The 57,671-nt window shown below is 46.4% G+C and carries 57 protein-coding genes and 1 tRNA gene (1 of these 58 running past the window's edge); 49 read left to right on the forward strand and 9 right to left on the reverse strand.

Features of this window, described 5'->3' with window-relative positions; genetic code table 11:
• Positions 1-123 precede the first annotated feature (123 nt).
• Positions 124-291 (reverse strand): hypothetical protein, encoded by a 168-nt coding sequence (locus tag M2277_RS05200; RefSeq protein ID WP_280754311.1) that lies wholly within the window; start codon positions 289-291, stop codon positions 124-126.
• Between the two features lie 173 nt (positions 292-464).
• On the opposite strand from M2277_RS05200, the gene M2277_RS05205 reads away from it, so the two are divergent.
• From M2277_RS05205 to selB, 5 genes are all read left to right on the forward strand, one after another.
• Positions 465-1,547, forward strand: coding sequence for a lactonase family protein (locus tag M2277_RS05205; protein ID WP_006211169.1), 1,083 nt, complete (start codon positions 465-467; stop codon positions 1,545-1,547).
• A gap of 116 nt (positions 1,548-1,663) precedes the next feature.
• Positions 1,664-2,455 carry an SDR family oxidoreductase gene (locus M2277_RS05210; RefSeq protein WP_006211168.1) on the forward strand — a complete coding sequence of 264 codons (792 nt, stop codon included), beginning with the start codon at positions 1,664-1,666 and terminating at the stop codon, positions 2,453-2,455.
• Positions 2,456-2,550: 95 nt separating this feature from the next.
• A complete protein-coding gene (locus tag M2277_RS05215; protein WP_006211167.1) occupies positions 2,551-2,799 on the forward strand; it encodes a YuzB family protein in 249 nt (82 codons plus the stop codon).
• A gap of 367 nt (positions 2,800-3,166) precedes the next feature.
• Positions 3,167-4,558 carry an L-seryl-tRNA(Sec) selenium transferase gene (gene selA, locus M2277_RS05220; RefSeq protein ID WP_036642224.1) on the forward strand — a complete coding sequence of 464 codons (1,392 nt, stop codon included), beginning with the start codon at positions 3,167-3,169 and terminating at the stop codon, positions 4,556-4,558.
• Positions 4,559-4,587: 29 nt separating this feature from the next.
• Complete coding sequence (gene selB / locus M2277_RS05225; RefSeq protein ID WP_280754312.1) at positions 4,588-6,474, forward strand: selenocysteine-specific translation elongation factor; 1,887 nt, start codon at positions 4,588-4,590, stop codon at positions 6,472-6,474.
• A 9-nt stretch (positions 6,475-6,483) separates the two neighbouring features.
• On the opposite strand, the gene M2277_RS05230 is transcribed toward selB, so the two are convergent.
• Positions 6,484-6,579, reverse strand: a tRNA-Sec gene (locus M2277_RS05230).
• Between the two features lie 312 nt (positions 6,580-6,891).
• On the opposite strand from M2277_RS05230, the gene tatC reads away from it, so the two are divergent.
• The 5 genes from tatC (at position 6,892) to M2277_RS05255 (ending at position 10,101) form a co-directional block, all read left to right on the forward strand.
• Complete coding sequence (gene tatC, locus M2277_RS05235) at positions 6,892-7,659, forward strand: twin-arginine translocase subunit TatC (RefSeq protein ID WP_036642228.1); 768 nt, start codon at positions 6,892-6,894, stop codon at positions 7,657-7,659.
• 13 nt (positions 7,660-7,672) lie between these two features.
• A complete protein-coding gene (locus M2277_RS05240) occupies positions 7,673-7,831 on the forward strand; it encodes a twin-arginine translocase TatA/TatE family subunit (RefSeq protein WP_006211164.1) in 159 nt (52 codons plus the stop codon).
• A 20-nt stretch (positions 7,832-7,851) separates the two neighbouring features.
• Positions 7,852-8,376 carry a MauE/DoxX family redox-associated membrane protein gene (locus M2277_RS05245; RefSeq protein ID WP_006211163.1) on the forward strand — a complete coding sequence of 175 codons (525 nt, stop codon included), beginning with the start codon at positions 7,852-7,854 and terminating at the stop codon, positions 8,374-8,376.
• Between the two features lie 11 nt (positions 8,377-8,387).
• On the forward strand, positions 8,388-8,981 hold the full coding sequence (locus M2277_RS05250; RefSeq protein ID WP_036642230.1) for a TlpA family protein disulfide reductase: 594 nt from the start codon (positions 8,388-8,390) through the stop codon (positions 8,979-8,981).
• Between the two features lie 526 nt (positions 8,982-9,507).
• Positions 9,508-10,101 (forward strand): hypothetical protein, encoded by a 594-nt coding sequence (locus M2277_RS05255; RefSeq protein ID WP_006211161.1) that lies wholly within the window; start codon positions 9,508-9,510, stop codon positions 10,099-10,101.
• Between the two features lie 80 nt (positions 10,102-10,181).
• Here M2277_RS05255 and trhO read toward each other — a convergent pair whose 3' ends face one another.
• Positions 10,182-11,087: an oxygen-dependent tRNA uridine(34) hydroxylase TrhO gene (trhO, locus tag M2277_RS05260; RefSeq protein ID WP_006211160.1), complete on the reverse strand. Its 906-nt coding sequence runs from the start codon at positions 11,085-11,087 to the stop codon at positions 10,182-10,184.
• Positions 11,088-11,290: 203 nt separating this feature from the next.
• On the opposite strand from trhO, the gene M2277_RS05265 reads away from it, so the two are divergent.
• From M2277_RS05265 to M2277_RS05345, 19 genes are all read left to right on the forward strand, one after another.
• Positions 11,291-11,929, forward strand: coding sequence for an SGNH/GDSL hydrolase family protein (locus M2277_RS05265; RefSeq protein ID WP_006211159.1), 639 nt, complete (start codon positions 11,291-11,293; stop codon positions 11,927-11,929).
• A gap of 290 nt (positions 11,930-12,219) precedes the next feature.
• On the forward strand, positions 12,220-13,257 hold the full coding sequence (locus M2277_RS05270; RefSeq protein ID WP_006211158.1) for an ABC transporter substrate-binding protein: 1,038 nt from the start codon (positions 12,220-12,222) through the stop codon (positions 13,255-13,257).
• Positions 13,258-13,315: 58 nt separating this feature from the next.
• Positions 13,316-14,236, forward strand: a complete 921-nt coding sequence (locus tag M2277_RS05275; RefSeq protein WP_063479974.1) for an ABC transporter permease — start codon at positions 13,316-13,318, stop codon at positions 14,234-14,236.
• Complete coding sequence (locus M2277_RS05280; protein ID WP_006211156.1) at positions 14,236-15,030, forward strand: ABC transporter ATP-binding protein; 795 nt, start codon at positions 14,236-14,238, stop codon at positions 15,028-15,030. The genes M2277_RS05275 and M2277_RS05280 overlap by 1 nt, the downstream gene beginning before the upstream one ends.
• Before the next feature lie 291 nt (positions 15,031-15,321).
• Entirely contained in the window at positions 15,322-16,005 is a 684-nt protein-coding gene (locus M2277_RS05285; protein WP_036642480.1) for a response regulator transcription factor, read from the forward strand.
• A complete protein-coding gene (locus M2277_RS05290; protein ID WP_006211154.1) occupies positions 16,006-17,007 on the forward strand; it encodes a sensor histidine kinase in 1,002 nt (333 codons plus the stop codon).
• 106 nt (positions 17,008-17,113) lie between these two features.
• Entirely contained in the window at positions 17,114-18,052 is a 939-nt protein-coding gene (locus M2277_RS05295; protein ID WP_006211153.1) for a VanZ family protein, read from the forward strand.
• A gap of 24 nt (positions 18,053-18,076) precedes the next feature.
• Entirely contained in the window at positions 18,077-18,760 is a 684-nt protein-coding gene (locus tag M2277_RS05300) for an ABC transporter ATP-binding protein (RefSeq protein ID WP_006211152.1), read from the forward strand.
• The gene (locus M2277_RS05305; protein ID WP_280754313.1) at positions 18,757-21,351 is read left to right on the forward strand and encodes an ABC transporter permease; all 2,595 of its coding nucleotides are present in this window, start codon (positions 18,757-18,759) and stop codon (positions 21,349-21,351) included. Before M2277_RS05300 ends, M2277_RS05305 begins: the two co-directional genes overlap by 4 nt.
• A gap of 241 nt (positions 21,352-21,592) precedes the next feature.
• A complete protein-coding gene (locus M2277_RS05310; protein WP_040680788.1) occupies positions 21,593-22,981 on the forward strand; it encodes a helix-turn-helix domain-containing protein in 1,389 nt (462 codons plus the stop codon).
• A 333-nt stretch (positions 22,982-23,314) separates the two neighbouring features.
• Positions 23,315-24,700: a helix-turn-helix domain-containing protein gene (locus M2277_RS05315; protein ID WP_006211149.1), complete on the forward strand. Its 1,386-nt coding sequence runs from the start codon at positions 23,315-23,317 to the stop codon at positions 24,698-24,700.
• Between the two features lie 33 nt (positions 24,701-24,733).
• Positions 24,734-26,119, forward strand: a complete 1,386-nt coding sequence (locus M2277_RS05320; protein WP_006211148.1) for a helix-turn-helix transcriptional regulator — start codon at positions 24,734-24,736, stop codon at positions 26,117-26,119.
• 131 nt (positions 26,120-26,250) lie between these two features.
• Positions 26,251-27,489 (forward strand): CynX/NimT family MFS transporter, encoded by a 1,239-nt coding sequence (locus tag M2277_RS05325; RefSeq protein ID WP_148246969.1) that lies wholly within the window; start codon positions 26,251-26,253, stop codon positions 27,487-27,489.
• 483 nt (positions 27,490-27,972) lie between these two features.
• Complete coding sequence (locus M2277_RS05330; RefSeq protein ID WP_063479969.1) at positions 27,973-28,785, forward strand: stalk domain-containing protein; 813 nt, start codon at positions 27,973-27,975, stop codon at positions 28,783-28,785.
• 399 nt (positions 28,786-29,184) lie between these two features.
• Complete coding sequence (locus M2277_RS31695; protein WP_368600355.1) at positions 29,185-29,385, forward strand: transposase; 201 nt, start codon at positions 29,185-29,187, stop codon at positions 29,383-29,385.
• Positions 29,386-29,427: 42 nt separating this feature from the next.
• Complete coding sequence (locus M2277_RS31700; RefSeq protein ID WP_160164016.1) at positions 29,428-29,592, forward strand: transposase; 165 nt, start codon at positions 29,428-29,430, stop codon at positions 29,590-29,592.
• A gap of 112 nt (positions 29,593-29,704) precedes the next feature.
• Entirely contained in the window at positions 29,705-30,226 is a 522-nt protein-coding gene (locus tag M2277_RS05335) for a hypothetical protein (protein ID WP_280754314.1), read from the forward strand.
• 1,051 nt (positions 30,227-31,277) lie between these two features.
• Positions 31,278-32,468: a chromate efflux transporter gene (gene chrA / locus M2277_RS05340; protein WP_409348473.1), complete on the forward strand. Its 1,191-nt coding sequence runs from the start codon at positions 31,278-31,280 to the stop codon at positions 32,466-32,468.
• A gap of 168 nt (positions 32,469-32,636) precedes the next feature.
• Positions 32,637-33,602 carry an NAD(P)/FAD-dependent oxidoreductase gene (locus M2277_RS05345; RefSeq protein WP_006211143.1) on the forward strand — a complete coding sequence of 322 codons (966 nt, stop codon included), beginning with the start codon at positions 32,637-32,639 and terminating at the stop codon, positions 33,600-33,602.
• A 93-nt stretch (positions 33,603-33,695) separates the two neighbouring features.
• Here M2277_RS05345 and M2277_RS05350 read toward each other — a convergent pair whose 3' ends face one another.
• Positions 33,696-33,998, reverse strand: coding sequence for a hypothetical protein (locus M2277_RS05350; RefSeq protein WP_006211142.1), 303 nt, complete (start codon positions 33,996-33,998; stop codon positions 33,696-33,698).
• Between the two features lie 142 nt (positions 33,999-34,140).
• Between M2277_RS05350 and M2277_RS05355 the strand changes: the two genes are divergently transcribed.
• The 8 genes from M2277_RS05355 to M2277_RS05390 all read left to right on the forward strand — a co-directional run bounded on the left by M2277_RS05355 (position 34,141) and on the right by M2277_RS05390 (position 42,993).
• A complete protein-coding gene (locus M2277_RS05355) occupies positions 34,141-34,533 on the forward strand; it encodes an antibiotic biosynthesis monooxygenase family protein (protein WP_280754316.1) in 393 nt (130 codons plus the stop codon).
• 237 nt (positions 34,534-34,770) lie between these two features.
• Positions 34,771-35,751 (forward strand): AAA family ATPase, encoded by a 981-nt coding sequence (locus M2277_RS05360; protein ID WP_006211140.1) that lies wholly within the window; start codon positions 34,771-34,773, stop codon positions 35,749-35,751.
• Between the two features lie 12 nt (positions 35,752-35,763).
• Positions 35,764-36,867 (forward strand): DUF58 domain-containing protein, encoded by a 1,104-nt coding sequence (locus tag M2277_RS05365; protein WP_006211139.1) that lies wholly within the window; start codon positions 35,764-35,766, stop codon positions 36,865-36,867.
• Positions 36,864-38,168, forward strand: coding sequence for a DUF4129 domain-containing protein (locus tag M2277_RS05370; protein ID WP_006211138.1), 1,305 nt, complete (start codon positions 36,864-36,866; stop codon positions 38,166-38,168). The genes M2277_RS05365 and M2277_RS05370 overlap by 4 nt, the downstream gene beginning before the upstream one ends.
• A gap of 12 nt (positions 38,169-38,180) precedes the next feature.
• Entirely contained in the window at positions 38,181-40,133 is a 1,953-nt protein-coding gene (gene pulA, locus M2277_RS05375) for a type I pullulanase (RefSeq protein ID WP_152826404.1), read from the forward strand.
• Between the two features lie 101 nt (positions 40,134-40,234).
• Positions 40,235-41,839, forward strand: coding sequence for an S-layer homology domain-containing protein (locus M2277_RS05380; RefSeq protein ID WP_280754317.1), 1,605 nt, complete (start codon positions 40,235-40,237; stop codon positions 41,837-41,839).
• A gap of 174 nt (positions 41,840-42,013) precedes the next feature.
• Positions 42,014-42,469 carry a RidA family protein gene (locus M2277_RS05385; protein WP_280754318.1) on the forward strand — a complete coding sequence of 152 codons (456 nt, stop codon included), beginning with the start codon at positions 42,014-42,016 and terminating at the stop codon, positions 42,467-42,469.
• Positions 42,470-42,471: 2 nt separating this feature from the next.
• Complete coding sequence (locus M2277_RS05390) at positions 42,472-42,993, forward strand: GNAT family N-acetyltransferase (RefSeq protein WP_006211133.1); 522 nt, start codon at positions 42,472-42,474, stop codon at positions 42,991-42,993.
• Between the two features lie 46 nt (positions 42,994-43,039).
• Here the strand turns inward: M2277_RS05390 and M2277_RS05395 are convergent, their stop codons facing one another.
• On the reverse strand, positions 43,040-43,897 hold the full coding sequence (locus M2277_RS05395) for an alpha/beta hydrolase family protein (protein WP_063479957.1): 858 nt from the start codon (positions 43,895-43,897) through the stop codon (positions 43,040-43,042).
• Positions 43,898-44,107: 210 nt separating this feature from the next.
• Here M2277_RS05395 and M2277_RS05400 point away from each other — a divergent pair, with 210 nt between their 5' ends.
• The 8 genes from M2277_RS05400 to M2277_RS05435 all read left to right on the forward strand — a co-directional run bounded on the left by M2277_RS05400 (position 44,108) and on the right by M2277_RS05435 (position 48,966).
• Positions 44,108-44,368 (forward strand): YqkE family protein, encoded by a 261-nt coding sequence (locus tag M2277_RS05400; protein ID WP_006211131.1) that lies wholly within the window; start codon positions 44,108-44,110, stop codon positions 44,366-44,368.
• A 53-nt stretch (positions 44,369-44,421) separates the two neighbouring features.
• Positions 44,422-45,009 (forward strand): uridine kinase family protein, encoded by a 588-nt coding sequence (locus tag M2277_RS05405; RefSeq protein ID WP_006211130.1) that lies wholly within the window; start codon positions 44,422-44,424, stop codon positions 45,007-45,009.
• A gap of 122 nt (positions 45,010-45,131) precedes the next feature.
• A complete protein-coding gene (locus tag M2277_RS05410) occupies positions 45,132-45,851 on the forward strand; it encodes a DsbA family oxidoreductase (protein WP_006211129.1) in 720 nt (239 codons plus the stop codon).
• A 104-nt stretch (positions 45,852-45,955) separates the two neighbouring features.
• Positions 45,956-46,768, forward strand: a complete 813-nt coding sequence (locus M2277_RS05415; protein ID WP_148246982.1) for a GNAT family N-acetyltransferase — start codon at positions 45,956-45,958, stop codon at positions 46,766-46,768.
• A 31-nt stretch (positions 46,769-46,799) separates the two neighbouring features.
• On the forward strand, positions 46,800-47,399 hold the full coding sequence (locus tag M2277_RS05420) for a DUF4269 domain-containing protein (protein WP_280754319.1): 600 nt from the start codon (positions 46,800-46,802) through the stop codon (positions 47,397-47,399).
• Positions 47,392-47,862: a DinB family protein gene (locus M2277_RS05425; protein ID WP_148246983.1), complete on the forward strand. Its 471-nt coding sequence runs from the start codon at positions 47,392-47,394 to the stop codon at positions 47,860-47,862. Before M2277_RS05420 ends, M2277_RS05425 begins: the two co-directional genes overlap by 8 nt.
• 24 nt (positions 47,863-47,886) lie before the next feature.
• Positions 47,887-48,531, forward strand: a complete 645-nt coding sequence (locus M2277_RS05430; protein ID WP_082834417.1) for a TVP38/TMEM64 family protein — start codon at positions 47,887-47,889, stop codon at positions 48,529-48,531.
• 117 nt (positions 48,532-48,648) lie between these two features.
• Positions 48,649-48,966, forward strand: a complete 318-nt coding sequence (locus M2277_RS05435) for a hypothetical protein (RefSeq protein ID WP_280754320.1) — start codon at positions 48,649-48,651, stop codon at positions 48,964-48,966.
• Between the two features lie 103 nt (positions 48,967-49,069).
• Here the strand turns inward: M2277_RS05435 and M2277_RS05440 are convergent, their stop codons facing one another.
• The 3 genes from M2277_RS05440 to M2277_RS05450 are packed head-to-tail and all read right to left on the reverse strand — an operon-like array spanning position 49,070 to position 52,474.
• Positions 49,070-51,034 carry a CotH kinase family protein gene (locus M2277_RS05440; RefSeq protein ID WP_280754321.1) on the reverse strand — a complete coding sequence of 655 codons (1,965 nt, stop codon included), beginning with the start codon at positions 51,032-51,034 and terminating at the stop codon, positions 49,070-49,072.
• A gap of 18 nt (positions 51,035-51,052) precedes the next feature.
• Complete coding sequence (locus M2277_RS05445) at positions 51,053-51,757, reverse strand: DUF4956 domain-containing protein (protein ID WP_006211122.1); 705 nt, start codon at positions 51,755-51,757, stop codon at positions 51,053-51,055.
• A gap of 3 nt (positions 51,758-51,760) precedes the next feature.
• Positions 51,761-52,474 (reverse strand): polyphosphate polymerase domain-containing protein, encoded by a 714-nt coding sequence (locus M2277_RS05450; RefSeq protein WP_280754322.1) that lies wholly within the window; start codon positions 52,472-52,474, stop codon positions 51,761-51,763.
• Between the two features lie 238 nt (positions 52,475-52,712).
• On the opposite strand from M2277_RS05450, the gene M2277_RS05455 reads away from it, so the two are divergent.
• The 4 genes from M2277_RS05455 (at position 52,713) to M2277_RS05470 (ending at position 56,530) form a co-directional block, all read left to right on the forward strand.
• Positions 52,713-54,059: a sensor histidine kinase gene (locus tag M2277_RS05455; RefSeq protein ID WP_280754323.1), complete on the forward strand. Its 1,347-nt coding sequence runs from the start codon at positions 52,713-52,715 to the stop codon at positions 54,057-54,059.
• A complete protein-coding gene (locus M2277_RS05460) occupies positions 54,056-54,697 on the forward strand; it encodes a response regulator transcription factor (RefSeq protein WP_006211119.1) in 642 nt (213 codons plus the stop codon). Before M2277_RS05455 ends, M2277_RS05460 begins: the two co-directional genes overlap by 4 nt.
• Positions 54,698-54,914: 217 nt before the next feature.
• The gene (locus M2277_RS05465; protein ID WP_280754324.1) at positions 54,915-55,856 is read left to right on the forward strand and encodes a DoxX-like family protein; all 942 of its coding nucleotides are present in this window, start codon (positions 54,915-54,917) and stop codon (positions 55,854-55,856) included.
• Entirely contained in the window at positions 55,853-56,530 is a 678-nt protein-coding gene (locus M2277_RS05470; protein WP_148246988.1) for a DUF4166 domain-containing protein, read from the forward strand. Before M2277_RS05465 ends, M2277_RS05470 begins: the two co-directional genes overlap by 4 nt.
• Here M2277_RS05470 and M2277_RS05475 read toward each other — a convergent pair.
• Positions 56,520-57,671, reverse strand: the 3' portion of a protein-coding gene (locus M2277_RS05475) for an MFS transporter (RefSeq protein WP_280754325.1). It continues 144 nt past the right edge of the window; the window shows 1,152 of its 1,296 coding nt (coding positions 145-1,296); its start codon lies off the right edge, out of view; its stop codon occupies positions 56,520-56,522. The two genes, M2277_RS05470 and M2277_RS05475, sit on opposite strands and share 11 nt — an antisense overlap.

Below are 57,671 nucleotides of genomic sequence, written 5' to 3' on the forward strand. Positions count from 1 at the left end.
CGCAAAAACACCTCCAAGGTTGTCTCCATATCTTACGACATGGTTGCATTCTCTTGAAGGTGTTTTAATTTGTCTCACGCTATGGGGTCAGTCCCTTCCCATGCGGCCTTCTTATATGATCTATCAGGATTTAGATTGCTGTTTATCGTCTGGCTTGGGGAGATCCCGGGGATTCCAATTCTCAGCCTGAGGCTCCACATCCTGCCGCTTCTTCACCTTGTCTCGTTGTTCCTGCGAGTCGTTCTTTGTGTTCTGATGATTGCGCACTTCTTCACTGCTTGGTTGTTTCATGGGATTACCTCCTTTTTGTCCGTATAATAAATACATACCCGGAATGCCAAAAGACAAACAGGCATTAAAGACAAGCCATTTGATTTTCATATGGCTTGAAGTTAACATGGTAACTGAAAGATCTCTACATACCATATAGAGTTATCGATAAACGAGAGGAGAGATACAGTAATATGGCTAACCGATCACAGCGTACGCTGCTGTTTACAGGTGCTTATGCGGAAGAGGATCAAAGCGGTGTATGTATATATGAATTTAATGAGGACAGCGGCGAGCTGAAGCTGCTCGATGAGGTCTCCGGCATTAAGAATCCGACATTCCTCAACGTGGACGCGGATAACAGACGCTTATATGCCATTGGCGAAATGGCAGAGCAGGGAGGCAAGGCAGGCGAGGTTGTCAGTTTTGAGATTGATCCTGCTGCCGGCAAGCTGATCGAACGGAATCGCGTTCGCAGTGTCAGCAGCTCGACTTGTCATATACAGCGCGACGAATCAAGTAAGTATCTGATCGTTTCAAGTTATCATGGGGGCTTGGTAGGTCTTCTTTCTATCGATGAGGAAGGTCTAGCCGGTGAGCTGCTGGATGAGAAGAAACATTCGGATCTCGTGCCTGTGCGTGAAGCTCAGCAAGCCAGAGCGCACTCGGCATTTTACAGTCCGGATGGTAAATATGTGTTTGTGCAGGACTTGGGATTGGACAAGATTCTGTCTTATACAATTAATCCGGATACCAACGAGTTGAGCTTCCACGGTGAGACCCAGCTTGAAGAGGGGGCAGGACCCCGCCATCTGGCATTCCATCCAAGCGGAGTTTATGCTTATGTCATTAATGAACTGAATTCAAGCGTAACGGTGCTTCGTTACATCCAGGACGAAGGACGCTTGGCTGTTCTGGAGACGATATCAACATTGCCTGTGGATTTTGACGGGGAAAGCTATTGCGCTGAGATTGCTGTGTCTGAGGACGGCAAAACGGTGTATGGATCTAATCGCGGACACGACAGTATCGTTGTGTTCTCCGTACATGAAGATACCGGCTATTTAAGCCCGGTTCAATATATATCCACGGAGGGCGGCCATCCTCGCCATTTTACGCTGATGCCGGGGGGCAAGTTTATGGTGGTTGCCAACAGGGACGGGAACAATCTGGTGTTATTTAATGTAGATCCGGAAGATGGAAAGCTTGCCTTCACAGGGTATACAGTCAGTCAATCGAAGCCGGTATGCGTGAAACCAGCGGTATTCCAGCTTTAAGCTGCGGAAGAACAAGATTTGATAGTAAATTGTATGACAGCATTGGTCAGGCAAGATTCAGAGCTGGACTCCTTGGGTTATGTATAATCATGTAACTGAACAAGGAGGTTGTGGCAATGTCAACGAATCAACGTTTGGATGGCAAAGTAGCCATCGTTACCGGTGCGGGTTCCGGAATCGGCCAGGCCTCAGCCCTTCTGTTGGCGGAGCAGGGAGCTAAGCTGCTGTTGATCGATATCGATCGTGAACGCGTAGAGAAGGTGAAGAGCACCATTGAACAAGGCGGCGGCGAAGCCATAACGGGCAACTGCGATATCTCCCATGCTGAATCGCTGAAGGATTGCTTCAGCGAAGCGGTTGATAAGTGGGGCAAGATCGATATCGTGTTCGCAAACGCAGGAATAAACGGAACGAAGGCCCCGATCGAAATCATGGAGCTGGACGAATGGGATGCAACCATTAACATCAATTTAAGAGGAACCTTCGCTACGGTGAAATATGCGATTCCCTACTTAAAAGAAGCGGGGGGCAGCATTATCATAACCAGCTCCATCAACGGAAATCGGGTGTTTACCGGGTTTGGTTTCTCTGCATACAGCACAACAAAAGCAGGTCAGGTTGCTTTTATGAAGATGGCGGCTCTGGAGCTTGCACGTTATAAAATCCGGGTAAACGCGATCTGTCCGGGTGCAATCGCAACCAACATTGATCAGAGCACGATTGCCAAGCCGGAGCTGGACGAAGTGACCATCCCGATTGAATATCCGGAAGGGGACCAGCCTTTGGCAGATGGTCCGGGACAACCTGCGCAAGTGGCCCAACTGGTGGCTTTTCTGGCATCCGATGATTCCTCGCACATCACCGGCACGGAAATCTATATCGATGGTGCGGAGTCGCTCATTCATTAAATGCTGCAGTGTTCGTTTTGATTTGACAAAACCGGGTCTATTCCTCATAATAAATGAACGTATTGTCAAATCGAATTGTGGTGATGAAGATGGGGATGGGAATTGTAGTTGTGGAAATATGCGACAGCAACTTGATGAGTGCTTTGGAACTTGAGCATCTTGAGGAATTGTATCCCGAAATCGCGGTCCTGCGGGCGGATTGCATGAATCTTTGCGGTCTGTGCAAGCTGCGTCCATATGCAATGGTGAATGGAAACCGTGTATTTGCGGCAACGACGGAAGAATGCGTCGAGAAGATCAAAGCTGCTATCGAGGCTGAACTGGCTGTTTTCCATGATATTTAATCGCTAGAAACAATTAAATACATGTTGATATCATCCCTTTTTGCACATAAATGTTGAAAAGTACATCTGAAACGATGACTTAACATTTGTTGGCAGAAAGGGATTTTTACATATTGCATCATAATGAAATTCGAAATAGTGTAGCAATATTCCATCTTGAAAATTATGTAGATTTTTAAGATAAGCGGTTGCTTGATATAAAAAGTATGATTATACTTTGATTCAAAAGGAATAAATTGTGAGAATAAATTTAATTATTACTATAATTTACATCAAGTAATAATTAAACCATAAGATTCCCTTCCTAGAATATATACTATAAATTGATGTAATTAAGTATTCCTATACTAAAACCAAGGAGAAATATATGATCTTTCGTTCTATTCCCTCTGTTGCCAGCCAATTAAATCATCCCATTATAAAAAATATAGTAGAAAATCATGCTGTATCATCCGACTATATCACCATATTAATAAAAAAGTATCTTGAAGAAGTTAGAAGCGAAATCGTCTCTGGACAGTTGACATCCATCTCGGAGGATCAATTGCTAAACGATCTTGTAGATTTTATTCGGAAGCGTTTAAAACCCAATATGGTTCCAGTCATTAATGCCACTGGCGTTGTTTTGCATACCAATCTAGGACGTTCTGTACTTCCGAATGCGGTTAATCAGCATCTAACAAAAATAGCCGGAAGATACTCGAATTTAGAATATAATCTTGAAACAGGAAAGCGCGGATCCAGACATGATATCGTCGAACAACTTATTACGACTTTGACGGGTGCAGAGGCAGCCTTGGTTGTGAATAATAATGCATCCGCTGTATTTCTTATACTCAAGGCAATAGCTTCAGAAAAGGAGGTTATTGTATCCCGAGGTGAAATTGTTGAAATCGGAGGATCATTTCGTATTTCTGACATCATGAAGGAAAGCGGGGCTGTTCTTAACGAAGTTGGTACGACTAACCGCACATATACGCATGACTATGAGCGAGCAATCAATGAGAATACGGCTATGTTACTTAAGGTCCACAAGAGCAATTTTGTAATGAACGGATATACACATTCTGTATTGACTGAAGACCTCGTCATGCTTGGACAGAAGCATCATATTCCGGTGTATGAGGATCTTGGCAGCGGTGTATTATACGATTTAAAAAAACACAAAATCGGCAACGAGCCGTTTATTAAAGAGATCGTCGACAAGAAAGTAGATTTGATCAGCTTTAGCGGCGATAAATTGTTAGGAGGACCTCAAGCCGGCATTATTATTGGTAGACGTGATTTAATCAATACCTTAAAGAAAAATCCGCTCATCAGAGCTTTGCGACCGGATAAGTTAACTCTTGCTGCTCTAGAATCCACGCTATTATTGTATCTTGATGAAAAAAAGTTGGTAGAAGAATTACCTACACTTAGAGATATCCTGCTTACGCCACAAGAAATTAAGAAAAAGGCAGAGGAGCTTTGTGACCTACTGTTAGACGACTATAAACCATATGCTAAAATCATTCCAGATTACTCTGAGATCGGTGGCGGTTCGATGCCTGATGTAAAATTGCCATCTTTTGTTGTCGCGGTTCATTCCGATCGATTCGATGTACAGTGGTTGGAAAGAGAACTACGAAAGCATGATCCTCCGATCATTGCTCGAATTCATAAGAATGCCCTTCTTCTAGATGCTAGGACGATACAGGCGGACGAAATTGTGATTGTTGCGCAAGGATTAAACGAGATCTTTGGAACCCGTATGATTTAAAACTATTGAATAGCATTGGAGATCAAACTATGTATTATACGATTGGAATCGCTGGTCATATTAACCATGGTAAGACTTCATTAACGAAGGCTTTAACGAATATTGATACCGACCGTTTGAAAGTAGAAAAGGAAAGAAACATCTCCATTGAGTTAGGTTATGCTCAATTCTCATTATATGGTATAGAAGCATCCATTATCGATGTACCGGGACATGAAAAATTCATAAAGAAAATGATTGCGGGGGTCGCAGGGATAGACCTTGTCATCCTGGTCGTTGCCGCAGATGAAGGGGTAATGCCCCAGACGAGAGAGCATATTGAAATTCTAACGCTGTTAGGGATCGTGAATGGTCTTATTGTTGTCACGAAAATTGATAGGGTAGAACCTGAATTTCTGAATATGGTTGTAGAAGATATAAATAAGGTCGTAAAAGGCTCCATTTTTGAAGAAGTTGAAACGTTGTTTGTGGATAATATAAGAAAAACAGGGATCGATGAACTTAAGCTATCGCTACATGAGAAGTTGATAGAAATCCCGCAACGAATTTCTAATGGAGCTTTAAGATTACCGATTGACCAGGTGTTTACCATTCACGGTCATGGAGTCGTTGTAAGAGGGACGATATACGAAGGGGTTGTTAATAAAGGGGATACGTTAATCGTATTGCCACAACAATGCTCAGTAAAGGCAAAGGAAGTTCAAATACATAACTGTTCTAAAGATAAAGCTTCGGCAGGTCAGCGAGTAGCCATCAATATTGGTGGTGCACTTAAACAAAGCAAAATAAAGAGGGGCGATGTTATCGTAACATCAACCAATTTCACACTAAGTACGATGGTGGATGTGTCACTTAACTCAGTAAATCACCTTCAATATCCTGTAAAACAACGTACCCCCATCCATTTTTATTGTGGAACAACCGAATCCTCGGGATACATTGTATTCTTCGATCGTAATGAATTACGCGAAGGCTCTGAAGTTTTGTGTCAAATTCGATTAACGAATCCGATTGTCGTTAAACGCGGCGATCGTTTTATTATAAGACGCCCTTCACCTTCAGAAACCATCGGTGGTGGATGGGTTATTGGTACGGCCGGTGAAAAATATCGATTTGGTGAAGAAACGATTCAGAGGTTATTGCAACAAAGAGAAGCAAGTTCGGAAGAAAGAGTATTAGATGTATTATCAACAAAAAAATGTTTGGATAAAAATGAAATAAGTAAATCGTTGTCAATTAGCTCTGATCAGATCAACGAGATATTAAATGGGATGATAGACAGCGATCAAATTGTTGAAATCGAGCCTGGTTTTTTCACTTCTAAGGAAGTTTATAATGATGCAGGATCCCAGGTAAAGTTTGAAGTGCACAAATACCATGAATTAAATCCTTTCCGAATCGGGATAAGCAAAGCAGAGTGCATTCAAATTTTGGAAAGAAATTTTCCTAAAAAACTAATTGAGGCGGTTATAAACAAGGAAATAGAAAAGAGAACCATTGCAAGGGAGCAGCACATCATTTATTTGACAGATTTTGAGCCTCATATCCCGAAAGAACTTGTGTCGAAATTTGACAGAGTTTTAGACAATTTAAAGCATGATCGGATGGAGGTGAAGGAATGGGGGGAATACTGCAGAAGTGAAAATGTCCATAGTCGATTTGAACATGAATCATATCATTTCATGATTACGAAAAAACTGGGTTATCCAATTGGAGATAAACAACTTATTCATTATGAAACTTTTGATGATCAATTTAAATTACTATATCACGCAACAAAAAAACAGCCATTTTCTCTGCAAGATGCAAGGGAAATCTTAAGTATGCCAAGAAAAAATCTAGTTAAGTTTCTCGAACTTCTGGACTTCTTACAATTTACCAAGAGAGTAAAAGAGATCCGAAAATGGACATTGTGAATGAGTTAATGGCGAGACTGTGTGGGAATCGAACCCACCGGAGATCCAATAATCTCCCAAAAGGTTTTGAAGACCTAGAGGAACACCAGTAACCTAGCCAGCCTCAAATAACTAATTTTGGAATCTTATTATACAACTATATATTCACATTATCAAGCATAGTCTACCGATCAGAGTTTGTATTTCAATTTCATATTTAGGCAATCATACTTTTTGAGCTAATGGTCCTATTTGAAAGAATTATTAATATAACTATAATTGATATACCAAGTAAATATTTGGGCTATATTTCTTTTATTTGGATATTTTAAAGGAAATTGAAATGACATGCTGGAAGGAGGGAGACTAAGTCAAATTCCGTCGGCGTTTCGTCTTTAGCAATCCGAATACTATTACTCGTAATACTTGGGAGAGAAAATGTTAAATGAAATTGAAAAGATAAGCGCTATTGAAGAACCTCGTATTTATGATAACGATTCTAAGAAATTTATTGAACATTTTTATGAGCTTCGAAAGAGATTACTTTATTTCGTAGCTGCATTTTTAACGAGTTTAATCATTACGTATTTTACATCGCCTTATGTTGTGAATTTGTTGCAATCGTCAGCAATTTCTCACGAAATTGAACTAAATGTTTTTAAAGTCACGGAATCTGTTTCTATCTATGCTAAAACGATGCTCCTTCAAAGCGTGTGTTTATCATTTCCAATCTTAATTATGCAATTGTTTCTTTTTATTAAGCCGGCAATTAGCAAGAATATCACAAAAGGCTTTATAGTGTTCTCAATTATCGTATCTATACTCTTTTTTCTTGGAGTGCTTATTGGCTATTACTTCTTGACACCATTTTTGTTTTCATTTTTTCTGGGTGTTACCGAGGATCTGAGTATGAATACGATGTATAACTTCTCCGATTACTTTCAGTTTGTATTTATGATCTGTTTATTGACCGGATTAATACTGGAAATCCCCGCATTTATGGTTTTTTTAACTCATCTAGGAATCATATCCCCGACTACCATTAAGAAATTTCGTAAATTTTTATATCCCATCTTTTGTATAACTGCTGTTGTTTTAACTCCACCTGACTTTATTTCGGATATTACTGCCATGATTTTATTAATCTCTATTTTCGAAATTGGGCTAGCATTGTGCGCTTTTTTAGAAAATAAACGGAAGAACTGAAAGGGGAGAGGTTATGTTTAATCAAATCGGCGTCCCAGGCATTATTCTATTGTTGATTCTTGGCCTTGTCGTATTTGGGGCGAAGAATTTACCGTCAATGGGAAGATCGCTAGGCTCCGCTGTGAAAGAATTTAAAGAAGGGATTTCGAGTAAAGAACCTAAAGATCAATAAAATCGAAGGGAACTATATTTATGTTAGAGCTAGCGGGCAGCATATTAAAAGTTGTATTTTTCTTGATTTTTTTAATATCCTCGGTACCAAAGCTTGCCAACATAAAAAAATTCGTCGATGGCGTCATCGAGTATAGAGTCGTTCCAAGGAAATTATCTGTCATGTATGGTTATACCCTGCCTGTCATCGAACTGTTTGCTTCAATTTTGATTATATTTCACAGCAGTTCCTTCTACGGCTTTATGATGACTTTGTTGCTGCTGGTCAGTTTTCTTATCGCGGATATCATGGTTATCAAGTCAAAACGATCCGTTACATGCTCATGTTTCGGAAACTTCTTGGAAAGCCAAGTGGATATTTTTTCGTTGTACCGTAATGGTGCCTTAATCGTATTGAATGTTTTGGCAATAGGAGTAACATGGTCTCAACATTCTATATACTCAGCAGCATCATTGGTATTAGGTATAGTTATAGTCTTTATCTACTTTCTTTCGCAGAAAATATGGAATGATTATAAGAAAAACATGAAGCTATTAAAAGCCTAACGGGAGGGTTTATGGACATATTATTATATTCTAATGTGCTCTTGTGGATCGTTGTGTTATTCATGTTGTTCTCATTATTTCTTCTTTATAGACAATTTGGTTCCGTGTACTTGGGCACACGTGAGGCCATTACTCGAGACGGTGTATCGATTGGGAGCAAGCTGCCTGAATTTTCAGCAAAATCGTATTTTTCAAATGAAAGAATACCGATCGATTCATTTTTTCATAAACCGACATTGATTGCTTTTATCTCGCCTGGTTGCAAACCTTGCCAGGAATTAATTCCCGAATGGAATAAAGCTTATATGAAATATAATGAAAAAATCAACTTTGTTATTGTAGGGCTCGGGGACAAGACGTCGTTTTCCAAACTTTTAGCGGATAAATCATTGATTGGTGAACTATTATTAGATGAAGAAAGAGAGATACTAGCATCCTGCCAGGTTAGAGTTACACCGTTTGCATTTGTTATAGACGAGAATGGGACAGTCAAAGGAAAAGGATTATGCAACGGTATCGAACACATCCATGGTTTAATATCGGCACTTGAAGGTGAATCTGTGTTAGTTGAAGAAACAAATCTCCCTGAAAGGACGGTAAAATAAATGATTAAATGGCTTGAATCGGTTGATAGGTTTACTAAGGTTATGGCTGAGAACTTGGAACGAAAAGTTTCACGATCAACGTTCTTAAAAACAGTTCTTTCCACTGCTTTCCTTTCATTCGTTTCTTTCTCGGCACGTCCGGTTTTTGCGGATGGATCTTCCTCGTGGTGCCAAATTTGGGGATACGATCAATCTGCGACTTGTAATTTTCCTAACCGGAAAGCTTGTCCAGGGTGTTCAAGTTCACAATCAAGCAAATGTCCAACGGGCTATAAAGTCTCTTATGCGCATGGTTACGAATCGACAGGCTGCTGGTGCCTAGGTTATTCTTGGGGTTCGATAGCTTGTTGTGATTGTACATTAAGCGGTAACGACTCCACTCGACCATATACATCGGATTGTGGATGTGCCGTAACGATAAGATAATTAGGGGGAATTAGGCTTGGAATATGTTGAATTCATCATATTGTTATTCCTGGCTTGCACAGCAGGCGTAACTAAAGTAAGCACAAATTGAGGGCTAAATGTGACCTTCGAGGTCAGTCTTCTCGGTGAGAAGACTTTAAAAACAAGAATGAAGTGCTGGGCTAACTATTTGATGGCTTCGTCCCTTTCGGGCGCGCTATCAGGATTTTTGTATACTTTATTATTATTTGTCGTTTTCTCATGGTTGCCGTACATTCTAAAAATGATATTCATGATCGTATTAGTCGGATTATACATTCTGCATGATTTTAAAATTTTAAATTTAAAAGTCCCACAGCGGAAATGGCAAATCCCGGCATCATGGGTTAATGGACCTCCGGTTCGAAATATGTGGGTATGGGGAAGCATTCTGGGAGCGGGGATCTTTACGTATTTACCATTTATGACCTTCTATATACTGTACATCTATATTGGTCTTTTTAAAGATCCAACCGTTGGGCTGCTTTTCGGCTTTTTGTATGGTTTTTCGCGCGCAATGCCTACAATACTTTTCTCGTTGAGAAAAGAATTAGATGTGACTAAAGTTAGAAGCTTGTATAAGAATAAATCCGGGTTTTATAAATCCATAAATGGTATTGCATCCACGTTGTTCTTGATTTATTTAGTGATGGAATTGACAATGTCGCTAAAATGATAAATGTTCTAAATAAATAAGCGACCGTCCCTCGCAATTGTTAGGGACGGTCGCTTGTTATTTCTTCAGGTTACTTATAATCAGGAAGCGTTATGGCTTGCAGCCACAATCTCCTCACACTCGGTCGAGCAGCAGCTATGATGCAGCTCTTCACACTCTTCGCAGCATACATGCTGAAGATGGCAGGCATCATTATCACAGTTAATGTACCGGTCTTCAGGCTTACCGCAGTGGTGGCATTTACCGACAATAATGTCCTCGTCCGTCTGATTGATCGGCACGGAGATGCGCTCGTCAAACACGTAGCATTTTCCGTCGAACAGACGACCTTGCACTTCAGGATCTTTGCCGTAGGTGACAATCCCGCCATCGAGCTGGGCAACATCCTTGAAGCCTTCCTTAAGCATGAAGCCGGTCAGCTTCTCGCAGCGAATGCCCCCGGTACAGTAAGTCAAAATCGTTTTGTCCTTGTGTTCGCTCAGATTCTCCCGAATCCAATCCGGAAACTCCCGGAAGGACTGAACCTCTGGACGAATCGCATTACGGAAATGACCGATATCATATTCATAGTCATTACGTCCATCGATCACAATGATATCATCGCGCTGCAATTGCTCGTAGAATTGCTGAGGCGATAAGCGGGCTCCGCTGATCATGTTAGGGTCGAGCTCGTCCTCCACGCGGAAGGTCACGAGCTCTTCGCGGTGACGGACGAACATTTTCTTGAAGGCATGTCCTTCGGATGGGTCGATCTTGAACACCATATCCGCAAATAACGGGTTGGCATGCATATCCTGCATATATTGTTCCGTCTGTTCAATCGTACCGGAGACTGTCCCATTGATGCCCTCGGAGGCAACAAGAATACGTCCCTTAAGCCCAAGGTCCTTGCAATACTGAAGATGTTCATCTTTGAAGACTTCAGGGTCCGGTATCTGAACAAATTTATAATAGAGAAGGATCTGATAATTCTGTTGTTCTGACATGATTTAATCACCTGTTCTTTTTATATATTCAGCCATACGTATACCTTATAGAATTGTAGTGAATTCATTTCACATAGTCAACTTAAATGTATAGAAAGTTTGCCATGAAATGTGAATTTTGGGGTTCCAAGAGCGAATGAAAGCGGTTATGATGAAGGGGTGAGCAGGAGAACACTTTCATTAAAATGGAGGCGTTAAACAGCATGGTACATATCGAGCATAATGCACTCGTATTGTTTCAAGGCGACAGTATTACCGATTGCGGTCGAAATTACGAGGAGTCGGACAGTTTGGGGCATGGATATGCACTCATGGCTGCTGCCCGGTTAGGCATGGAGTCTCCTCTGAAAAGGCTGCGTTTTCTGAATCGCGGGATTAGCGGGAACCGGGTTGTCGATCTGCGGGGCCGCTGGGAGGAAGACTGCATTGGCCTTGATCCAACATGGGTATCCATATTGGTCGGCATCAATGAAACGGGCAGGAAGTATAATCAGGGCGAAGCAACCTCCGTGGAGGCCTATTATGAAGGGTACCGGGAGCTTCTTATCCAAACCCGCGAATTAACCGGTGCGAATTTCATTCTGATGGAGCCGTTCTTGCTGCCTGTTACAGAAGCAAAGAAGGAATGGCGTGAGGATCTGGATCCCAAAATTCAAGCCGTTCGCGAATTATCACGTGAGTTTGAAACCTTATACGTTCCGCTGGATGGGATTTTTGCAGCAGCGAGTTCGAAGATGGAGATGAGTTACTGGGCACCGGATGGTGTACACCCATCGCCGGCAGGTCATGCGCTCATGGCAGAAGCTTGGTTAGCCACAATGCAGGGGCGCTCGATTCTGTAGACTCGGAGAATTTATCTTCTATATAAGAACATATCATGCTTGGCTGACATCCCCGGGGTTGTTGTTGTCCGGGGATGTTCTTTTGTGTAAAGGATCATTCTCTTGAAAATCCTGATTGACGAATACAATTGGGTACATATAAAATGTTCATAATAGACCGTTGTTCAATTGGAACGACCTATTTTTTGACTTTAATGCTTTCGTCTATGAAAGCGGGGAAGCGTTGTCGCTTTATGTAGAAAATTATGGTTTGCAAGGCAAAGTGGTTAACAAATGAGAGGGGAATCATGATGAAGAGAAAAATGTGGTTATCACTTACACTGTCCGCATTGCTGGTTACGGCTGTTGGGTGCGGGGACAAGCAGGAAGGCGGCACGACCCAAACGGGTAGCGGCGGAGATGCAGAGAAGAAAGAGTACAGCATTGCGATATCGCAGATCGTAGAGCATCCATCTCTGGATGCAACACGGGAGGGTATTCTGGCAGCACTGAAGGAAGCCGGCATCTCGGAGGATGACAAAACGCTGAAGATTGATTACAACAATGCACAAGGTGACCCGGCGAACAACCTCTCGATTGGACAGAAGCTGAAGGATACAAAATCGGATCTGGTGATCGCGATTGCAACCGATTCGGCACAGGCTGTGGCGCAGAACGTGAAGGAGAAGCCGGTCTTGTTCGCAGCTGTAACAGATCCGCTCGATGCGAAGCTGGTCAGCGATTTGAAGAAACCAGGGGGCAACATCACCGGGGCATCTGACACGAACCCGGAAGCAACCAAACAATTGATGAATTTTGTAAATACTCATTTTCCAAATGTTAAGAGGATTGGTTTGGTCTTAGATGAAGGAGAAGCAAATGCGGTTGTTATGGCAAACACGGCAGAAGAGGTACTTTCGGAGCATGGAATCGAGCTTGTGAAAGCTGCTGTTACCAATACTTCGGAAGTGAAGCAAGCAGCGGAATCGCTAGTCGGTAAAGTGGATGCCTTTTATATCACACTGGATAATACCGTGGTAAGTGGAGTCGAGACAATTATTCAGACCGCACAAAAGAATAAAATTCCGTTCTTTTCCAGTGACCGCGATACGGTGGAAAAGGGAGCTTTTGCAACGGTTGGATTCAAGTACTACGATCATGGATATCAAGTGGGCCAGATGGCCGTAGAGATCCTGAAAAACGGCAAGAATCCGGGGGACATGGAAATCACGAAGCCGGATAAACTCGATCTGATCTTGAACACGAAGGTTGCGGCTGACTATGGAATCGAAGTGACGGACGCCATGAAACAGGAAGTCAAAGACCCGGACAATAACATCATCGAGTAAGAGTAAGGCGCGGAGATAACAGCCCGCGCCTTGCTTAATCCTAAAGGAGGTCAAAGACATGCTGGATTTCGTGATGAAACTGGATGGTCCAATTGAATTGGGGCTGCTGTATGCGCTGATGGCGCTCGGCGTATATATTACGTTCCGAATTCTGGATTTTCCGGATCTGACCGTGGATGGAAGTTTTACGACAGGGGCAGCGATTGCAGCGATCCTGATTACAAACGGTGTGAATCCGTGGCTTGCAACGCTGGCTGCATTTGCCGGGGGCATGGTAGCCGGTATCTGTACGGGCTTGCTGCATACCAAGGGCAAGATTAACGGGCTGCTCTCCGGTATCATCATGATGATTGCCTTGTACTCGATCAATATGAGAATTATGGGCAAACCTAACATCTCACTAAGTCAGGAAGAAATTATCTTCGGGTCTATTGATCCGATCTATATTATGTTGGTGATTGTAATTATTGGAAAGCTGCTGCTGGATGCATTCTTCCGCACGGATCTTGGCCTTGCGCTCCGTGCGACAGGGGATAACAAGCGGATGATTCGCAGCTTTGGCGCGAATACCGATACAAGCACGATTCTGGGACTTAGCATCTCGAACGGACTGGTCGCTTTATCCGGTGCTGTGGTTGCCCAGCAGTCAAGTTTTGCGGACATCGGTTCCGGTATTGGAATGATTGTCATTGGCTTGGCGTCCGTTATCATTGGCGAGGCTGTTCTGGGTACCGGTTCGGTATTCCGGACGACGCTGGCTGTAATCTGCGGTTCGATTATTTATCGGATTGTCGTTGCCGCTGCTTATGAGATTCCATGGCTCGAAGCTTCGGATCTGAAATTAATTACCGCTGTTATCGTTATTATTGCCCTGGTGGTTCCAACCATCAACCGGGCGATGAAACAGCGTTCACAGGCACGGAGGCGTTCAATCGAACTATTGGCAGCTCAAGGGAAGAGCAAAGGAGGTGCGCTCTGATGCTGGAAATGAATCATGTCTCCAAGCTGTTTAATCCGGGCACGGTGGATGAGAAGATTGCCTTGATGGATGTCAATCTTCACTTGAAGCCGGGGGATTTCGTGACGGTTATCGGGAGTAACGGTGCAGGCAAATCCACATTGATGAATATCATCTCTGGCGTGATGAAGCCGGATGCCGGAGAAGTGCGTATTGACGGCACTTCGATCGGCCATCTGCCGGAATTCCGTCGCAGTCGCTGGATCGGCCGCGTATTTCAGGATCCGATGGCGGGCACTGCGCCGCATATGACCATTGAAGAGAATCTGGCGATGGCTCATCGCCGCGGCCAGTCCCGCGGGCTCAGCATAGGCGTTACAGCCTCCAAGCGCGCCAGCTTCCGCAAGCATTTGGAGCGGCTTGGCATTGGCCTTGAGGATCGGCTTCGGGCCAAAGTAGGGATGCTGTCCGGCGGGGAGCGCCAGGCGCTTAGCTTGCTGATGGCGACCTTCACGCAGCCGCAAATCCTGCTGCTGGATGAGCACACGGCAGCGCTTGATCCGGCCCGTGCCGAGCTGATCACCCGAATAACCGATGAAATCGTGCGGGATATGAAGCTGACCACGCTGATGGTTACGCACAATATGGAACAAGCCATTCGTCTGGGCAATCGCCTTATCATGATGGATAAGGGACGAATCATTCTGGATGTGGACGAAGAGCGCAAGAAATCCCTGACGGTGGAGCAGCTGTTAGGGGAATTTGAGCAGATTAGCGGTCACAAGCTGTCTGACGATCGTCTAGTTCTGGGATAAACATATTGTTGTGAGATGAGATACACTTCATCCAATATATTCGCTAAGCCCTTAAGACTGAGGGTTTAGCGTTTTTTTATACTCTGATTTCTTCCATGTCCGTCATCTCCATCGCTTTTTGCATGGATTCCTGATAACGTGTTAATGTTGGGTGAACCACAACTACAATCCAACAGAAATATCAAGTGTATGCTTTGTTGTAAAATGCCTGACGACTGCTAATCTTAATTAGCGGACGTTTGAATATAGGAGGCTTGTTGATCCATGGTCGTTCACAAAGATGATTTGCAGATGAACATTTTATTAGTCGAAGACGATAAGACGATTGCATCGGGTCTCGAATATTCGCTGCAGCAGGATGGTTTTTCAACTGTTCTCTGCCATGATGTTGCATCAGCCCAGAGGGTGCTCGCCGAGGACATAGATCAGTTTGCGTTATGCTTGTTCGATTTACAGCTTCCGGACGGGAGCGGCTACGAATTGTGCAAGCTGGTGAAAGAGCGACGAGACATTCCGGTCATCTTCTTAACGGTGATCGACGATGAGGTCAATGTCGTGATGGGGCTCGACATGGGAGCCGACGACTACATTACTAAACCATTTCGAGTTCGTGAGCTGCTCTCCCGGATCAAGTCCGTCTTGCGGAGATACCAGAAGCCGTCCCACACCAGAGCGATCATAGACATCGATCATATCCGAATCAATACGCTGGAAGGCAAAGTACATAAAAAAGGGACCGAAATTCCACTTACCGCCTTAGAGTATCGTCTACTGCTGATCTTTGGCAACCACATCGGACAGGTTCTCACAAGGAATCAGCTTCTGGAGCAAATCTGGGACGTGGCCGGCGACTTCGTGAATGACAATACGTTAACGGTTTATATCAAAAGGCTAAGGGAAAAGCTGGAGGATGATCCAGGACATCCGACTTTGATCAAAACCGTACGCGGATTAGGCTATAAGGTCGGTGATTAGATGCTGCGTAATCGGGAAGTCCAAATGTTATTGCTCGCCATGGGCGCAATCAGCTTATCGGCGATTGTTGCTGCTGCCTTTATCTCGTCTGTCACGGCGGCGTTTGTTGCCATTCTGTCCATTCTGCTTATTGGCACCAGTTTGTTATTCACGAGATGGAGATATCGCGAGCTGGCGAAGCTGTCCGCCTATTTACGGGAAATTAGCAACGGTAATGATTCCCTTGACATTCGCGATAATCAAGAAGGCGAGCTGAGCATTCTCAAGAATGATATTTACAAAGTGACCCTTATGCTCTCGGAGCACCGCTCTCTATTGCAGCGGGACAAAATCCAGTTGACGGATGCCATCTCCGATATTTCGCATCAGCTCAAAACGCCGCTTACCTCCATGACCGTGATGGCGGATTTGTTAAGCGCCCCTGACCTGCCTCCTGCCAAAAGATCAGAGTTCACCCATCATATTCGCGTCCAGCTTGAACGCATCGATTGGCTGGTTTCTTCCTTATTAAAGCTATCGAAAATGGACGCGAAGACCATCCCTTTCAAGAAAGATCAAATCCTCGTGAAAAGCCTTATTCAGAAGGCATTAGAGCCGATCATGATTCCGATGGATATCAAGGGACAGTCCGTTTCTATCGCGGGCGATGATAACGTTTCTTTTGTCGGCGATTTCAATTGGACTGCCGAAGCGGTCATCAATATTCTAAAAAACGGTGTGGAGCATACGCCTGAAGGCGGAGCGATCGCCATCACATATTCCGAAAACACGCTATTTACGGAAATTGTCATAACAGACAATGGAATAGGCATCCCGAAAGAGGATCTGCCCTACATTTTCAAGCGTTTTTACAAAGGGAAAAATGCCGGTGAGGGAAGCATTGGCATAGGACTTGCGATGGCACATAGCATCGTTGCCAGCCAGAACGGCGTGATCGATGTGATGAGCGACAGTGAGCAGGGTACGCAGTTCCGAATTAAATTTTATAAGCAAGTGGTATAGCGGGGCGGCACGCCGTAAGTGACTGAATTGTCACCTCCATCGTCACGGGAAAGTCATTTTAGACAGATAAAATGATATTCATCAGCTAAACGATGGAGGTGAAACCATGCAATTGAAGCAACACCGCAAGATGATATTGGGCCTCACGATAGGTTACACCCTGTTGATTCTTTATTTTTTGTTTTTCGCTTTCGGTCGATTAGACACGGTAGATCAGATTACGGAGCACACCTTTATGTTCTTGCCGGACAGTTTTTTTAGGCTGCCAGATATATCCGAACTTCTGCATCCTGCACTGATGGATCTTGTCGGCTTTGGGAACATCGCAGCCTTCATCCCTTTTGGCATTTTGATTCCGTTGTTATATCAGACCAGCTTTATACGATTCCTGACGGGGTTCATCCTGTCCATTCTCATCCTGGAGACCATTCAGGCACTGACGTTTCTCGGCAGCTTCGATATGAATGACGTCATACAGAACGCATCGGGCGCAGCCATCGGATTCGGGGCGTACAAACTCGGCTTTCGTACAAAAAACGACTGGAGAAATATAGCTGCTGCGGGCATTTCCAGTGTTGTCCTGCTGCTCGGGGTATGGGGAGTCTTCGGTATAGTTGACCAAGTGTTTACCAAAGAAATGGGTCCGTTTGTGGCGATAAATGAATGGAAAGACAGCACCGGAAACCCATCAAGGGGAACCCAGCGATACAGTCTCAGCATCGGCGGTCAAATTGTAGAACCCCAATATAATGTGTACAGCATCGAAGGCAAAATGAAGGAGGCGTACACGTATACGTTAGGCAACAAGGAGGAGATCTATCTCTACCTGAATTATGGAATTCCTGATCAAAAGGAATCCCATGGCAGCATCAGGGTTGCTGTCGATGGACATGAGATGCTGTCCGTATATGCAGAAGCGCAACGCCATGAGGCGAATATGTCCGAAATCCTCATTCCGCAGGCCCATGAGCTTACGATCACCCTGGAGGGCAATGCAACCCTGTGGGATGTTGGATTTAGAGAAATGGTATATTTCTGGAATTGAGTATTAAGAGCAGGAGGTATGGCAATGGAAATTTTAAGAATCGAGCAGTTGTCTAAAATATATGGCACAGGTGAATCGGCAGTGAAGGCGCTTGACGATGTTTCTTTTTCGGTGCAAAAAGGCGAATTCATTGCGATTATCGGCCCGTCCGGTTCGGGGAAATCGACACTGCTTCATATGCTGGGCGGCGTGGATCGGCCGACTGGCGGCAAAGTTTTTGTTCAGGATACGGACATGTATACCTTGAACGAAACGCAGCTGGCCATCTTCAGACGCAGGCAAATCGGCTTGATCTACCAGTTTTTCAATCTGATTCCCGTCCTGACGGTGGAGGAGAATATGACGCTGCCGCTCTTGCTGGACAAGCAAAAGGTAGATCAACAGCAGTTGGACAGCCTTGTGAATACGCTGAATTTGCAGCATCGGTTAAATCATCTGCCGAATCAGTTATCCGGCGGACAGCAGCAGCGGGTCTCGATTGGCAGAGCGCTCATCGGCAATCCTGCGATCATGCTGGCCGACGAGCCGACCGGGAATCTGGACAGCAAGAATAGCAGCGAGATCGTCGATTTATTAAAAATGTTGAATAAGACCTATCAGCAGACGCTGATCGTTATCACGCATGATGAACGAATCGCCTTGCAAGCCGACAGGATCATCTCAATTGAAGACGGGAGGATTGCCAAAGACGAGGTGATCAGGCGATGAACATTGTTCATACACTAACCATCCGGCATCTGAAGCAGAACAAGAGACGGACGCTGGTAACGATCATCGGCGTCATCATATCGGTTGCCATGGTGACCGCTGTCGCTACGCTTGTGTTTTCCTTCTCGGATGTAATGGTCAGGCACACCATTGCAGACACCGGGGAGTGGCATGTCCAATATCAAGATGTCACCAAGGAGCAGCTTGCGGCAATACAGGGCGATGACGAATCCAAATCTGTTGCGATGACAAGAGATGTTGGGTACGCCCCATTAGAAGGGGGTGAGAATCCCAATAAGCCGTATTTATTCATCAAGGAATATAATGCGCAAGGTTTTGAGCAATTTCAGATTGACCTAAGCAAGGGACGTCTCCCGCAGACGGACAAGGAAGTTGTCATATCCGAAGCTGTTGCAATGGACGCCAAAGTGAATTACGACATCGGCGATCATCTCACCCTTCGTGTCGGGGAACGATTCGAGCAAGAAGGCAATCATCGTCTGGACCAGACCGAACCGCTGCGCAGGGAAGACGGCACATTGACCGAAACGCTGGAGCATGTCAAGACAAGGGAGTATATGGTGGTAGGCATCATTAAATCTCCCGTATGGGAATCGGCTTGGGCCCCGGGGTATACAATCCTTAGTTATGTCGATGAAAATTTCATCGGGGCAGACGATCGAGTCGATGCGTTGGTGGTGTTACAGCGTGTCAACCCGTTCTTGTTCGTTCATGCGGAGGAGTTGGCTGAGAAGAACGATATCGGTAACGTCCAATATAATAACAGCTTGCTTCATTATTACGGCCTGTCCAAAAGCGAAGCCTCGTACAGCATGATGTTCTCCTTATCAGCGATCATTATGGGGGTCATTATGATCGGCTCGGTTTCGCTCATCTATAATGCTTTTGCGATATCCGTCTCGGAACGCTCCCGCCATTTAGGGATGCTTGCGAGTGTGGGGGCTACGAAGAGACAGAAGCGAAATTCAGTGCTTTTTGAAGGCATTGTCATTGGCTTGATCAGCATTCCTATTGGCATCCTATGCGGGCTTGCCGGAATTGGAATCACCTTTTGGTTCATGAATTCCATGATTCAAGGGGCATTATGGACCCAAGAAGAGTTGAGACTCATCGTCACGCCGTTATCACTCTTGATTACTTGTATGGTGTCGATGCTGACGATTTTCATTTCGACGTATGTCCCGGCGATCCGAGCATCCAAGGTATCCGCCATGGACGCGATTCGCCAAACCACCGATGTGAAACTTACGGTCAAAGCCGTGAGAACGTCGAAGTTCATTCGCAAGCTGTTCGGCATTGAAGCGGAGATCGGGCTGAAAAATTTAAAACGGAACAAACGGAGATATCATGCTATCGTATTTTCGCTTGTTATCAGCATCGTTTTGTTTCTAACGGTATCGTTTTTCACCGTCGGTATGAAACGATCCCTGGATCTGTCGCAGGAAGGCGTCGACTTTGATATTGAAGTATCGTACAGCAGCGGCAAAAGAATAGACGAACGGTTGATGCAATCGATTGTTTCCCTGGATGGTGTTACAGAGTACAATATGACTCACGAGTGGTACAAGAACGCTTGGATCGAGGAAGCGTTGATTGCCGAAGAATTGCAGGAGAAGGTTAAGAAGGATAGGGAGTTGCTTCAGAACGGGAAATATCCTTACGATATCAAGATTCATGCACTGAACGATTCCAGTCTGCAAGCCTATGCCACAGCCGTCGGCGCAGATTACACGCAGCTTACGGATCCGGATCATCCCGCCGCAATTGTGATGGATACAATCCATTACCAAGACATGAATACGGGGAGATATATCCAGACGAAGGCTATGTATGCGAATATCGGTCAAAGCATCGAATTAAAGAATATCAGTGAAGAAAGTGGCGGATCAACGAAGAAGATAAGCAACGTGACCGTTGCCGCATTGACGGATCAAGCTCCCATGGGGATGAACCCGGTAGGTGTTGGCGGGTTGAATATCATTGTGTCGGAACGCGTCATGGATCGACTGACAGACAACGAGGATTCAGCTAACGTTCAGACATACGTCCATCTGAGAAGCACGGAACCGATGAAAACGCAGCAGGAAATCGAAGAGATGCATGAGACCAATCTGAATATCTACAATGTGTATCAATCCAGAAGAAGCGAGGAACAACAGATACGATTGATGTCGGTCTTTTCATACGGTTTTATCGTACTCATATCGGCGATTTCCATCGCGAACATATTTAATACGATCTCAACCGGCATATCTCTTCGAAAAGTAGAGTTTGCGATGCTGAAATCCGTTGGCATGACGCCAAAAGGGTTTGCGAAAATGATGAACTACGAAAGTGTTTTTTACGGGGTCAAGTCGCTGATCTTCGGTCTTCCCATCAGTTTCGTTGTGATGTATCTGATCGATAGAGCATTTGCGAACAAATTTAGCTACGAGTTCACCTTCCCGTGGCTGAGCGTTCTGTCTGTCATGGTCGCGGTATTTGTCATTGTCGGTTCCGCCATGTTGTACTCCGGCTCGAAGGTGAAGAAGGAAAACATTATTGATGCATTAAAGCAGGAGAGTATATAATGAGGAAGCAGAAGAAGCGTATCCGAAATTTTCGGAGCGCTTTTTCTCATAGTAGAAATAAAACGGACGATATATAAAATAGATGAGAAATGTAAATATATTTGGTATTTTTAAAGTGTTTTGGTTATTTTGTGTAAAAATATGACGTAATTAAGTATTGACCGCTGGAATATTAATCAATATGATTACTATAAAGAGATATACTAATATTTGGGTTCTGATCCTAAAGGGTGGTGTTAGCTTGGAAATGACAGCCACGATTCGCGAACAAATGGAAGAGTTCCTACATAAGAACGAGATGACGATTAATCGGTTTGCTGAAATATCGGAGGTCAATAGCGGCACACTCAGCAACATTCTGAACGGAAATCGACCGATTTCCATGCAGCAATTGGACCGGATTACGGCAGGGATGGGTTTGGAAGAGGGTTATTTTTACGAGCTGTATATAGATGAATGCATATTTCATGCCACACCGGATTGGCGTCGGCTGGGACCGTTTCTTCACCGGTGCGCAGACCTGGGAAAGCTGGATTGTCTGGACAAGGCCGTCCGGATGACAATGGATAATATTTCCTATTCCCCCTTACTCTTTGAAACGGCGGAGGTTTTTTTCAGAGAGGGGAAGCACGAGGCGGCGGTGCTGCTCTATAAGAGCGTGGCTGAGAGTGAGAGATTCCAGCATTCCGAGCGGCTGGCTTTATGCCAGTATCGATTGTTTACGTTGGAATTGGGTGATGATCAGGAGGTTAATTCAAGGGCTGCAGTATACTTTGAACCTTATATTGATAGATTAGATGAGGTCTATCAATTGGATGCGCTAGTTGATTTAATTAATGTAAATGGTTCTATTCATAGATGGGATAAAGTAGAGGAATTCGCTGAGCTAATGTTGCATAAAGCAATGATTGAGTTTAAGTATAGTGAGACTAAAGGTTATATTGAAGTAAGAAGGAAGAATCCTCTTGTCTTTTATATTTTATACGCAAATCTATCATTAGAAAATAGCTATAGTGAGCGTGGAGAATACGAAAAGGCATTATACTATGTATCACAATATGCAAATCCTATATGGATAGAAGATCCGAATAATGAGGAAATGCGGATTATAGACCAGTTTAAAGAGTGGGCTGTAGCTAATAGATATGTGTACCAGTTAATGGTTGGTCAAATTGAGGTTCTCTCTGACTATGTGGATTATGTTTCGACACGAGAAGAAGAGATTTTTCCGGCTCTGTGTAACATAATGATTGCAGCGAATCGGCATCGATTTAGAGTTGATGATATATTAGAAAGTTATGGACAATATCTTGTTTATAAGGAACAACGATACCTTATAGGTAAAATTAGTACACAAGTTACACTCGAACGATACACTCGATTACTGGCGGAATTAGGAATATATTATATAAGTTTAGAACGTTATGACAAAGGAATTGAATTTATATTGGAAAGTTTGGGAAATTCCATTACAATCAATAGTAATAATGGCATGCTTAGATGTATGGGGCTATTCGAGCAATATCGTCATTTTTCGTCATTCGAATTACAAAAACGATATACTATTTTAGTTAGCGAGGTGCAAAAATTAAATGAGAAAAAAATTGGCTTATCTATTGGTTATCTCTAGTATCATTTGTGCTGTTGCTGTACCGACGATGAACGTTAATGCAGAGAGCAACAAACAACCAGAGATACTTACGACGTCTGGTCATGGTTTTGGACTTGGAAATAATTAAGATACTTAATCGCGAAATAAGTGTGTTATAGATTAAGTAAGATGCTTCCGAATTTTTGGAGGCGTCTTTTTATTATATTTCGTAGTATTATTAATATATTTCATCATTTAAAAACAACAGATCCATTATGTTGATTCGCTATTGACCTCGCTAAAGTAAAATAATAGCATGTAATTAAATATTTAATATACTAATTTCTGGTTCTCATCTGGGGGTGTTGTTACTTGGAAACGACAGCCACGATTCGCGGGGAAATAGTTGCATTTTTGCAGAATCATCATATGACGATTAATCAATTTGCCAGGATATCGGGTATCAACAGCGGGACACTTAGTAATATCCTAAATGGTAATCGTCCCATGTCCATGCATCAGTTAGATCGGATTACCGACGCAATGGGTCTGGAAGAAGGCTATTTCTATGATCTGTACATTCCTGAGTGTATCTTTCATGCGACTCCGGATTGGCGGAGATTGGGGCCGTTTCTTCTCCGATGTGCAGAGCTGGGAAAGCTGGATTGTCTGCATCGGGCAGCCCGAATGACACTGGAGAACATATCGTATGCACCGATGCTATTTGATATGGCCGAAGCCTTATTTAATGAGGACAAGCATAAAGCGGCAGCTTTGTTGTACGAATCTGTGGCTGAGTGTGAAAAGTTTCAGTATTCAGAGCGATTAGCTCTTTGTAAGTATCGATTATTCGTAATCGGATTAGGAGAGAATCAGGAAGATAATTTACAAGCTGCTGTATACTTTGAACCCTATATTGATAGATTGGATGATATGTATCAATTGGACGCGTGTCATAAACTTATTAATTTAAATGTATCCTTACAACGGTGGGATAAAATTGAAGCGCTTGGAAAACTAATGGGGAAAAAAGCTGGAATTCAATACCAACAAAATAGAAGTACTCTTAGAACGTATGAGTTATCAGAGAGACCAATTATTTTTTATATATTATATTCGTATTTAATTCAGGCCTATATGTATCAAGAACGAGGAGATTATGACAATGCGTTTTATTATGTGTCGTTATATGAGAAACCTGATTGGATAGAAAATCCTAGCAATGAAGAGTTGCTGATTATGGAGCAGTTCAAGGAATGGGCTGAGGCTAATCGGTATATGTATGGTTTAATGAGTGGACAACCCAATGCTTTAAACCCATATGTAGATTATGTGGACTCACGAGAAGATGAGATTTTTTTGGCGCTTTGTAATATTCTGATTGCAGCCAATCGCTATCAACTTCATATCGATCATATATTGGATCGGTATAAGGAGCATCTGGTTTACAAAACGCAGCAAAATCAGCTCGGAAAGGTGAGCGATCAGGTGACCTTAAACCGCTATACGCGGCTTCTTGCGGAGCTTGGGATATATTATATAAATTCCAAACAGTTTGACCGTGGACTGGCATACATCTTGGACAGTCTGGAGTACTCCATCAGAACCAAAAGTGACAATGGAATGCTGCGCTGCATGGGGATATTTGAGCAATTCCGTCATTTTTCTTCCGAGGACACCCAGCGGCGATATACTGAATTAGTCCAGGATGTTCAGAAGCTATCGGTATACGCCTGGAGCCCGCAAGTGCAGAACTAACTAATATTTGGATTTCCCTGGGGGTGTTGTTATTTGAAAACGACAGCCACGATTCGCGGAGAAATAACGAAATTTTTACAGGATAACGAATTAACGCTAAATCAATTTGCGAGAATATCCGGTGTGAATACGGGGTCCTTGAGCAGTATACTTAACGGAAATCGTCCCATGTCCATGAATCAATTGGATCGCATCACTACCAGTATAGGATATCCTGAAGGATTTTTTTATGATCGATACATTTCGGAATGTATATTTCATACCACGCCTGACTGGAGACGGTTAGGAGCTTTTCTTCAACGATGCGCAGAGCTAGGCAAGCTGGATTGTCTGCAAAAAGCCGCCCGATTAACGATGGAAAATATCAGTTATGCTCCGCTGCTTTTTGAATTGGCGGAAGATTTGTTCAATGAAGAAAATTATAAAGCAGCGGTTATATTGTATGAGTGTGTAGCAGAGAGTGAGAAGTTCCAGCATTCTGAGAGGCTTGCCTTATGTCATTATCGACTATTTAAGTTAGAATTAAGTGATAATATGGAGTCTAACTTAAAGGTGGCCGTAACTTTTGAACATTATGTTGATCGGCTGGATGATGTGTATCAACTAGATGCATATAGGAAGCTTATTAACGTTAACGTTTCTTTGCTCAGAAGTGATATGGTGAAAGTTCTGGCTGAAAAAATGGGCCGTACGGCGAAAATACAATATACAAACAATAACAAAAAAAAGACAACGAAAAATGAACAAGAGAAACCCACCATTTTTTACATATTATATTCGTATTTAAGTCTATCATACGCTTGTCGTGAAGCAGGAAACCTTGAGGGTGCACTAGAGTATCTTTCAATGTATGAAAATCCTAATTGGTTAAAGGCAAAGGAATTTTCTGATGAGGAAATTATAACTGTTGATCAGTTTAAAGAATGGGCTAAAGCGAACCGTTACTTGTATAGACTCATGGCTGGAGATTCTGACGTACTGCCTGAATATATAGATTATATTGAATCAAGAACGGATGAGATTTTTACAGCCCTGTGTAACTTTGTAGTAGCTGCTAACAGATATCATTTCAACATAGATCATATAGTGGACCAGTTTCGGGAATACCAGGCATTTAAATTACAGAAAAACAAACTTGGGAAAGTTAGTGAACACGTCACAATGAACCAATATACGCGGCTTCTATCCGAATTGGGGATATACTATTTAAATTCCAAACAATTTGATCGTGGGCTGAAGTACATTGTAGATAGTCTGGAGTATTCCATTAAGATTAAAAGCGATCGAGGAATGCTGCGATGCATGGGGATATTTGAGCAATTCCGTCATTTTTCGTCCGAGGATATTCAGAGACGGTATACCGAATTAATTCGAGATGTTCAAAAATTATCGGTGTACGCCTGGAGCCCGCTTGTGTAGGGTATGGCTTGTGGCCATAACCAGTGAAGCAGCGTCAGTGGCCTCCCTGAGCTATAGCCTAATGTCCGGGTTTATGATAAACTCGGATAAGTTTATTTTTACATATCGTAACAGAGTAAGGAGTCCATGTAATGACATCAAGAACATCGTTAGAACCAACCACAAGTTCCACAGGGCGTACATGGTTGATCTTTGCAGGCATTATCCTAATTGCCATTAACCTGAGAGCGGCAATAACCTCGGTAGGCCCGCTGATTGGGATCATTCGTGAGGATACAGGAATATCGAGTACCATGGCTGGTATGCTGACGACGCTGCCGCTGTTGGCTTTTGCTCTATTATCGCCAATGGCTCCCGCCATGGCCAAAAAGTGGGGACTGGAAACCACCCTGCTGCTTAGCATGGTGGTGTTGACATTCGGAATCGGCATACGTTCCATATCATCGCCGATTACTTTATTATTGGGAACTGCATTTCTGGGAGTGGCCATAGCCGTAGGGAACGTGCTGCTTCCGAGTCTCGTTAAGCGGGATTTCCCGCGGCATATCGGATTGATGACAGGCACCTATTCGGCATCAATGAATCTGCTAGCCGCCACCGCATCCGGGGTTAGTATCCCGCTTGCAACGCAAGCAGGTCTTGGCTGGCAGGGTTCCCTGTTGATCTGGGCGTCATTATCCGTGTTAGCTCTGATCGTATGGCTGATTCAACGCAGCAGCTCTGACAAGACAGCAGAAGTCCGTTCGACTGCAACCAAACAACAGAGTGTGCTTCGTTCACCGCTTGCTTGGTATATCACTTTATTTATGGGGCTTCAATCGTTTACGTTCTATGTGAACATCTCTTGGCTGCCCGAGATTCTGAGAAGTCAAGGCATGGATTATAGTGCTGCCGGGTGGATGCTCTCCATACTTCAATTTGTCAGTTTGCCGTTCTCCTTCATTATTCCTGTTCTGGCTGGCCGAAATCCGAATCAGCGTGTTCTGGTGACCATCTCTGCATTATCCATGCTCACTGGTTACGTAGGATTATTATCCGGCATGTCCTCATTAAATCTCCTATGGGTGATGTTGGTCGGTATTTCCGGCGGGGCGAATTTCAGTTTATCCCTGATGTTCTTTACTTTACGTACCAAAACGGCCCACGAAGCCGCGGCGTTATCGGGGATGGCTCAGTCTCTGGGTTACTTGCTGGCCGCGATCGGCCCGATGCTCATCGGGTTCCTGCATGACGCTACAGACGGTTGGAAGGTTCCCCTCATGGTTTTGTCCGCAGTCGTTGTTGTGCTGTTCTTCTTCGGTTTTGGCGCAGCCAAACCGGGGTATACCTCAGCGTCGGGTGAATCTACGCCGAAGATGGAGAAGCCATAACGGCGGAGGGGGGTTATCAAGGTTGTATTTTTTAAGTACATCTTTAAGAGCTCCCTGGACAACGGTCCGGCGGGCATTGCTAAGCTTCGAGTCTGAGAATAAAAAAAAGTCGCGGAAACGCGACTTTTTGTGTTTTTAACAAGTTAAGTTCTCATTCCGAATAGGACACCAATTCAATTCATTAGCCCGAATAAAACAAGCAGTTGTAATCATAGCTTACTTGACAATTGCTAAATTTCATTGGATTTTAGGAGAGCTAACGATTAGGATAGTTTGTTATTTTATTATATTTTGTTCCATGATTTTTAAAGTGAACTTTTAATTGCAGTTTATACATTGATTTCATGTATGTGAAGAAACAAGGAGAGTCAGATGATAAGCAATTTTTGACATTTATGTCCTCTGCAATAGCTGGAGAAAGAAACATTTACTCTATGTATGACGTCTAATCTTACAAATAATCTTAATTTTAGGAGGATCATAATGTTCAAAAAAATGTCTCTTACGATGTTGGCAGCATCTATGCTTGTACTGCCTAACTTTAGCTCATCTAGCTATGCCGCTGAAGCACCGGTTACAATAGATAGTGGTATTTTGAAAAACAATCGGGTGCTCATACCTCTTAGAGCCGTTTCTGAAAACTTAGGAGCAGACGTTGATTGGAATCAACAACAAAAAACAATTAGAATTACTAAAGATGCTACAGAAATGGTTCTTACCCTTAATTCTAACAAAGTTTTGCTCAATCAATCGGAAATTCTTCTTGATGTTCCAGCGGAACTAAATTACAACTCCACTTATGTGCCGGCCCGTTTTGTAAGTCAAACTTTGGGAGCAGATGTAAATTGGAACCAAAAAACTGGTCAGGCGACAATCACGTTGGAGGGAAAACAACTCCAGGTAACCATGCAAAAACCACAAGTTCAAGTTCCGAATGCGAAAAAAATAACAGATAAGCAAAGACAAGTGTTCGTGAACAAATTAAACGAAGCAACCGACCTATCTTCAATCAAGCAGATCAGAACTTACTTCAGCCCATACTTTACGGATAAATTTATCAATGAAATCATACGTAGCAAAGGATTGAAATACGACTTTAAATTTACAACGATTTATCCATCGGCCATCAGTTATACTGAAACCAATAGCGCCAAATTGACTCAATCTTCAGGTCCTAACTCTAAATATGCACCTAATGAAACACTCTACAGAACGGCCAAACTGGTTTATACAAGTAAAGGCTGGAAAATTGATTCGGTAGATTTCTCCTTGGTTAAAGAGGTATTGAATCCTTAAAACTATTTTAGTTATAACCGCAAGTAAATAATTACTGTAACGTAACAACAGGATTCAAAGTAACTTCAAAAGCCCGTTTCCAGAAATAATCAGGATCCCCATATGCAAGTGTCGAATTTGCATATCCTGCAAACGACCAAGTTCCCCCGGTAATTTGACGTACATCATAAGATGTACCTGAGCCGCTAATAAGGAACGCACTTTTCCCAGAAAGTGTATTTTTATGAGTTTGCATTCTGTTTCGCAATACACTCTGTAAATGTGAATAATCCGCAGGACTGTTGAATAGAAGCATATACTGATCCGCAATTGTAGCGACATTAGTATATAACGAATTCGCTCTAGAGTGCGAGTTCACCAGCATGGATCAGGCGCAAAAGGGGGCAAAGCAAGCAAGCGATCGGACGTTCCCGAGGTGGATTAAGCACGAAAATTCATGCAATAGTTGACGCGTTAGGAAATCCACTTCGCTTCAACTTGACCGGAGGTGAAGCGCATGACTCCGTCCAAGGTTTCAATCTCCTTAAAAGCATGAAACTGACCCGGAAGCAAGTTCTAGCCGACCGAGGTATGATACGAATGCCATTCGGACCTTTTTGAAGGAACAACAGGCCATAGATTCTCGGGAAGAAAAACCGCCGAGTGATCCCGAAATATGATCGGGATGTCTACAAAGAGCGCCATTTGGTGGAATGCTTCTTTAATAAAGTAAAGAATTATCGTCGTTTGGCGACTCGATATGATAAATTAGCGTGTACATTCAAGTCTTTTTTGGCCTTGGCATCCATTATGGTGTGGCTTGCTTGAGTTTGAAGACACGCCCTAGTATGAACTATTTATTTCTTTATTTAAGAATAAGATTTGTGTAGAATATTTTGCACAAATCTTATTCTATTTTGGGAGAAAAGGAGATGGGAAATTGAAAAGAATCATTATATTCACTGGTATCCCTCTTTTGCTAATCATCATTTTTCTATTTATTTACCAATTTCCAGAAAAAATAAGTGTTGTTCGTACTGCTGTTGCTTTTAATGATAGAAATCCCGACTCTCTTAAGAATACTTCTATTAATATTGAAGGAACGATATATCGACCTTTGTTTAGGCAGCATATTTTTAAGGGCTCCATTAAAATTAGAGGGATAGAAAAAACAGAAAATTATGAAACTCTCAATACAGAAGTACTTAAAAGAAAAAATGGTATAAACATGGGGAATTTGATTTACAATAAGACTCATACTAACCCGCCACAGCATGCCAATATGCTTGGTATTATTTGGTTTGACGATAGTTTTCTAAATATAAGTGTTTTGGGTACTGACATGGAGAATAATCAAAATGAGGCCATTTATATTGCGACTGGTGGGACATATGAAGAAGGAATATCTACATTACGAAAAATGAGAGATAATTACGGTTCTGGGTTTTTAAACTTTGAATAATGTTGCAACTGAAAAAATCTCCATGTAAACCACTTGAATGTAAATTAGTTCGATAAAAAATGTATACAAACAAATGTTTGTTCTTATTTCAGGGTGTATCTCATAATTAATGCAATAAAAATTGATGAAGAGTAACCCTCAATATTCAATTAATCTGTTATTGCTCGTTTTTCACTATTGTATATAGTTTAAGAGCCATTGAATCACAAATTAATTATAAATTAGAGGGTTTTGTTGAAGGTAATTGTATGAATTAACTGACGGACTAACATGGAAGCATGTTGACAATAAATATGATATTACCTTTGATATAAGACCTGAGGTTATTATCTATAAAGATGGCGCAAAATTTTATATGATAGTTTAAGGTATGATGGGACATGTCGAAGTTGGAAAAGTAAAACAAAGTTCTAGAATATTTGAAATAGATCAACTTTAAGTTTTTTAAGATTAATGAAGCCTAAATTAGATAAAAAATTTGATTTAATCTAAAGACAAGCCCTATTTTTGATATGGTGGCTTGCTTTTGTTTAAATGTATAAGTTTTGAACTAACTCAATGACAAAAATGAAATGGGTAGGATGGCGAGGGATAGTCCAGAAAGTAAAGAGGGGGGAGTACCATGAGAAGTCTCATTCTCATACATCTATGGCTAAAAAGCTCAGTAATGCAATACGCGTAAGTCCTCGAATCATTGCGTGAGGAGCTATCAACGATTTAGTGCTAATTAATAGTTGTATAGATGAAAATAACCACATTCCAAAAGATATAATTACTCACTTACAGAATGTGAAAGATATCTGGAGTTTATATCATCTTGTACATGGTGCAAGGTGAACAGTAATAGCAGTTACTGCTCAAATTTTACATAGCGTTTACATAAAGAGGTGGATTGATGTTGTGCATATGTTGTAACCTAAAATTTGATCATACGATGCATGCCTAGGCATGCACTCATGAAAATCCTATTTCCATTGAACTTTAGCGTAAGGGGAGCGAAGACATATTGAACACAGAGATCGAGAAAGAACAAGCACAGGCACAGGCTCAAATGGGCGATAATCAACCGTCCGGAAGATGGCGCGCCCTTAGCGAAACGTGGTGGACTGCTCTTCAGCTGGGATTCACCTCGTTTGGTGGACCGATTGCGCATCTCGGCTATTTCCACGGAACCTATGTTCAGCGAAAAAAGTGGTTGGACGAGAAAAGTTATGCCGATCTGGTGGCACTGGCTCAGTTCCTTCCCGGACCGGCCAGCAGCCAGGTCGGAATTGGTGTCGGTGTGATGAGAGCGGGACTATGGGGCGGCATTGTGGCATGGCTCGGATTTACGCTGCCGTCCGTGCTCATGCTGATGATTTTTGCCTATCTGATGCAGACCTTCGATCCGGGCTCGGCTGGATGGATTCAAGGACTGAAAATTGTTGCAGTCGCGATAGTAGCTCAAGCGGTTCTCGGGATGGCGGGGAAGCTGGCTTCGGGCCCCGTGCGTGCGGCTTTAGCGTTTATAGCAATGGCTGTCGTTCTGCTGTGGCAATCTCCCATATCTCAAGTAATGGTCATTGCTCTTGCCGGTATATCGGGACTGTGGTTGTTTAAGCGGCAGGCTAACGATGAGAAGGCTGCCGATATGAAGATCCCTATTGGACGGACAGCCGGACTGTTTTGCCTAGGTTTGTTTGTTGTTTTGCTGGTGGGACTCCCGCTGCTGAGAGCGATGACCGATAATGGCTGGGTGGCCATTGTTGACAGCTTCTACCGTGCCGGGTCACTTGTATTCGGCGGGGGTCATGTGGTTCTGCCTCTGCTTGAGAGTGAGACGGTGCTAAACGGCTGGATGTCCAAGGAGGATTTCCTGACCGGTTATGGGGCAACACAGGCTGTACCTGGACCGCTGTTTACTTTTGCGGCTTACCTCGGTGTTGTAATACAAGGAATACCTGGGGGCATCGTGGCAACACTTGCTATTTTTCTGCCCGGATTTCTGCTCATCGTGGGGTCGATGCCGTTCTGGAACAGCATCCGCAGAAACCCTAAACTTCAAGGCATGCTGACAGGGATGAATGCAGCTGTGGTCGGTATTTTGCTGGCCGCATTGTATCACCCGATATGGACATCTTCTATTCATAGTCCGCTTGAGTTCGTGATGGGGGCGGGATTGTTTGGAATGCTGATGTTCTGGAAAAGCCCGCCGTGGCTTGTTGTGATTGCCGGTGCGATAGCCGGTCAACTGCTGCTATAGAGTATGATTTAGCTTAGACCTTGGCACGATGTGCCGAGGTCTATTTTATTGCCAGGAGTAAATCTCCATGGATTGGTTAAATATTTAGGGTATACCTTTTGCAGGAAGCATACCGGATACAAAAAGCTCCAGCTATGAATTCTATATAGAAATGAGTGGAGAACCTACATGATAGACACCAAAGTGAAGGATTGCATCATTATTGGCGGCGGTATTGCTGGTTTGCAGGCCGCTATACAATTGGGGCGGTATTCAGCTTACGACGTGCTGGTGATCGACAGGGGAACGGGGCGTTCCACGATATGCAAGAGCTACCGCAACATTCTCGGCTGGCCGGACGGGGTTTCAGGCGAAGAGCTGAGGCAGCGGGGACGCAAGCAGGCAGAGGCTGTCGGCGTTGCTTTTGCAGCGGATGACATTCGGAAGGCGGAGCGGGATGAAGCGCGGCATTTTGTGTTAACCGGGAAAGACGGAGCCCAATATCGGGCGCGAACCCTGCTGCTGGCAACCGGCTTGATGGACCGGTTCCCGGAGCTTCCGGGCCTGATGTCGACGCTAGGCAGCTCGGTGTTTGTCTGTCCTGATTGTGACGGGTATGAAATCCAGAATCGGAAGACCGTCGTGATGGGATCAGGAGATCCCGGTGCCAGTATGGCCTTGCTGCTATCGGAGCGAACCAGGGATATTACCTATGTCAATCATGAGGGGAAGCCGGCTTCTTCCGAGCATATGCGCCAATTAGCTGAGCTCGGGATTCCATATGTGGAGAAGAAGGTAGCGGAGATTCGTTCTGAGGAGAGCGGCATCATCTCTGCTGTCGTGCTGGAGGATGGGAGCCTTTTGCCTGCGGAGCGGGGGTTTATCTCCTTTGGAGGGAACAGCATCTATTCGGAATTGGCTGAGCAGCTCGGGGCTGAGCTTGAGCATAATCGACATGTCATAACCGATCCCAGGTCCAAAATGACAAGCGTTGAATGGCTCTGGGCCGCAGGTGACTTGGGAGTTCATTCCGAATTGACCACGGTTGCTATGGGGGAAGGTGCAACGGCTGCCATCTGGATTAATAAAACATTGAAGCAGCTGACAGGTAAATCTGCAATGCAATCTGATGGTTGTGGCGGCGAGTCTGAGTAAGCTTCCGTCTAAGCTAATTGCAGCAGGATTCTAAAAAACCCGCCTTGTTTGCACGGTATGCTCTATGAGAACCGTGAAACAGGGCGGGTTTTGTTAAGTCAGACCAAATCGGGTGATATGGTCTTCAAGCTCATATTTATGCAGCAATTCGGTCTGCTTGGGACCGATCAGATCAAAATGCGGGTAAGGCAGGCGGTGATGGATATACTCCGGATTGAGCCCATTGGACAAACACCAATCTTCAAGACGTCGGATGTTCGAACAGCCCACCTTGGTTACGGTATTGAACTGGGGGAATCGCTTGTCATACCAGTAGTGAGTCAAAAAAGCGATGTCGCCTCGCGCCACCTGCTGCTTCCATTGCTGCAATTCCTGTTTGGAGATGCCGAATGCCATGTTTGTCTCATCCTCGTTAGTGTATTCATTCTTCTTATTATATCAGCATATACTTGACTGCACCTACTGTTTTCATAGCGTGATGCCGTCAAAGTACAAGCTGCCTCACGGTTGATGGATAAATATCAAGAGGGGGAACGATATGATACTGGAATCAGCGATACTTTATATTAAACCCGGGCTTGCGAGTGATTTCGAGAGCGCCTTCCGGGCGGCTTCCGGCGTTCTGTTAACGAAGAAGGGATATGTAGATCATGAGCTTCATAAATGTGTGGAGAACAGGGATGAATATATATTCCTTGTTCGCTGGAGCGGGATTAAAGATCATTTGCTCGGTTTCCGGGGACACCCGGATTATAAGAAATGGTCAGCATTGCTGGAACCATTCTACGCAAGTCCGCCTGAGGTCAAGCATTATATCGACATTCGGATCGACAGTCGCGAGCAAGCTGAAATGGAGCTGGTCAAACTATTGATCCCGGGCAGCGGAACGGATGCGGAAGCAGATGCAGATGAGGAATCTGCTTCTGATTGATCTTTTTTCACGGGCAATTATAACAGATCCCAATACGATCAGCATTTATATGATGAATCCTGAAGCTGTCCCAGGACAGCTTCTTGCCTTATTTATGACTATGTAGAGTAAATGGTCGCCTGGCTGGTCAGCTCTGGGAACGGAAGCTTAACGCAAACTGTGACTTATTTTGCCCTGAATAACAGGAATTATGGCAGGTCATGCCGAACTTTGTTGTTAAGTTAAACTATATAAGGGGTGGTTCCAATCATTACAGATTATCATGCCGTTCGCCGTCTTGCCGATGATATTCGAGCAAACGTTTCCAAGGTTATGGTGGGTAAGGAACAGCTGATCGACAGGCTCTTTATTGCGATGGTGACCTCTGGCCATGTTCTGCTTGAAGACGTACCGGGCACGGGGAAAACCTTGCTGGCCAAATCCATCTCGAAGTCCATTGACTGCACGTTTAAAAGAGTTCAGTTTACCCCGGATCTGCTGCCGTCTGATCTGAGCGGTATATATTTCTATAATCAACAATCCTCGGCGTTTCAATTTCGGCCGGGCCCTTTGTTCACGAATATCCTTCTTGCCGATGAGATTAACAGAGCAACGCCCCGCACGCAGTCCAGCTTGCTGGAGTGCATGGAGGAGCGGCAGATCAGCATTGACGGGGTAACCCATCAGCTGGAGGAACCCTTCCTGGTCATCGCCACGCAGAACCCGCTGGAGCAGCAGGGCACATTTCCACTGCCGGAGGCGCAGCTGGACCGATTCCTGTTTAAACTGAATATGGGCTATCCCACCTCACAGGAAAGCGTCGATATCCTGAAGCGATTCAAGGATAATCAACCCTTGGAGTCGCTTGCGGCGATTGCAGCCTCTGAGAGCATCGTGCAAGCCAGGCAAATCGTCAACAAGGTGCATGTCAGTGACGAGATGTTAGCTTACATCGTTTCGTTGGCGGAGCATTCCAGAAGGGATGAAGCGGTTGCCTCCGGAGTAAGTCCGAGGGGATGTCAGGCCCTGCTGAAGGCCGTACAGGTACAAGCTGTCCTGCAGGGCCGGGAGTTTGTGACGCCTGACGATGTGAAGGAGCTGGCTGTGCCAGCCTGGGCACACCGGTTGAAGCTTCGGGGCACACTTCAAAGCCGGGGCGGGGCCGCCGCTTCTGAAGAAGTGATCGAGCGGTTGCTGCAGCAGGTTTCCGTACCGACAGAAGAAGGCATTTCGTCGTAGGGGGCGGTTGCCATGGGAGCCTACTGGATATTGTTCATCGCCGCTGTGGTTGTCGTTGTGCAGGGCAAGATTTTTAAACGGATGGCATTGAAAAAGCTGAATTACAGCCGTTCCTTCAAGGTGTCGACTTGTTATGAGGGAGATTCCGTCGAATTGATCGAAATCATAGAGAACCGCAAAGCATTGCCTGTCCCCTGGTTGAGGGTAGAGTCCCAATTCCGCTCGGGTCTGGCCTTCGATAATCAATTAAACCTGGATATCAGTGAGGGGCAATTCAATCAGAACCACAAGAGTTTCTTCAGTCTTCTGCCATGGACCAAAATCCTGCGCAGACATCGGATTACCGCGAAGCAAAGAGGTCTGTACAAGCTGGGAACCGTATCGATGACAACAGGCGATCTGATCGGACTGGAATCGATTGTGCAGAGTAAGACATTAACCGGCGGAATTTTGGTGTATCCAATGCCGCTTGATGTGTCGGATATGGATTTGCCCGTGCAGACCTGGATGGGCGAAATGCTGGTCCGCAGATGGATCATGGAGGACCCGTTTCTCATATCGGGTGTTCGTGAATATCGGGATGGAGATCCGCTGAAGGATATTCAGTGGAAGGCCACTGCGCGGACGGGCACCCTGCAGGTTCACAGACGGGATACGACCGCAGACAGCCGTCTGATGATCTACCTGAATATTGAGGATCATGAGCAGATGTGGAGCAAAGCTACAAGGCCTGAGCCCATCGAGCATGGAATCCGGCTGGCAGCTGGAATAACGGCACATTTATTGTCGCAAGGGATGGAGATCGGAATGGGGACGAACGGGACGCTGGGTGAGACCGAGGATGACGCCTTTGTCCCCGTTGCTGGCGGCATGGAGCAGCAGCATCTGATATTCGAAATGCTGGCAAGACTGGAGCTCACCCGCAGACTTTCTTTTCATGATTACCTGGCTTATGAGCTGTCGCGGCATGAGGAGGCAAGGGATATCCTTATTCTGACCACTTATGTGAGCCCAAGGCTGGAAGAGATGTTTCAGCGGTTTCGTGAGAACGGACATCGTGTCGACGTCCTCCCTCTCGGAGATGTTCCTTCTCCTGCGAAGGAGGTGTCAGCATGAATGTTCACGTATCGGGATATATGAAGGCTTTGCTGCAGGGCTTCGTAGAGTGTGTGTTGTTTTTCCCCGTTCTGTTTATTCCCGCATTCTACCTAATGCCTGAATCCTTCCGATGGGTATGGCCTGCGCTGGTATTAGCCGGGTACATACTGGGTTATACTGGAGGGCAGTTATTTAAATTCAATCGTCAATTCAAGGCATTCCTATGGGGCTGCCTGGTTTCCGTTTTGTTATCCATTGCCATGCTGGGTGTTGATCTCGCTCTCGCCTATTCCATTCCCGTATTATTTGTTGCAAGTTATCGGGGGAGCCGAATGGAGCAGATAAGCTGGAATCTGATGTTCCCAGGCACCTATTTCCTGATCGGTTTGATCCTGTACGGGGTCAGCAGTTTCATATTAAGCTTCATGGATTCATTTCAGGATGGAATACCAGCTCTGACGTGGATGGGAGCGGCTGCCTTGGTGCTGACGCTGCTGATCGTCAATCGGCAGTTCGTGCTCGATGAGACGCTCCCGGGCAAAGATCAGCCGGTATTGGAACGGCGCGTTCTGCGCTACAATCGATGGTTTATTATCGTACTACTGATTCTAATCGGAATCGTGGCTTTTCTGCCACAGCTTCAGCAGTGGTTCTCCGATCTCGCGAGGGGAATAGCAGCCTGGATCTCCGGGCTGTTCGGCTCTGGAGCAGAGCAGGCTCCGGAGCCGCCTTCGATGGCAGAGCCGCCGCCCGAAATGCCTATGATGGAGGAAGAACCGAAGTCGCCAAGCAAGTGGATGAAAGTGATTGAACAAATGTTGATCTATGGTGTATTCCTTGCTATCGGGGTTGGAGTTGTATACGTCTTGTTCAGATTCGGCAAAGTGCTGCCCACGCTCTACAGAAAATTCTCGGCGTGGATGAACAGAATGATGAACAGACAGAACGTTCAGCCCTCGCTGGGTTATGAGGATGAAGTGGAGAATATCGAACACGATCCTGCATCGAAACGTCTTAGACGATTGTTGTCCGGTGTGCGTTTCGGTGGAAGGCATCGTGAGGGCGAAGAATCGGAACACCTGAATCAGAAAATCCGTCAAATGTATCGCAGGATACTTTCCCGAAGCATCCGTGAAGGCTATAATTGGAAAGCGGCTCTGACCCCTCGGGAAACCGAACACGATCTTAAGGATTGGGATGGGCAGAGCGATCGCATTCCGCAATCCTTGATAGAGCTGTACGAGGAAGCGCGCTATGGCAACCGTGACATTACCAAGGAAGAATTTGAACGGCTGCAACAAGATAGGAAGTTTAAATGAGGAGTGAACATCTTGTCTGTACAAAAAGAGAGCAATGCCATTATTCATTATGGTGATCCGGCCGTAACCGGAGGAGTTTCCGTCTTTGACAAGGAATTTGACCAGCAATTTTATTATGAAGGTAGCGATCTGGGGCTGACCTACCAAACTCAAGAGTCGGCCTTCCGTCTCTGGGCTCCAACGGCTAGTGAGGCCTATGTCCTGTTATACGAGGATTGGAAAGCACCGGATGCCCGCCGAATAGCCATGACCCGGGATGTGAAAGGGACTTGGCTGCTGAAGGTTCGTGAGGATCTTCAAGGCAAGTTCTATACCTACCAGGTTCTGATCGGGGATCAATGGAACGAAGCCGTCGATCCCTATGCCACAGCGGTGGGCGTTAATGGGGATCGCGCCTGTATTCTGGATATGACAACAACCGATCCGGAACGCTGGACAGCGGATAAGCCGCCGCTCGACAGTCCCGTGGATGCTGTAATCTACGAGCTGCATGTCCGGGATTACACCATTCATCCGGATAGCGGAGTTTCGCATAAGGGCAAGTTCACAGGTCTTGCAGAGTCAGGAACAAGAGGCCCCGGGGGGATTCGTACAGGTCTTGACCATATTGTTGAGCTCGGCGTCACGCATGTGGAGCTGCTCCCGATATACGACTATGCAACCGAAAGTGTGGATGAAACCAGACTTCACGAGCCGCAGTACAATTGGGGATATGATCCGAAGAACTACAATGCGCCCGAGGGCTCGTATGCTACGGATCCGTATGTACCGGAGGTACGGATTCGGGAACTGAAGCAGTTGGTACAGACGCTTCACGATCAAGGGCTTCGAGTCATCATGGACGTGGTGTACAACCATGTATATGATGGTTACCTGATCAACTTTACCAAGCTGGTTCCCGGATATTATCTGCGTTATAAGAAAGACGGTACCTTCTCGAACGGCTCCGGCTGCGGCAATGATACGGCAACCGAGCGGCCGATGATGCGGAAATTCATCGTAGAATCGGTATTGCAGTGGGTGAAGGAATATCGGATAGACGGATTCCGCTTTGATCTCATGGGCTTGATGGATGTAGAGACAATGAATGAAATCCGAACGCGTCTGGATGAAATCGATCCGTCCATCATCACGATAGGTGAAGGCTGGGTAATGGATACCGAGCTGGCTGAAGAGAGAAGAGCGAATCAGCGCCAGGCCGCGTTGATGCCGCGCATCGCACATTTTAACGATGGATTCCGTGACGCCGTCAAAGGGGATATCTTTCATTTCGATTACAAAGGCTTTGTAAGCGGCGGTATTGGATACCAGGGCAAGGTCAAGCAGGGTATCGTGGGCGGCATTCCGTATGCCGGAGAGATCAAGGCCTTTGCTTCCGAACCGGTACAATGCGTGAATTATGTGGAGTGTCATGATAATCATACGCTCTGGGATAAAATCATGCTGTCTACGGACGGAGAGAATGATGCGGTTCGGCGGGATATGCACCGGCTGTCATCGGCCATGATCCTTACGAGTCAGGGAATCCCGTTCCTGCATGCAGGCCAGGAGTATTACCGTTCCAAGAACGGTGTGGAGAACAGCTACAACTCCAGCGATGAGGTGAATCGGCTTGACTGGGGCATGGCCTCAGAGCATCAGGATGGCGTGAGCTACATTCAGCGGCTCGTTAAGCTTCGCAAGAATCATCCGGCATTTCGATTGCGGGATTCGGCTTCGATCCGGCGGCATCTGCGATTCGAGGATAGTCCAGAGAACACCGTAGCCTTCACGCTTCGTGATCATGCGGGCGGCGGCGCCGAGAAACATATCTATGTACTCTATTATGCCGCACGCAAGGAGTCTTCCTTAAAGCTGCCTGAGCTTGGGGAGTGGAAGATTCTGCTTGGTGAAGAGCTGATTAAACGTTTAAACTCGGATTCTCTTGTTGTAGAAGGGATCGGCGCTGTAGTCTTAGCTTGCTAGGCGCTCGCGCAGATACGATTTTTACCAAGAAATGAATAATGCCTGATTCTATCATCATCTGATATGCTGTGGATATCAGATGATAGAATCGAGGCGTACCTTTGAAAAAATATATCCTGTCCCTTTGTTTGCTGCTGTCATTAACATCGCTCTTAAGCCCTGTTCAGGCATCAGCGCTTCAAGCTCCGAGTCAAACTGCTTTCCATGATATTTCTGCAAGCTTTGCTAAAGACGCGATTGATCGTCTGGCTAAGAGAGGTATCGTAAGCGGGGATGGCACAGGGGCTTTTTTGCCGCGCAAACCGGTGACCCGGGCGGAATTTACCGCGATGATCGCCAGGATGCTTAAATTGGAGCCTGTTCAGAATGATGTGTCAGCATTCCGGGATGTTTCCAAATCTGCTTGGTATTATGGCTGGATTCATACCGGCCTGAATCTATCAATCGTGCAAGGGAATGGCTTCATGTTTTACCCGAATGCGCCCATTACCCGCCAAGAAGCCGCTGTGATTGTCACCCGGGCCATGAAGCAGAACGATGTTTATCACGGGAACACGGCGGGCAGATATCTCGATGCAGTCTCGATTGCGAAGTGGGCTTGGGATGCTGTAGGAACAGCAACCGATACCGGCTGGCTGCAGGGAAGCAAGGGTCAGTTCAGACCTCAGGACGCCATCACCCGGGAGGAAACGGCGAAACTGCTGGATCGGGTGCTCCAGTCGGGCAATGTGAAAACTTCGGTTGATCGTCAGGTTCCTGCGAATATCCACATGGGGTGGTTGTACAACGGGACAACCAAGGAGTACATTTCTTATGCCAAGCGAGCCGGCTTGAATGTGCTTGTACCGCGTTGGTATTATATGGAGTCAAACGGCAAGGTATCGGACCATACCGATCAAGCGCTGCTTACATGGGCTCGCAGCAATGGACGGCAGGTATGGGCTATGGTGGGAAACCGGGGGAACGCGGAAGGAACGCATTCCGTTCTAAGCAGCGCCCAGAACCGAAAGTCGGTTGTAGAGAGCATCGCTGCGAATGTATCCAAATATCAATTGGACGGGATCAATATTGATTTTGAGAATGTGATGGCTCAGGATCGTCAGAACCTGACCGCCTTTATCACGCAATTATCCGCGGAAATGAAGCGGCTCGGAGCGAAGTTATCTATCGATGTATCGCCTGATCTGAATACGGATTGGACGGCAGCATTTGATTACGCAGCGCTTGGCAGACAAGTGGACTATGTAGTTCTTATGAGTTACGACCAGCACTGGGGCGGCTCGCCAAAAGCCGGTTCCGTATCCTCGCTGCCTTGGTCCGAATCGGCTCTGAACAAGCTGATAAATCAAGTCACGGCGAAGAAGAGTATCGTTGCGTATCCATTGTATACAAGAGATTGGCAGCTGGCCTCATCGGTGTCCTCGCAGGATATCAGTTTGATTGAACAGGGACATCGCATCCGTCTGCACAAGGCTTCCTTGGCGTGGAACGCTGATGTCGCCCAGTATGAAGCTGCATATACGATCGGTGGAGTTAGGCATCGCATATGGACGGAAGAAGCACGTTCCTTATCCATGAAACATCTTATGGCTGCCAAATATCAGATTGCGGGTTATGCCTATTGGTACCCTGGCGCTGAGACAACGGATGTATGGCAGGCGATTAACAACGCGGAGCGGTATGCATCCTATTCGTTCCGGATTTAAGCCTTCGCTTGCATGGATGAGAAGACCAACCCTGATGGTACGGGGTTGGTCTTTTTGTCCTCATGGAATGCAGGGTACATCGAGAAACTTTTATTCTTACACTTGTACTGATCTCATTCCGTGGTACAATGATTGAAATTTATCTGGAATTTTCTTCATGGAGGAGATGTTCTTATGTCCGGTTATGCGGAGGGACGCTTGGAGCCATTAGGCATCCGTTTACCTGCTGCCAGCTCGCCGGCTGCGAGGTATGCCAACTATGTCATCGTGAACGGTTTGATGTATGTCTCAGGGAAAGGGCCGCCTGGGGAGCCGAAGGGTAAACTTGGCGAGCGTTATACAACCGAGCAGGGTTATGCCTATGCCCGTCTGACCGGAGTGGAAGTTCTGGCCGTATTAAGGGATGCTCTCGGATCTATTGATAAAGTGAAGCGAGTGGTCAAGGTTCAGGGTTTCGTAAACGCAACACCCGATTATGAAGAACACCATAAGGTGCTTAATGGATTTTCGGATTTGATGCTTGATGTATTCGGGGATAAGGGGAGCCATGCCAGATCCGTATTTGGCGCGGTATCCCTACGAGATCAGCTGCCTATCATTGTGGATTCTATCTTTCAAGTGGAGGAGTAGACATGGCATTAGAGTTAGTTGAACTGCAGAAGAAAGCGGATGAAGCCCTCTTATTCATGGTGCAGGAAATTGGAGCGGGCGGGAACGGCTTCGTCAACAGCTTAAACAGCGGGAGTATGGAAGAGTTCGTATCCAAGGTCCATCGCAATTACGAGATATCAAGAGGTATCGATCTGCCGGAGGAGTATGTTCCTCAGACCATTTACTGGTTGTATGAGAAAGGCATGCCTGTTGGATATGGCAAGCTGAGACATCGGCTGAATCAGAGTCTGCTTGAACTGGGTGGACATATTGGGTATGTCATTCGGCCCTCGGAGCGGGGGAAGGGATATGGCAAGCGGATGCTGGAAGGGTTAGTTAAGAAAGCCTATGAGCACCATATCAACAAGGTCCTGCTGACCTGTGATGAATCCAACCTGCCTTCCCGTCGCATCATTGAATGGAATCAGGGGGAGCTCAGCTCCATTGCAGACGGGAAGTGCAAATACTGGATCGATACCTCTATTCACAGCAATAAGGAGTGAGGAAGACACGGGGCCGGTTGCAAGGAAGATTGAGCAGGGCAAATGTTCAATCTCCCTTCTTTAGCCAATCGAACATCCGATGGATTGCCGCTGCATGCTGGGGCGGGGGAAAGTGATGCCCGAGCCCTTCGTACAGATGCGTCTGCGGCTCATGCCCGCATTCCCGGAGTTTATCCAGCATACGGTAACTATGTTGAACCAGGACCTGCTCGTCTTGTGTTCCATGGACGAGCAGGACGGGACATGGGATCCGGTCCGCATAGTGCAGCGGGGAGCGGAGCAGATATTGTTCAGGAACCTTGGCAGGCGAGCCCCCGATAACGCGCTTCATCATTCTGCGCAGATCAATCCTTTCTTCATAGGTTTGAGTCAAATCCGACACGCCGCTCCATAGAATCATTCTGGATATATGGGGGGATGCAGCGGCCGCTACAGCGGCATTAATCGCGCCGCGGGAGAAGCCCAGCACGTGGATGCGGCTGCTGTCTATCCATGAAATACGGGACAGCCAGTCAATGGCTGAGATCACATCCATCGTATCGGCACCGCCGAATTCATCCCGTCCCTCGCTGCCTTCATTGCCGCGATAAGCGGGTGCAAATACGGCATAGCCTTGGGCGGAGAATTCCTCCACCCACTTCAGGCGTACGGCACCAATCCGTCCAATGCCGCCCCGGCAGTAGATGACCAGTGGCAGCTTAGGGGATTCGTTGGAAGACTCTTCGAAAGATGCTGGCTCTCTGTTCAGAATGGAGCAAGCCAGTGTGCCAGTTACGGTTACGCCATGCATGGTGTCAACCGCTTCTGCCATCTTATGGCTGAGTGTACGGGGCAATTGAGGGGGGAGCCCCAGATACCCCTTTACATGAAGTCCTTCTGAAACATAATCAATATGATAGATCATGGTTGCTGTACCTCCAGTGCTTGCATCGTCACAATGTGTACCCTCACCATCGATGACTCTTGATTTGGTCCGATGATGGAGTCCAGGTCCAAGTAAGTATAGTATTTACATGTCCGTGAAATCAATCATGGAGGATGAGAAATATGGTCCAGCCGGATGTCAGGCAGCCAGCAAAATGATATAATGATGTGGAAATCGAGGTGAGCGAACATGGCAAAAAAGAAACGGACTTCCCCATTGCCACGAACAGAATCAACGGATAAACCTGCGACGTTAAAGGATATGCTGGACCCTCAAGTTCTGGCGAAGCTGAAGGCAACCACCGAATCCTTAAAAGCGAATGAAGCGGATCGGCTGGAGAAGGAAAGGCAGGAGCGTGAAGCAGCACGCAAGGCGGAACAGAAGTTGCGCGATAATGATTTTGAATATTTACTCGAGCATAGTGAGATGGATTGGAAAAAATACAAATGACAGGCGGCTGCAGGCTGTCTGTTTTTTTATCCTTTTTATATATGGAGGCATAAATGGAGCAGAGTCGGTGCTTGACAATTGGGATTGGCGGAGGCTCGGGCAGCGGAAAAACGACGCTGAGTCTGAAGCTCAAGGAGAAGTTAAGCGAGTATCGTGTGGCCTTGTTCCACATGGACAAATACTACAAAGCCGTTAGACCCATGGCCAAAGCGCCCTTCACGAACAGAGTCTTTGAGGATTTTAACCACCCGGATGCCGTCCATATTCAGCGCTTGACCGAGGATTATGAGCAGGCCGTCCGCAGTGGCGAATACGATGTCATCCTTATTGAAGGATTTCTTCTGTATCAATTCGAGGATCTTCGGGATTCCCTTGATCTGAAGCTCTTCATAGATTGTCCCGCCGATGAAAGGATGCTGCGCAGGAGCCAGTGGTTCATTGACAAGGGACACAGCGAGGAGAGCGTGCTTCAGGAGTATTTGCAGCTTGTCAGATACAGGCATGATGAATATGTCGAGCCTACCCGCTGGTACGCAGATCTGGTGGTGAACAATTCCCTGATGGGGAACGTTCGGGGCTGCACGGTCGTGGCCGATTGGATTCATGCCCGATTGCAGGACAACGGAAACAAACTTGATTAACCGGTCATCTGGCTTCTTCGGCTTGCAGCCCGAGTGTATGATTTCTGCGTGAGGTGTTGATGCAATGCTGAAAGCGGGTTACAATAAGTAAGTTAGGATTACACTCGCTAGGAGGCGAAAAAATGAAAGTTGAAATTTGGTCGGATTTTATGTGTCCGTTCTGTTATATTGGTAAGCGCCGTTTCGAATCAGCATTGGAGCAATTTCCGCATAAGGATCAGGTAGAGGTGGTATACCGCAGCTTTGAGCTTGATCCGAATGCGTCCTATAAACCTGATGTTTCCATGGACGAGTTGTTGGCAGCCAAATATGGCATGAGTATCGAGCAGGCTAAAGCGGCCAACGCAAACGTTACTCAGCAAGCGGCGGGTGTTGGGCTTACGTATCATATGGATCGGGTTATTCCGGCCAATTCATTTGATGCACACCGCCTTGTTTATTTTGCAGACCAGCATGGTAAAATGAAAGAGATGACCGAGCGGTTGTTCCGTGCGTATTTTACAGATGCCGAGAATCTTGAAGATCGGAATTTGTTGGCGGACCTGGCGGCGGAAGTTGGCCTCTCGCGGGAACTGGCTGCTGCAGCGCTTGAGAGCGACGACTTCCAATCTGAGGTGCGGACAGACGAAGCAGCGGCTGCCAACCTGGGCATTCGCGGCGTTCCATTCTTCGTGCTCGGAGGCAAATATGCTGTATCCGGCGCCCAGCCTCTGGAAGTATTCACAGACGCATTGGATAAGGCCTATCGTGAAGCCAATCCGCTGGTCATGGTGAATGAGGCGGACAGCAGTGACGGCATGTGTGCCGACGGATCTTGCGATCTGCCGGACAGCTCGAAATAATATCATACACAGCAAGCATGGAGCCCGAAGCATCAGTAAGTGATCTTCGGGCTCTAATTATCCGAACGTTATCATTATTTTATTACGAATACATAGGAGGCAATATGCGGCATCTTCCCTCTGAGGAACTTATCCATCGGATTCAGCATTCAGAAACGGATTATATGCAGGATCGAATGAAGGCTATTGAAGGCCGGCCCGGCAATCCCGAGGGCGTGGAGATAGAACAATTCGGTCAGGCGCTGTGCTTGTACAGCAGGACGATGCCTTGGCTTTCGTTTAACACGGTAAAAGGAATAAAGTCTGAGGACTCCATTCATCTCGATGCTATTATCGATTTCTACAAATCAAGAGACCGCAAATTCCAATTCGAGATCGTGCCTGCCATGGTTAATCAGGATTTGTTAAGCTCGCTTGCCGCTCGGGGGTTTTACCAATCGGCGTTTCATAATTCAATGTATATGAACCCGCAAGAATTGAAGGATATGCCGGATGCCGGAATTGTGATCAAAACGATAGACAAAGATGAATTTGAAGATTATGCTAGAATTCATTGCCTTGGAACGGGACTGCCTGATCAGGGAATCCCGTCCGTAGCCCTGAACAATCGTGTATTGCATTCACGGCCGGGCTGGAGCTTCTATATGGCGTATGCGGGAGAACAGCCTGCTGCTGCGGGTGTCATGTATATGAACCATTCCAATGCGTCGCTTACTTTTGCAGCAACACTGCCCGAGTTCCGCAGACAGGGCTTGCAGCAAGAGCTTCTTCGCAGGAGAATATGGGATGCGAAACAAGCGGGATGCAGTTTGGTTGTGGGCCAGTGTGCCTTCCTGTCACAGAGTCATCGCAATATGGAGACGGTCGGCATGAAGCTTGGTTATGTCCGGACAACGTGGACAGAACGCGAAGCGTAAAGACATTAAGCACGGGCAGGTGTGAGCAGCCATGGTTGAGGATATGGATTTTCTGAACATCGATTACTTGCGCCAAGGCTCTGCGAAACAACAGCAGGCAGCCGAGGTAATAGATCGACTTGAGCTGTTGGATCATTTGAAATGTTACCATCCGATATGGGTCGGGACGATCCCTATCGGTATTGATATAGCTTCAAGCGATCTGGATATCATTTGTCAGGTGACGGATTTTGTTTCGTTTGAGCGAGGGATGAAGGAGCGTTATGGAGAAATCCTGCCGGGCTTAACCTCCTCATTGCGCACGGTAGACAATCTGGAGCGAATGGTGATACGGTTTCGGTATGGGGGCTGGGAATTTGAGGTGTTTGCGCAGCCGCTGCCTTCCACCCATCAGAACGGTTACCGGCACATGGTGGTGGAATACAGGCTTCTGAAGCGGCTGGGTGAGGTCGGAAGACAGAGCATTATCGAGCTGAAGAAGTCAGGTTACAAGACAGAGCCTGCCTTTGCGAAGCTGTTGAATATACCGGGGGATCCTTATGTGGAGCTGTTGAAGATGTACGACTGGTCGGAGGATCAACTGGATGCCATGATCAAACAATTCACGGATAAGGAGAATGGGTATGAGTGATAAACAGCTGCTGTTGAATGAGTATTCCGAATGGATCGATAAGGTTGGTGAATTCGCAGAACAAGGAGAGAGTTACTGGAATCGCCCGATCGCTGAGGGAAAATGGACTGTGCGTGATGTGGTGTGCCATATCATGTGCTGGGATGAATATTTTTATAATGAGGCTATCGCCAAGGTTTCCGCTGGGGAGACGCTTACTGTCAAGCATTTGGATTATGATGCTTTTAATGAGGATTCGCGGTTATATGCCAAGACGTTATCGACAGAAGCTCTGGTGAATCAGACGCTAGCTGCAAGGGAGAAGCTGATTCAGACCATCGAAGCGTTGCCGGAAGCGCTGTACGCGAAGCGGTATACAGACGGGGACGGCCATCCTTTTGAAGTGGAGCAATTCATGCGGGATTTCATCTGGCATGACAAGCACCATCTGGCTCAGTTGAACAAGGTGCTTCAGGAGGGCTAGTCGGCAATACAATAGCAGAAATGGGTGAAGTTATTGAATGGCTACTTGGACATCATGTCTTATTTTACGGAGAGCAATCTGGAATGGTTATTAGAACAGTTTAGAGCTTTAGGTCCGCTGCCAGGAATATTGCTGACCTTCTTGAAATCTTTCATTCCTCCGCTGCCCACGATTGTAATCGTAGGTGTTAATGGGGCGGTATATGGACTGTGGGCGGGGGTATTTTACTCTTGGATCGGGATGGTTGCGGGGTGCTTGACGACCTTCCTCATTGTGCGCAAAATATCCGGTACGCCACTGATCGAACGCTGGGCGAACAAACCTAAGGTTCAGCGTGGAATGCGCTGGATTCAGCATAATGGATTCAGTTACGTGTTCCTGCTGGGCATACTTCCGGTCGGGCCGTTCGTAGCTGTGAATGTAGCTGCCGGGCTGGCAAGAATGAACCTTATGTCCTATCTTATGGCCGTAGCCTTGGGCAAGGGCATCATGATTTTCTGTGTCTCGTACATTGGCGCTAACTTGTCCGACTTTATAGCCGAGCCCTTCAAGCTGATTGGCGTCCTTGCGTTTATCGTTCTTTCGCTATGGGTCAGCCGGAAGCTGGATTCGTATTTTATTCGAAAACAAGCGTCACGTGATATTCAAGAAGAGTTAGAATCAAACTGAATAGCGCGGCTGCACGGATGCCATGTCGCCTGTTGGCATGTCATAATTTCTTGTTTTGTTTTATAATGGAAAACATAGACTGTATTAGAACCAGCATGACGAAGAAGGAGTAACGTTATGACCAAATTGGCCTCATCCATACTGGAAATGATTCGTATGATGATCATGATGATGATTGCAGCAGTAATTCTGGGCAGCATTGAACAGAGCATACTGACGTCATGGATTCCATGGAAGGAGTCCTACTTCCTGTTCTTGTTCAGCGGAAATATTTTATGGTTTCTTGTTCTCTACCGCAACCGACTGCAATTCAGCGGCTGGTATCGCTCATCCGAGACGCAGCGTAAGCTGTCAAGAAATACAACAAGGATCGTAATGACGCTGGGCTCGTTACTGATATTAACACCGGTGTTGATTACGTGGTTAAGCGCATAATGAAGCGGTAACTCCGGGTATTGGTTTGATTAGAAAGTTCTGAACATACAAAGGGACGGCTGCAAAGGCATCATTCTTTGCAGCCGTCCCTTATTTGGTAGAGTTAGAGTCGTTTTCGCTTGTATAAACTCACAAAGAGGCAAGAGAGAAGCAGCAGCAAGATGGCCACTCCAGCGTATAGGGCTTCCCTGGTGCTGCCTTGCTCTTGGGAGGCTCCGTTACTCCATTCGCCCGGCCGTCCCATTCCTCGACCACCCTGCATCTGGCCGCCGAACTCGCCACCGCCAAATCCTCCGTTCCCCATCTGACCTTGAGGAAGGTTCGGCAGTTCCCCTTGACCATTCTGCCCCGGCGTTTGAGGCTGGGTTTGCTGGTCGTCAGCAGGGGCTTGATTCTGTACTGGCAGATCTCCGTTAGCTGGGACTTGATTCTGCGTTGGCGTCTGGGACGCAGCGTCCTCTGGATTTTGCACTGGTTCCGTATTTGCCGCAGCAGAAGATAGTGAAACCTGTGGCTGTTCACTAGAGCTGTTATCTTCCGCATTGCTGGGATCAGTGTCACCGTTTCTGTCAGTACCTTCGCTTGAAGCGCCATTCGGTGCAGTGTCAGGAGTGCTGCCATCGGCAGCTCCAGGCGCCATCTCACCGGCACCATCGGGTGCCACGTTGCCCCCGCCGGGCGCTATGCCGCCAGCGCCGTCAGGCGCCACTTTGCCAGCACCGCCTGGCATCATACCGCCAGCCCCGCCCGGTGCCATACCGCCGCGGCCGCCGCCACCCATACCACCTCCGCTGCCGCTTCCATCACCAGCGGAGGGGATGGTTCCATCCAATTGCTGCTGGATGTTATCAGACGACGTCTGGACGTAGGACATCAGCGTTGGGAGAGATTGCTCATATTCCTCGTAAGAGTAGAACGGTCTTGGATCCTGTTTTACATGCTCGGATATTAGTTCTTGCAATTGCGCTACCCTGTCATTGAATGTGTCCTGCTGCATGTAACCCTCCAGCATTTCCGTGAGAATGGCATGATAGCGTTCCTTATATTCATCAACCTCAAGCAGCTTGGCAATCAGTGGCCGTTCTGCTAAGGCACCCTGGGTTGGCTCGTCAATGAGAAGGTTGGAGCTGCCAAGTCCGCCAAAGGCCATGTTGTAATCCCAGGGAAGGACGGAGAATATGCCATTGTTCTCATATAAGTAATAGTTCTGTTTGTTGGAACCGAGATAACTGTCCATATTGGAGGCGACCACGTTCAAGGCAACGTACTTGAGCACATTATCCACATCAAGTACCTTCTCATAATCGGTGCCGTTATTGAGTTCATCCAGCATATCGATCAATATATCGTCATTGGATGATTTGGATTTCATGACTAGTCCCGTATAGGAATCCGGATCCTTGCCAAGCCATGTGAGATCACTTCCTACACCTGTCATCTCAGCCTTATACAATGCTCCGTATGAATTGTCGAACTGACGCTTCAGATAAGAATCGCCAATCTGTTCGATAGCAAGGTAGAAGCCCCATAATTCATCGTTAACGTATACGTTTACGTATGAGAATCCGGGTGTCGGCAATCCGACGGATGCCGCCAGCTCGTAAGTAAGGAATTCGCGCATATACGAGGCGTCGCTGTAGTTGTTATTCAGATTGATTTTGCTGATTCCATTCAAGGTCTGATTGATATATTCATCAAAAGAGATCTTGAAGCTGTAGCGGTCGGAGTCGGAATTGACTACACTTCGCAGGCTTAAATTGCCTTTCGTACGAAGACCCACATGATCATACTGCATGCCGTTGTAATTCACGGAGGCTTCTTTATATTCCTCTGCACTGGCATTGTCCAGCATATCCTGAAAATCGGCTTCGTCGATGGTGATTTTCACATCAACAACTTTATCCTTCGGAAATACCGTGGAATCGATCTGATCCTGCAAGACTTCGTTGTCTGTGCTGCTGTCAACCTCCGAGCTGGCGACCGGGGAGGTTGTCCATTGGCACCCTGAGAGCAGGAGGACTATGGCCAGCACAAGGGACAGCCATACTGCCTTTTTTTTGTTCATCATCTCTGACCACCGCCTGACTTAGGATACATAGTCGCCACTGTAACTGATCAGGACTGCATTGTGAACGCCGGGAAGCTGAGACAGCTTGTTAACGAATTGGCCTTCCGCATCACGGAGTCTTACTTCCAGCGTCAGTTCAATGCTTCCTGGCGTCACTGTTTTTTGCTTCAGATTATAGCGCTTCACGGCTTGATCAATTTGACCTTTAACGGCTTGCTCGCTCTGCTCGTTATCGCAATGAACAACCAGCAGATAAGGCGTATCCACCGTTGCTTTTTTAATGAAGAAGAACAGGATGAGGCCAACAACAACGGACCCGATCGCTGCCAGCGTATAGAATCCGGCTCCGGTTACGATCCCGGCTACAGCAGCCCAGAACAGAAATATCAGATCGGTAGGGTCCTTGATGGGCGTACGGAAGCGGACGATAGAGAGTGCGCCGACCATACCGAGCGAGAGCACGAGATTCGAGTTGATGGCAATAATGACAACAGCGGTGATCATGGTCATCCCGATCAGTGAAACGTTGAAACTTTTGGAGTACAGCACGCCGCTGAACACCCGTTTATAGAGTAAATAAATGAATAGCCCGATAACAAAAGCGACGGCAAGCGTAATCAAAATTTTGGAGATGCTGATATCGGATACGAAGTTTTCCATGACGGAATTTTTGATAATATCCGAGAAATTGGTGGTTTCCGTATTAGTCGGTGTAGCGTTCATGAATTATTGATCCTCCCAAGTGTTATATTTGAGAAATTTGCGGCACATGACATATTTGGATGCCGACTGTCGGTTGAGGCCATCGAGCTGCAGCGCGATTTTGATGTAATCCGGTATATACTCGTCATATTTGACTTCAAGGATGATCAGATTCTCATCGATCGCCCGAATGGGCAGCAGATGCTGGTTGAACAGATCTGTGGAGTGCAGGCCGGTTCGGAGCTCCTTGTCAAACGTAATGCGAACATTCCCGTTATAGCATACGTACGGTTCGCGGACGTAATCGACAATGACCTTGGGACGCAGCAATTTGTGTTTCATTTCATGGTACAGCTCCATCATCAGGGGTTTGTCCGGCTGATAGAGGCATTCATACTGACCTGCCATAATCTGATTGACCATCTCTCTTGTGAGCGGCTCCTTCAGCTTGGCGATGTAATCCCGGAATTTGATTTTCTTCTCAAAATGGATGGTATCGTCGGCAACGTTATAAATACGAATGCGGTATTTCACGCGATCGCGGACACCTGCCAGCTTCTCGTACAAAGCTTTGTTGTTGATATCATCAAAGTACAAGCTTCGGATGTGATATTCCCCGCTCGGACCGGCATGCTCATCGTAGGCCACCAGATTTCTTAATCGCTCCCGGATGATATGATATTGATGGATGTTCACAAAAAACTTCAGCTCATTTCGGTATTTCAATGGGGTTGTCATGGGTTCCACCTCGTTTCTCTCTGTCATGCTGTAGCTTGCTTACGAAATCTATCCTAGCAACCGTTCCTGATTTCTTTCTTAAACGCGGCTGAATGTAAACTGAATGTTTTCGCAATGTAAAAAAAGACCGCCGGAATCCTGGCCAAGAAGGCGGATAAGGGACGATCTTTTGTACCACACCTGCCAGCAACTGTGGTAGGATGAAACTACATTTGGGAAGAGAATAGGACGATGTAGTATGCTCTATTATGTGGCAGCGCTATGGAGCGCGGCAGCCGTGCTTCTGCTCAATCAGCCTCGGAGCGAGGTGAACCGCTGGGCGGCTTTTTTCCTGTTGAGTGCAGGGAGCGGAGGATTGACGGATCTGCTTGCGCCTTCCGGTTTTATACCGATCCGGTATGAACCGATGATTCAATTGTTGAATCATACTTTAACTCCGTATGGAGTGCTGATATTTTGCATGGTATATACTCGGAGACCGCAGCAGCCCAAGAGGATGCGCTATCTCAAAATAGGCTTGCTTCTGCCTGTGTTCATCATGCTGGTTCAGGTTCTGCTTCATCCCGAACATCATATTCATTATGGATTGTTATTCGTGTGGACAGGACCCTACTATGTGACGGGATGCGTCTTGCTCGTTCGCGCGCTGTCATATGAGATGAATCCGCAGAAACGAAAGAGCATGTGGATCACCACCATGATTATGGTGCCTACGCTGCTCGGTGTAATGCTGCTGATCAATGTCGGCAATTTAATCTCGCCCGGCTATGATTCGTTTCAATATGTATCGCTGTTTATTCTGTATTCGTTAGCCGTGGCCGTTATCTGTACTTTTGTATATGGCGTTCTGGGCGTTCGTCTGAAGTTTGAGCGCGATCCGCTGGATCGCACGATGCAGGCCGTGAGCACGGGAACATCGATGCTGAACCATACCATCAAGAATGAGATTGGCAAGATTGCGGTCAGCACGGAAAATGTGAAGCTAATGCTGACGCAGGACAGCGGTGCCGTCATGGAGCAGCTGGAAGTCATCACACATTCTTCAGAACATCTGGTTGCCATGGTGGGTCGAATCCAGCAGCAAATGAAGGATTTCAGACTGGTTGAACAGCCTGCCCGTACGGATCAGCTCATTGCAGAGGTTCAGCTTCGTGAATATGAGTTGTTAAGTAGATATGGTATCGAGCTGGATGTCCAGAACCTGCAGCGGCCTTGGCTGCTGGCAGATGCTGTTCATTTGAAGGAAGCGATCAGCAACCTGATTCGAAATAGCGTTGAGGCGATGCCGGAAGGCGGACGGATTACGATAACGGTAACAGCAGACCGCAAGGGAGCGGCTATCTCCGTCAAGGATAACGGCAGCGGGATTCCGCGGGAGCTGCAAGGACGCATATTTGAACCTTTTTATAGCACGAAGGGTCATGAGAAGCTTAACTTCGGGCTTGGCTTGTCCTATGTCTATAATGTGATGAAGAAAAGCGGGGGCTCCGTAGGACTGGAGAGCCGTGAGTCGGAGGGAACAGAGATAACGCTGTACTACCCCCGCAGCAAAATCATTCGTCTAACCGGGAGGGATGAGGCTTGAATCGAATACAGATCTTTCTGGTTGAGGACGACCCGGATTGGATTAAGGCAATGACGGTCTTTCTGAATGCACAGGAGGATATGATGGTAGTCGGTGCAGCCGATTCGCCCGAGCAAGCCATTGCAATGGCAGCCATCCTGTCCTTTGATATCGTTCTGATGGATATTCAACTGACCGCGGGTCGTCTTGACGGCATCTATACCGCCGCAGAAATTCATGAGCTCAAGCCGCAAGCCAAGGTCATCATGCTGACCTCGCTTGCTGACGAGTTTGTTATTACACAATCGTATACGGCCGGGGCCGTTAATTACTTAGAGAAGACCAGGTTCAAGGAGCTTCCGGCTGCCATCCGCAGCGCAGTGCTCCACCCGGGAACGATGGAAGTGCTGCTGAAGGAATTTGCCCGTCTGAAGCGCGAAGAACAGCTGCGGGGCTTAACCCCTGCGGAGCGGGAAGTGTTTGAGCTACTGGACGAAGGATACAGCCATTCCCAGATGGAGAAGAAGCTGTTCAAAACCGAGAGCACACTTAAGAATCAGATTAATAAAATTCTGAAGAAACTTGGCGTGAAGAGCAGCAGGGAAGCCGTGGAGAAGGTTCGCCGCAAAGGAATCGTGAGGCAAAAGGACAAATCATAACGAAGCTGGTTTGGTTAGAGCGCTTGTATACAGAGAAGTAAGAGGGAGGGGTACTACGAAATGTAGTACCTCTCTTTTGCATGTTCTACGAAAGTGAGGTCTGACGGTCAGCGGGAGACGACAGTAGAATGACTGTATACACCAAAGGCTGCCCGGTCCAGCAACAGCATGGATTCGATAAAGGCGGTTGAATCCACGAACCAGGAGATGAAAGTGCATGAAGAGAAAACCGATTTATGTGGAAATCGATATGAAGACGGATATGGATAAACTGTGGTCGTTCACACAGACACCAGAGCTTCACCAGCAGTGGGACTTGCGATTTTCGGAGATTCATTATTTGCCTAAAGTTGATGCAGAGACTCAGCGTTTTCTATATAAGACCCGAATTGGATTTGGTCTGGAGGTCACGGGGGCAGGTGCCACGAAAACGGTGGTGCATCCGAAGTCGGGGCATCGGATCTCGGTGCTGCGATTCGGTTCCGATCAGCGTAATTCCCTGATACGGGAGGGGAGCGGCTATTGGAAGTATGCGGACGGTGGACAGGGCATCTTGAAGTTCTCGACCCGGTATGATTACAAGACACGGTTCGGCATGCTGGGAGCCTGGTTTGATCGCTTGTTGTTTCGGCCATTGTTCGGCGTTGCAACGGCTTGGAGCTTTGATGTTCTGCGGTTATGGGCAGAGAAGGACATTCCGCCGTCGGTTTCGATCCGGAATGCCTTGGTCCACGCCTTAAGCGTGTTCATGCTGGTCATTCTATGGTGCTACGAGGGGGTGGTGCCGAAGCTGCTGTTTCCGGAAGCCGGAGAGCTTGATTTGTTGAGACAGTCCGGCTGGGCCGAGGGGGTGGAGGGCATGGTTCTGGTCTTGCTTGGCATCGCGGAGATCGGCGTTGGATTATTAACCTTGCTCTTTCACAAGAGTCGGTGGTGGTACAGGCTGGTCATGTTATTGCTCGTTATTTTAATGCTGGGAGCATTAATCACGGAGCCACAGTTGATGAAAGCTCCCTTTAATCCGTTGACTCTTAGCGGTTCAATGATAGCTTTATGCTTCACGGCTTCCCTGTCGGCTGTCGATTTGCCAAGCGCATATCGCTGTGTGAGAATACCGGCCTCCACAGATGGACCCGGCCTAAGGAGTGAACGCATATGACCTCGATCTATGAGCAAGCCCTCGGAGCACAATTTCAGAAGCTTCATCCCAAAATCCGGGAACGTTTCGGGTTTAACAGCAAGGATAACATCGCTTCGATTGGAGAAGGCATCATGGAAGAGATCTGGCATGCTCCTTGGGCAGTGCTGCCACTTTATATCGGAACGATGCGGCATATCATGTTCCCGAATCGGGGGATGGGGATTCCGTTTCGAATTGAGAACTATGCTTATCAGGATGAATGGGGGAGAGAAACGGTGACGTGGTGCCGAAGCTTCGATTTTCCAGGCATCCGCAGACGGTTTGATGCTACGATGATTTACAGTTCACAGCGCAGCCGCGTGGTGGATTATCTGGGCAATCAGCAGCATCTGGCAGTGGATCTGGCGATTAGCGCAAGCGCTAACGGCGGAATCCGCATTCAATCGAGTGAGCAGAGGTTTTATGAAGGGATCCTGCGGTTTCGATTCCCCCGGTGCTTGACCGGAACGGCCGACGTGTGCGAATGGTATGAAGAACGGGACGAGTGTTACCGAATATCCGTTCAGGTAAACAATCCGATATTGGGGCCTGTCTTCCGGTATAAGGGAAGTTTTCAGGCCCGGACGATTTCGCTGAACGGGCAGCCTGTTCCGTCTCATGTTAAACCCCTCCGCACGGAGGTTAGAGAGTAGTGGGCGTGCCGGAAGGTAGATTGTTATCTTTTTGTTCGCGGAACATGCGGTAGTACAAAAAGGAAGATACAACATATAAGGTTCCGGTGATGCAGAATGTGATTGCATATCCCCAGTAGTTACCGTATGTGGTGACTAGTGTGGACTGTACCGGTCCCATGGTTGCCCACCCGAGCATAAAGGCGGTTTGCGTGACGGAATTGGCGATTCCTCTTCGATGATCCGGCACACGGTCAATCAGAATAGAGGACTGGATCGGATTAGCCGCATTCATGAGCGCTTGCCGGAACAGGAATCCAACGGATGCAATGATCAATACGTTGGTAAAGCCGGTTAACAACAGGAACGGCAAGGACAGAACCTGAAACAGCACCACGGCTCTCACCGCACCCACGCGATTCACGAGTGTCGGACCGATCAGCATGGAAACGATAGTCATGACTTGCCCAAGCGAAATAAGGACCCCGACAGCCGATAACGACACCGAGAAGCGATTGGTAAAATACAGATTCAAGTAAGGCACAACGAGTCCGGAGCCCAGTCCAATTAACAGCTGGGCAAGCGCGAACTGTCCGATGATCTTGAAATCCCCCAAACCGGAGGTGTTAACGGCAACTCCGGACTGTACGGGTTGATGATCGGGGAGAGGTGTATCCGTTGATTGTGCATCCTCGGCGTTCTTGTCTGTCGTAAACAAGAGCGGGATAAACGCGGCAAAGGTTGCCAGGCCGCCTATGAACAGCGCTGTTTTCAAACTGCCGACTTTGTTTATCCCAAATGCCTGCAAGGCATCCGCCAGGAATCCGCCGCCCATACTCCCGAGCACTTGAGAAGCCAGAACCAGCGAGGCGTGGATGCTGAAGATGCGCATGCGAGCGGATTTCGCTGTATTTTCCGCCAAAAAGGGAATGGCCAGCACCTGAAAGAAGGATGCAAACAGGCCTGTGTATATCGCGAGCCCAAGCAAGCTGAACTCGCTCTCCAGAAACGAGCGGGCGATAAGCCCTGCCCCGCTTAACAGTGCACCAAGGACAAGAATGCGCTTCCGGCTGCCGCGGTCTCCGATCAGACCTATCGGGATAAACATTAATGCTGTGGCGAGGGACTGAATACTGACCACTGTTCCATTCATGGAGTCATT

Source organism: Paenibacillus sp. LBL (assembly GCF_029893715.1).
In the GTDB taxonomy this organism is placed as follows: Bacteria; Bacillota; Bacilli; order Paenibacillales; family Paenibacillaceae; genus Paenibacillus_AQ; species Paenibacillus_AQ glucanolyticus.

Excerpts from the sequence above, each read along its gene's own strand:
- M2277_RS05325 (WP_148246969.1), top strand. The coding sequence starts at position 26,251 with ATGACATCAAGAACATCGTTAGAACCAACCACAAGTTCCACAGGGCGT.
- M2277_RS05410 (WP_006211129.1), top strand. The coding sequence starts at position 45,132 with ATGAAAGTTGAAATTTGGTCGGATTTTATGTGTCCGTTCTGTTATATT.
- M2277_RS05345 (WP_006211143.1), top strand. The coding sequence starts at position 32,637 with ATGATAGACACCAAAGTGAAGGATTGCATCATTATTGGCGGCGGTATT.
- M2277_RS05455 (WP_280754323.1), top strand. The coding sequence starts at position 52,713 with ATGCTCTATTATGTGGCAGCGCTATGGAGCGCGGCAGCCGTGCTTCTG.
- M2277_RS05470 (WP_148246988.1), top strand. The coding sequence starts at position 55,853 with ATGACCTCGATCTATGAGCAAGCCCTCGGAGCACAATTTCAGAAGCTT.
- chrA (WP_409348473.1), top strand. The coding sequence starts at position 31,278 with ATGGGCGATAATCAACCGTCCGGAAGATGGCGCGCCCTTAGCGAAACG.
- M2277_RS05405 (WP_006211130.1), top strand. The coding sequence starts at position 44,422 with ATGGAGCAGAGTCGGTGCTTGACAATTGGGATTGGCGGAGGCTCGGGC.
- M2277_RS05420 (WP_280754319.1), top strand. The coding sequence starts at position 46,800 with ATGGTTGAGGATATGGATTTTCTGAACATCGATTACTTGCGCCAAGGC.
- M2277_RS05425 (WP_148246983.1), top strand. The coding sequence starts at position 47,392 with ATGAGTGATAAACAGCTGCTGTTGAATGAGTATTCCGAATGGATCGAT.
- M2277_RS05270 (WP_006211158.1), top strand. The coding sequence starts at position 12,220 with ATGAAGAGAAAAATGTGGTTATCACTTACACTGTCCGCATTGCTGGTT.
- M2277_RS05200 (WP_280754311.1), bottom strand. The coding sequence starts at position 291 with ATGAAACAACCAAGCAGTGAAGAAGTGCGCAATCATCAGAACACAAAG.
- M2277_RS05215 (WP_006211167.1), top strand. The coding sequence starts at position 2,551 with ATGGGAATTGTAGTTGTGGAAATATGCGACAGCAACTTGATGAGTGCT.
- M2277_RS05415 (WP_148246982.1), top strand. The coding sequence starts at position 45,956 with ATGCGGCATCTTCCCTCTGAGGAACTTATCCATCGGATTCAGCATTCA.
- M2277_RS05300 (WP_006211152.1), top strand. The coding sequence starts at position 18,077 with ATGGAAATTTTAAGAATCGAGCAGTTGTCTAAAATATATGGCACAGGT.
- M2277_RS05250 (WP_036642230.1), top strand. The coding sequence starts at position 8,388 with ATGGACATATTATTATATTCTAATGTGCTCTTGTGGATCGTTGTGTTA.
- M2277_RS05290 (WP_006211154.1), top strand. The coding sequence starts at position 16,006 with ATGCTGCGTAATCGGGAAGTCCAAATGTTATTGCTCGCCATGGGCGCA.
- M2277_RS05450 (WP_280754322.1), bottom strand. The coding sequence starts at position 52,474 with ATGACAACCCCATTGAAATACCGAAATGAGCTGAAGTTTTTTGTGAAC.
- M2277_RS05205 (WP_006211169.1), top strand. The coding sequence starts at position 465 with ATGGCTAACCGATCACAGCGTACGCTGCTGTTTACAGGTGCTTATGCG.
- M2277_RS05370 (WP_006211138.1), top strand. The coding sequence starts at position 36,864 with ATGAATGTTCACGTATCGGGATATATGAAGGCTTTGCTGCAGGGCTTC.
- M2277_RS05355 (WP_280754316.1), top strand. The coding sequence starts at position 34,141 with ATGATACTGGAATCAGCGATACTTTATATTAAACCCGGGCTTGCGAGT.
- selB (WP_280754312.1), top strand. The coding sequence starts at position 4,588 with ATGTATTATACGATTGGAATCGCTGGTCATATTAACCATGGTAAGACT.
- M2277_RS05440 (WP_280754321.1), bottom strand. The coding sequence starts at position 51,034 with ATGATGAACAAAAAAAAGGCAGTATGGCTGTCCCTTGTGCTGGCCATA.
- M2277_RS05305 (WP_280754313.1), top strand. The coding sequence starts at position 18,757 with ATGAACATTGTTCATACACTAACCATCCGGCATCTGAAGCAGAACAAG.
- M2277_RS05285 (WP_036642480.1), top strand. The coding sequence starts at position 15,322 with ATGAACATTTTATTAGTCGAAGACGATAAGACGATTGCATCGGGTCTC.
- M2277_RS05295 (WP_006211153.1), top strand. The coding sequence starts at position 17,114 with ATGCAATTGAAGCAACACCGCAAGATGATATTGGGCCTCACGATAGGT.
- trhO (WP_006211160.1), bottom strand. The coding sequence starts at position 11,087 with ATGTCAGAACAACAGAATTATCAGATCCTTCTCTATTATAAATTTGTT.
- M2277_RS05390 (WP_006211133.1), top strand. The coding sequence starts at position 42,472 with ATGGCATTAGAGTTAGTTGAACTGCAGAAGAAAGCGGATGAAGCCCTC.
- M2277_RS05265 (WP_006211159.1), top strand. The coding sequence starts at position 11,291 with ATGGTACATATCGAGCATAATGCACTCGTATTGTTTCAAGGCGACAGT.
- M2277_RS05210 (WP_006211168.1), top strand. The coding sequence starts at position 1,664 with ATGTCAACGAATCAACGTTTGGATGGCAAAGTAGCCATCGTTACCGGT.
- M2277_RS05385 (WP_280754318.1), top strand. The coding sequence starts at position 42,014 with ATGTCCGGTTATGCGGAGGGACGCTTGGAGCCATTAGGCATCCGTTTA.
- selA (WP_036642224.1), top strand. The coding sequence starts at position 3,167 with ATGATCTTTCGTTCTATTCCCTCTGTTGCCAGCCAATTAAATCATCCC.
- M2277_RS05245 (WP_006211163.1), top strand. The coding sequence starts at position 7,852 with ATGTTAGAGCTAGCGGGCAGCATATTAAAAGTTGTATTTTTCTTGATT.
- M2277_RS05350 (WP_006211142.1), bottom strand. The coding sequence starts at position 33,998 with ATGGCATTCGGCATCTCCAAACAGGAATTGCAGCAATGGAAGCAGCAG.
- M2277_RS05280 (WP_006211156.1), top strand. The coding sequence starts at position 14,236 with ATGCTGGAAATGAATCATGTCTCCAAGCTGTTTAATCCGGGCACGGTG.
- M2277_RS05465 (WP_280754324.1), top strand. The coding sequence starts at position 54,915 with ATGAAGAGAAAACCGATTTATGTGGAAATCGATATGAAGACGGATATG.
- M2277_RS05400 (WP_006211131.1), top strand. The coding sequence starts at position 44,108 with ATGGCAAAAAAGAAACGGACTTCCCCATTGCCACGAACAGAATCAACG.
- M2277_RS05365 (WP_006211139.1), top strand. The coding sequence starts at position 35,764 with ATGGGAGCCTACTGGATATTGTTCATCGCCGCTGTGGTTGTCGTTGTG.
- M2277_RS05435 (WP_280754320.1), top strand. The coding sequence starts at position 48,649 with ATGACCAAATTGGCCTCATCCATACTGGAAATGATTCGTATGATGATC.
- M2277_RS05275 (WP_063479974.1), top strand. The coding sequence starts at position 13,316 with ATGCTGGATTTCGTGATGAAACTGGATGGTCCAATTGAATTGGGGCTG.
- M2277_RS05445 (WP_006211122.1), bottom strand. The coding sequence starts at position 51,757 with ATGAACGCTACACCGACTAATACGGAAACCACCAATTTCTCGGATATT.
- M2277_RS05395 (WP_063479957.1), bottom strand. The coding sequence starts at position 43,897 with ATGATCTATCATATTGATTATGTTTCAGAAGGACTTCATGTAAAGGGG.
- M2277_RS05330 (WP_063479969.1), top strand. The coding sequence starts at position 27,973 with ATGTTCAAAAAAATGTCTCTTACGATGTTGGCAGCATCTATGCTTGTA.
- M2277_RS05240 (WP_006211164.1), top strand. The coding sequence starts at position 7,673 with ATGTTTAATCAAATCGGCGTCCCAGGCATTATTCTATTGTTGATTCTT.
- tatC (WP_036642228.1), top strand. The coding sequence starts at position 6,892 with ATGTTAAATGAAATTGAAAAGATAAGCGCTATTGAAGAACCTCGTATT.